This window comes from Corynebacterium sp. HMSC065D07 (assembly GCF_001810695.1).
Lineage (GTDB): Bacteria > Actinomycetota > Actinomycetes > Mycobacteriales > Mycobacteriaceae > Corynebacterium > Corynebacterium hesseae.
This window is the reverse complement of record NZ_KV802471.1, coordinates 324,950-380,048: the sequence shown is the minus strand read 5'-3', so window position 1 is coordinate 380,048 and position 55,099 is coordinate 324,950. Positions and strand designations below refer to the sequence as shown.

The 55,099-nt window shown below is 61.4% G+C and carries 45 protein-coding genes, 1 tRNA gene and 2 pseudogenes (1 of these 48 only partly in view); 14 read left to right on the top strand and 34 right to left on the bottom strand.

The features are described 5' to 3' along the window. Nucleotides 1-233 precede the first annotated feature (233 nt). The 3 genes from HMPREF2760_RS10815 to HMPREF2760_RS10810 all read right to left on the bottom strand — a co-directional run bounded on the left by HMPREF2760_RS10815 (nucleotide 234) and on the right by HMPREF2760_RS10810 (nucleotide 3,810). The gene (locus HMPREF2760_RS10815; protein WP_070597336.1) at nucleotides 234-2,330 is read right to left on the bottom strand and encodes a siderophore-interacting protein; all 2,097 of its coding nucleotides are present in this window, start codon (nucleotides 2,328-2,330) and stop codon (nucleotides 234-236) included. A gap of 74 nt (nucleotides 2,331-2,404) precedes the next feature. Further along, a complete protein-coding gene (locus HMPREF2760_RS12785) occupies nucleotides 2,405-2,674 on the bottom strand; it encodes a hypothetical protein (protein WP_143335455.1) in 270 nt (89 codons plus the stop codon). Between the two features lie 128 nt (nucleotides 2,675-2,802). Next, nucleotides 2,803-3,810 carry an ABC transporter substrate-binding protein gene (locus HMPREF2760_RS10810; protein WP_070597334.1) on the bottom strand — a complete coding sequence of 336 codons (1,008 nt, stop codon included), beginning with the start codon at nucleotides 3,808-3,810 and terminating at the stop codon, nucleotides 2,803-2,805. A 312-nt stretch (nucleotides 3,811-4,122) separates the two neighbouring features. On the opposite strand from HMPREF2760_RS10810, the gene HMPREF2760_RS10805 reads away from it, so the two are divergent. Next, a complete protein-coding gene (locus tag HMPREF2760_RS10805) occupies nucleotides 4,123-4,431 on the top strand; it encodes a hypothetical protein (RefSeq protein WP_070530331.1) in 309 nt (102 codons plus the stop codon). 7 nt (nucleotides 4,432-4,438) lie between these two features. Here the strand turns inward: HMPREF2760_RS10805 and HMPREF2760_RS10800 are convergent, their stop codons facing one another. Then, nucleotides 4,439-5,644, bottom strand: a complete 1,206-nt coding sequence (locus tag HMPREF2760_RS10800; RefSeq protein ID WP_070530333.1) for a DUF418 domain-containing protein — start codon at nucleotides 5,642-5,644, stop codon at nucleotides 4,439-4,441. 59 nt (nucleotides 5,645-5,703) lie between these two features. On the opposite strand from HMPREF2760_RS10800, the gene HMPREF2760_RS10795 reads away from it, so the two are divergent. Continuing rightward, the gene (locus HMPREF2760_RS10795) at nucleotides 5,704-6,147 is read left to right on the top strand and encodes a DUF1990 domain-containing protein (protein ID WP_070597332.1); all 444 of its coding nucleotides are present in this window, start codon (nucleotides 5,704-5,706) and stop codon (nucleotides 6,145-6,147) included. 30 nt (nucleotides 6,148-6,177) lie between these two features. On the opposite strand, the gene HMPREF2760_RS10790 is transcribed toward HMPREF2760_RS10795, so the two are convergent. Beyond that, entirely contained in the window at nucleotides 6,178-7,929 is a 1,752-nt protein-coding gene (locus HMPREF2760_RS10790; protein WP_185963350.1) for an alkaline phosphatase D family protein, read from the bottom strand. A gap of 222 nt (nucleotides 7,930-8,151) precedes the next feature. Here HMPREF2760_RS10790 and HMPREF2760_RS10785 point away from each other — a divergent pair, with 222 nt between their 5' ends. The 4 genes from HMPREF2760_RS10785 to HMPREF2760_RS10760 all read left to right on the top strand — a co-directional run bounded on the left by HMPREF2760_RS10785 (nucleotide 8,152) and on the right by HMPREF2760_RS10760 (nucleotide 13,399). After that, nucleotides 8,152-10,026, top strand: coding sequence for a purple acid phosphatase family protein (locus tag HMPREF2760_RS10785; protein ID WP_070530338.1), 1,875 nt, complete (start codon nucleotides 8,152-8,154; stop codon nucleotides 10,024-10,026). A 103-nt stretch (nucleotides 10,027-10,129) separates the two neighbouring features. Next, nucleotides 10,130-11,065: a vWA domain-containing protein gene (locus HMPREF2760_RS10775; protein ID WP_227486303.1), complete on the top strand. Its 936-nt coding sequence runs from the start codon at nucleotides 10,130-10,132 to the stop codon at nucleotides 11,063-11,065. 75 nt (nucleotides 11,066-11,140) lie between these two features. Further along, nucleotides 11,141-12,333 (top strand): IS3 family transposase gene (locus HMPREF2760_RS10765; RefSeq protein ID WP_148138856.1). Its coding sequence is split into 2 segments (ribosomal slippage): nucleotides 11,141-11,420 and nucleotides 11,420-12,333, totalling 1,194 coding nucleotides; the frame shifts between segments, so codons are not numbered across the junction. Between the two features lie 19 nt (nucleotides 12,334-12,352). Next, entirely contained in the window at nucleotides 12,353-13,399 is a 1,047-nt protein-coding gene (locus HMPREF2760_RS10760) for an ROK family transcriptional regulator (RefSeq protein WP_070532436.1), read from the top strand. Here the strand turns inward: HMPREF2760_RS10760 and HMPREF2760_RS10755 are convergent. The 7 genes from HMPREF2760_RS10755 to HMPREF2760_RS10730 form a co-directional block, all read right to left on the bottom strand. Then, on the bottom strand, nucleotides 13,396-13,602 hold the full coding sequence (locus HMPREF2760_RS10755; RefSeq protein ID WP_070524703.1) for an HAD-IA family hydrolase: 207 nt from the start codon (nucleotides 13,600-13,602) through the stop codon (nucleotides 13,396-13,398). The genes HMPREF2760_RS10760 and HMPREF2760_RS10755 overlap by 4 nt on opposite strands. Before the next feature lie 18 nt (nucleotides 13,603-13,620). Continuing rightward, nucleotides 13,621-13,749: a hypothetical protein gene (locus HMPREF2760_RS13165; protein WP_256375375.1), complete on the bottom strand. Its 129-nt coding sequence runs from the start codon at nucleotides 13,747-13,749 to the stop codon at nucleotides 13,621-13,623. Between the two features lie 295 nt (nucleotides 13,750-14,044). Continuing rightward, nucleotides 14,045-14,419, bottom strand: coding sequence for a hypothetical protein (locus tag HMPREF2760_RS10750; RefSeq protein ID WP_070524705.1), 375 nt, complete (start codon nucleotides 14,417-14,419; stop codon nucleotides 14,045-14,047). Between the two features lie 129 nt (nucleotides 14,420-14,548). Then, complete coding sequence (locus HMPREF2760_RS10745) at nucleotides 14,549-15,037, bottom strand: ferritin (RefSeq protein WP_070524707.1); 489 nt, start codon at nucleotides 15,035-15,037, stop codon at nucleotides 14,549-14,551. Between the two features lie 228 nt (nucleotides 15,038-15,265). Beyond that, nucleotides 15,266-16,048 (bottom strand): HtaA domain-containing protein, encoded by a 783-nt coding sequence (locus tag HMPREF2760_RS10740; protein ID WP_083299245.1) that lies wholly within the window; start codon nucleotides 16,046-16,048, stop codon nucleotides 15,266-15,268. A 126-nt stretch (nucleotides 16,049-16,174) separates the two neighbouring features. Then, nucleotides 16,175-16,837, bottom strand: coding sequence for a biliverdin-producing heme oxygenase (locus HMPREF2760_RS10735; protein ID WP_180963879.1), 663 nt, complete (start codon nucleotides 16,835-16,837; stop codon nucleotides 16,175-16,177). A 178-nt stretch (nucleotides 16,838-17,015) separates the two neighbouring features. Then, a complete protein-coding gene (locus HMPREF2760_RS10730) occupies nucleotides 17,016-18,425 on the bottom strand; it encodes a SulP family inorganic anion transporter (RefSeq protein ID WP_070524759.1) in 1,410 nt (469 codons plus the stop codon). Nucleotides 18,426-18,773: 348 nt separating this feature from the next. Here HMPREF2760_RS10730 and HMPREF2760_RS10725 point away from each other — a divergent pair, with 348 nt between their 5' ends. Continuing rightward, entirely contained in the window at nucleotides 18,774-19,949 is a 1,176-nt protein-coding gene (locus tag HMPREF2760_RS10725; protein ID WP_070524711.1) for an esterase/lipase family protein, read from the top strand. Nucleotides 19,950-19,964: 15 nt separating this feature from the next. Here HMPREF2760_RS10725 and HMPREF2760_RS10720 read toward each other — a convergent pair whose 3' ends face one another. Genes HMPREF2760_RS10720 through HMPREF2760_RS10700 form a run of 5 tightly spaced genes read right to left on the bottom strand, consistent with a single transcriptional unit; the run spans nucleotide 19,965 to nucleotide 25,854 of the window. After that, on the bottom strand, nucleotides 19,965-21,023 hold the full coding sequence (locus HMPREF2760_RS10720; protein WP_070524713.1) for an HtaA domain-containing protein: 1,059 nt from the start codon (nucleotides 21,021-21,023) through the stop codon (nucleotides 19,965-19,967). Between the two features lie 3 nt (nucleotides 21,024-21,026). Beyond that, nucleotides 21,027-21,833, bottom strand: a complete 807-nt coding sequence (locus HMPREF2760_RS10715; RefSeq protein WP_070524714.1) for a heme ABC transporter ATP-binding protein — start codon at nucleotides 21,831-21,833, stop codon at nucleotides 21,027-21,029. Continuing rightward, nucleotides 21,833-22,876: a FecCD family ABC transporter permease gene (locus HMPREF2760_RS10710; protein ID WP_180963883.1), complete on the bottom strand. Its 1,044-nt coding sequence runs from the start codon at nucleotides 22,874-22,876 to the stop codon at nucleotides 21,833-21,835. The genes HMPREF2760_RS10715 and HMPREF2760_RS10710 overlap by 1 nt, the downstream gene beginning before the upstream one ends. After that, on the bottom strand, nucleotides 22,869-23,927 hold the full coding sequence (locus HMPREF2760_RS10705) for a heme/hemin ABC transporter substrate-binding protein (RefSeq protein WP_070532438.1): 1,059 nt from the start codon (nucleotides 23,925-23,927) through the stop codon (nucleotides 22,869-22,871). Before HMPREF2760_RS10705 ends, HMPREF2760_RS10710 begins: the two co-directional genes overlap by 8 nt. 43 nt (nucleotides 23,928-23,970) lie before the next feature. Next, nucleotides 23,971-25,854: an HtaA domain-containing protein gene (locus HMPREF2760_RS10700; protein WP_070524721.1), complete on the bottom strand. Its 1,884-nt coding sequence runs from the start codon at nucleotides 25,852-25,854 to the stop codon at nucleotides 23,971-23,973. A 125-nt stretch (nucleotides 25,855-25,979) separates the two neighbouring features. On the opposite strand from HMPREF2760_RS10700, the gene HMPREF2760_RS10695 reads away from it, so the two are divergent. Next, on the top strand, nucleotides 25,980-26,501 hold the full coding sequence (locus HMPREF2760_RS10695) for a hypothetical protein (RefSeq protein ID WP_070524723.1): 522 nt from the start codon (nucleotides 25,980-25,982) through the stop codon (nucleotides 26,499-26,501). Nucleotides 26,502-26,519: 18 nt separating this feature from the next. On the opposite strand, the pseudogene HMPREF2760_RS10690 reads toward HMPREF2760_RS10695, so the two are convergent. The 7 genes and pseudogenes from HMPREF2760_RS10690 to HMPREF2760_RS10665 all read right to left on the bottom strand — a co-directional run. After that, a pseudogene (locus HMPREF2760_RS10690) lies at nucleotides 26,520-26,930 on the bottom strand (Sir2 family NAD-dependent protein deacetylase); the annotation flags it as partial. Then, nucleotides 26,828-27,604 (bottom strand): type I restriction endonuclease, encoded by a 777-nt coding sequence (locus HMPREF2760_RS10685; protein WP_070524725.1) that lies wholly within the window; start codon nucleotides 27,602-27,604, stop codon nucleotides 26,828-26,830. The pseudogene HMPREF2760_RS10690 and the gene HMPREF2760_RS10685, both read right to left, overlap by 103 nt. 9 nt (nucleotides 27,605-27,613) lie before the next feature. Further along, nucleotides 27,614-28,261 carry a restriction endonuclease subunit S gene (locus tag HMPREF2760_RS13120; RefSeq protein WP_227485839.1) on the bottom strand — a complete coding sequence of 216 codons (648 nt, stop codon included), beginning with the start codon at nucleotides 28,259-28,261 and terminating at the stop codon, nucleotides 27,614-27,616. 90 nt (nucleotides 28,262-28,351) lie between these two features. After that, the gene (locus HMPREF2760_RS13115; RefSeq protein ID WP_232748495.1) at nucleotides 28,352-28,840 is read right to left on the bottom strand and encodes a restriction endonuclease subunit S; all 489 of its coding nucleotides are present in this window, start codon (nucleotides 28,838-28,840) and stop codon (nucleotides 28,352-28,354) included. 7 nt (nucleotides 28,841-28,847) lie between these two features. Beyond that, nucleotides 28,848-31,388: pseudogene (locus HMPREF2760_RS10675) on the bottom strand (type I restriction-modification system subunit M); the annotation flags it as partial. Between the two features lie 168 nt (nucleotides 31,389-31,556). Further along, nucleotides 31,557-31,633: transfer RNA gene (locus HMPREF2760_RS10670), tRNA-Met, on the bottom strand. Between the two features lie 157 nt (nucleotides 31,634-31,790). Next, nucleotides 31,791-34,769 carry a UPF0182 family protein gene (locus HMPREF2760_RS10665; RefSeq protein WP_070597329.1) on the bottom strand — a complete coding sequence of 993 codons (2,979 nt, stop codon included), beginning with the start codon at nucleotides 34,767-34,769 and terminating at the stop codon, nucleotides 31,791-31,793. 123 nt (nucleotides 34,770-34,892) lie between these two features. On the opposite strand from HMPREF2760_RS10665, the gene HMPREF2760_RS10660 reads away from it, so the two are divergent. Continuing rightward, the gene (locus tag HMPREF2760_RS10660; protein ID WP_070597328.1) at nucleotides 34,893-35,483 is read left to right on the top strand and encodes a PPA1309 family protein; all 591 of its coding nucleotides are present in this window, start codon (nucleotides 34,893-34,895) and stop codon (nucleotides 35,481-35,483) included. Nucleotides 35,484-35,576: 93 nt separating this feature from the next. Next, nucleotides 35,577-36,257: a beta-N-acetylglucosaminidase gene (locus tag HMPREF2760_RS10655; protein WP_070597324.1), complete on the top strand. Its 681-nt coding sequence runs from the start codon at nucleotides 35,577-35,579 to the stop codon at nucleotides 36,255-36,257. A 3-nt stretch (nucleotides 36,258-36,260) separates the two neighbouring features. On the opposite strand, the gene HMPREF2760_RS10650 is transcribed toward HMPREF2760_RS10655, so the two are convergent. Next, on the bottom strand, nucleotides 36,261-37,337 hold the full coding sequence (locus HMPREF2760_RS10650; RefSeq protein WP_070597322.1) for a YlbL family protein: 1,077 nt from the start codon (nucleotides 37,335-37,337) through the stop codon (nucleotides 36,261-36,263). Between the two features lie 93 nt (nucleotides 37,338-37,430). Between HMPREF2760_RS10650 and HMPREF2760_RS10645 the strand changes: the two genes are divergently transcribed. Beyond that, the gene (locus HMPREF2760_RS10645; RefSeq protein WP_070597320.1) at nucleotides 37,431-38,852 is read left to right on the top strand and encodes a zinc-dependent metalloprotease; all 1,422 of its coding nucleotides are present in this window, start codon (nucleotides 37,431-37,433) and stop codon (nucleotides 38,850-38,852) included. Here the strand turns inward: HMPREF2760_RS10645 and HMPREF2760_RS10640 are convergent. Beyond that, entirely contained in the window at nucleotides 38,849-39,346 is a 498-nt protein-coding gene (locus HMPREF2760_RS10640) for a M48 metallopeptidase family protein (RefSeq protein ID WP_070597318.1), read from the bottom strand. The two genes, HMPREF2760_RS10645 and HMPREF2760_RS10640, sit on opposite strands and share 4 nt — an antisense overlap. Nucleotides 39,347-39,418: 72 nt before the next feature. Between HMPREF2760_RS10640 and HMPREF2760_RS10635 the strand changes: the two genes are divergently transcribed. Beyond that, entirely contained in the window at nucleotides 39,419-40,249 is an 831-nt protein-coding gene (locus tag HMPREF2760_RS10635) for a hypothetical protein (RefSeq protein ID WP_046647470.1), read from the top strand. Here the strand turns inward: HMPREF2760_RS10635 and HMPREF2760_RS10630 are convergent. From HMPREF2760_RS10630 to HMPREF2760_RS10595, 8 genes are read right to left on the bottom strand one after another with little or no spacing between them, the layout of a single operon-like run. Then, nucleotides 40,246-42,297 (bottom strand): ATP-dependent DNA helicase UvrD2, encoded by a 2,052-nt coding sequence (locus HMPREF2760_RS10630; protein WP_210386359.1) that lies wholly within the window; start codon nucleotides 42,295-42,297, stop codon nucleotides 40,246-40,248. The genes HMPREF2760_RS10635 and HMPREF2760_RS10630 overlap by 4 nt on opposite strands. Beyond that, entirely contained in the window at nucleotides 42,269-43,003 is a 735-nt protein-coding gene (locus tag HMPREF2760_RS10625; RefSeq protein ID WP_070597316.1) for an NAD(+) diphosphatase, read from the bottom strand. The genes HMPREF2760_RS10630 and HMPREF2760_RS10625 overlap by 29 nt, the downstream gene beginning before the upstream one ends. Then, nucleotides 43,003-44,115 (bottom strand): potassium channel family protein, encoded by a 1,113-nt coding sequence (locus tag HMPREF2760_RS10620; RefSeq protein ID WP_070520204.1) that lies wholly within the window; start codon nucleotides 44,113-44,115, stop codon nucleotides 43,003-43,005. The genes HMPREF2760_RS10625 and HMPREF2760_RS10620 overlap by 1 nt, the downstream gene beginning before the upstream one ends. Before the next feature lie 42 nt (nucleotides 44,116-44,157). Continuing rightward, nucleotides 44,158-47,370: an ATP-dependent helicase gene (locus HMPREF2760_RS10615; protein ID WP_070597314.1), complete on the bottom strand. Its 3,213-nt coding sequence runs from the start codon at nucleotides 47,368-47,370 to the stop codon at nucleotides 44,158-44,160. Further along, the gene (locus HMPREF2760_RS10610) at nucleotides 47,363-50,539 is read right to left on the bottom strand and encodes an ATP-dependent helicase (protein WP_246823677.1); all 3,177 of its coding nucleotides are present in this window, start codon (nucleotides 50,537-50,539) and stop codon (nucleotides 47,363-47,365) included. Before HMPREF2760_RS10610 ends, HMPREF2760_RS10615 begins: the two co-directional genes overlap by 8 nt. Nucleotides 50,540-50,542: 3 nt before the next feature. Further along, nucleotides 50,543-51,316 (bottom strand): hypothetical protein, encoded by a 774-nt coding sequence (locus HMPREF2760_RS10605; protein WP_070597312.1) that lies wholly within the window; start codon nucleotides 51,314-51,316, stop codon nucleotides 50,543-50,545. A 32-nt stretch (nucleotides 51,317-51,348) separates the two neighbouring features. Continuing rightward, the gene (locus tag HMPREF2760_RS10600; RefSeq protein ID WP_070597311.1) at nucleotides 51,349-52,290 is read right to left on the bottom strand and encodes a DUF3152 domain-containing protein; all 942 of its coding nucleotides are present in this window, start codon (nucleotides 52,288-52,290) and stop codon (nucleotides 51,349-51,351) included. Between the two features lie 32 nt (nucleotides 52,291-52,322). Further along, nucleotides 52,323-52,544: a DUF3107 domain-containing protein gene (locus HMPREF2760_RS10595; protein ID WP_070520196.1), complete on the bottom strand. Its 222-nt coding sequence runs from the start codon at nucleotides 52,542-52,544 to the stop codon at nucleotides 52,323-52,325. 104 nt (nucleotides 52,545-52,648) lie between these two features. Between HMPREF2760_RS10595 and HMPREF2760_RS10590 the strand changes: the two genes are divergently transcribed. After that, a complete protein-coding gene (locus HMPREF2760_RS10590) occupies nucleotides 52,649-54,037 on the top strand; it encodes a DEAD/DEAH box helicase (protein ID WP_070597310.1) in 1,389 nt (462 codons plus the stop codon). Further along, nucleotides 54,034-55,099, top strand: partial view of an Rv3212 family protein gene (locus HMPREF2760_RS10585; RefSeq protein WP_070597308.1) — the 5' portion only. 236 nt of this gene lie beyond the right edge of the window; the window shows 1,066 of its 1,302 coding nt (coding positions 1-1,066); its start codon is at nucleotides 54,034-54,036; its stop codon lies off the right edge, out of view. Before HMPREF2760_RS10590 ends, HMPREF2760_RS10585 begins: the two co-directional genes overlap by 4 nt.

The following is a 55,099-nucleotide window of genomic DNA, read 5'->3' as shown; positions in this document are numbered from 1 at the left end:
TTCCTTCAAGCGGAACTGCCAACAACGTAATGGGTGTGGCTGCCGATATGGAGGCAGCTCAGCCGCTAGGGGCCAGCCGACAGGCGCTCCCAGCCGAAGGGGTGGGACCCCAGCCGATAGGAAGGCTCCCAGCGGAAGGGGGGATCCCGGCCGACAGGGGGCACTTTAGAAACGGTTTAGCAAACCACCGAACGTCCGCCGCTCCTCCACACGCTTCGCCCGACCACCGGCAGTTACCTACCTCCCCTCCCCACCTCGAACAGCTGGGCACTCCACCCCACCGGCTGCTTCGAACGCACTACCGCACCCACGGCAGCCAGGTGCTTCGCAATCACACGGGCCGTGGGCAGCTGCGATCCATACAGAACGAGGCGTGATAAATCTTCCTGGTAGTCATGATCCTCGGCCCCACTTTCCTGCAACACTGGGGTCACCAGGAACAGCTGCGCCCCAGAACGTAGTACGGCAGCTACCAGCTGCTGCAACTCTATAGTTGGCCAACGTCGCCACGGATCAACCAGCACCACAGCATCTACCTGCTCGCACAAAGTAGCCACTGTGCCAGCCCAATCCGCCCGGCGCGCATCCCCACCGCTACGCCCAACCGTTGGAGCGTGCAGTGCACTATAGCGAGCACGATCCCGGCGGCGTGGAGCAATATCGCGCAGCATAACCTCCTCTGCGCTGGCCCCAGGCTCCGTCATCGCTGCAGTTGCTGCGCCTACTGAGATCCTTGCGTCATCCTCTGCCTCCGAAAACGACCCCAACACCACGGCGTTTGCCTGCGGTATCTTACGTAGAATCTCATCCGCATACACCGCCGCGGCCGGACCTCCCACCGCGCATCGAAGCGAGCCAGCATCCTGTCGCGCTAGTAGCTTGCTGCTCAGAATCTCCGCTGCGGCCGGGGCCGACCACTGAGCACTGGAGGCCGCCTGTTCGTGTTCCTCCACGGCCAGTTGTGGCTGGGTTTGCACAATGTAGTCCCAGCGGTGCTCGCCGGTATCAGCCGGATTCTGCAGTGCCTGCCCTAGCCGGCCAAGTGCTGCGGTCTTGGCGGCCGCCGGCCCGGTAATCCAATCCCTTACTGGAGAATCCGGGTTTGCCAACTCGCTGCCCAGCGCAGTGAGGCCGATTCGAACCGCCCGTTGGTCCGCCACATCCTCCGATGAGCTATCCAGTGCTACATCCGCCGACAACGTCACTAACCCCACTGCCTCCAGGTAACGCGCAATCCGGAGAGCCAGCTCCTGCTGCACGCCAGTTGCTTCGGCCAGTTGATCCACTCGATCCGCGCCCTCATCAATCAGGCCGAAAATCCCCATCCCTACGGCTTGGCGCACAAGAATCGCCGACCCCATTTCGGTGAGTTCATGCAGCTCAACCAGCGCATTACGGTAGCTCGTCACAGCCCCTGTCTCCGCCCCCTCACTGTCGCCCTGCAACGGAGTGCCCGTAACCTGCCCCGCACTCTCAGCCTGCGTAGCCGTCGCCCCTGCTTCCGATTGCGCCGGTGCCATTGCGCGCCAGTACCCCGTAATCTCCACGTTTTCCCGCGGAATCCCCAGAGCTCGAACCCAGCGTCGGATCGCCTTCAATCGCCCGGCCTCTCCCGCAGCCCATACATAGGGCATCGCAGCGGGCTCGGCCGCCCACTCTGGGTGTTCTCCGTACAACTCGGTAGCTTTCGCCACGAAGTCCCCGCCCTCGTCTCGCACCTGCCAGTGAATGTCCACCTGTGCTTCGAACTCCAGTCGCTGGACATGTGCCCGCGTGGCTACCTCAATAATCGCCACTGCCCTATACCCGGCGGGCAAAGACTCTATACAGCGAGCAATCGCCGGCAGCGCCGTCTCGTCGCCCACCATCAGTAGCCACGGAGTGTGGGTGGGCAGCGCTGCGCAAGACTTCGGCCCTGCGATATACAGGGGATCTCCCGGTCGAGCTCGTGCGGACCAGTCCTCGGCCAGGCCTTGGCCATGCCGCGCGAAGTCTACGACGAGACGGCCCTGGGAGGCGTCGAATGAACGGACGGTATATGTCCGAAACAGATCTTTGACTTCCTCTTGCCATAGCACCGTCGCGTCCTCCCGTGTGATGGGGTGAGGGCGCTCCCCGGTGGCCGGGTCTGGGAAGATGATGCGGATATCGTCGTCGAAACCATCGCTGACTAGCGGTGGTGCGTCTACGCCGAACGCACTATGGGCGCGTAGTTGTTCGCCCGTCAGAGTAATGCGACGCATCCCTGGTGTGATGTCCTCGATGTCATCGACCTGCAGTTCGCGGATCGTAATGGGGTAGATTTCCCTGTCTCGGCTATTCCTCGCCATGGTCATTCCTTTCTCGTTTCTGGGTTGGCGGTGTGCGGTGAGTCGGTGTGCGTAGGGTCAGTATGTGGGTTGGTTTAGTGGATTGGGACGGTGTGTAGCGGGTCAGTGCGGTGGATCGGCATGCGGTTGGTCGGCATGCGCAGGGTCGATGCCTCTCGCCTCGGGTGCTGGCCGGTCAGCCGAACTCTTGTCCAGCACCGCGGTGCCCACTGCTGAAAAACGTTCTTCCAGCCATCGACTTTCACCAGCTGCGCATGCGTAAGTTCAAGTTCGCTCACCCGCACCGGATACGCCCCCGGACGGCGCCTCCACGCAGCAGCCGGATCCCACTGCGCAGAAGACAAGCAAAGTTCCTTGCGGGTCGGCGGGCGGCAGCGGGGAGGCGAGTGAGCGAACAAGAAAGGGCATAAGAAAACACCCCACGCTGCCACACCGGGCGACACACTCGCGAGGGGTGCTGGAGAAAAAGAGACTAAGAGAGCTTTTTCAAGGTAGGCTTGACCTGCTCCAATACCCATGCACGGGACAGGGAGGTCGGCGTGTTCAGGCCGGCAACCACAGCCTCGTTACCCGCCAGGGTGGCGCCGGACTTGACCTGCGGCAGGTCTGAGTAGCCCGGGATCTTCTCCACCTCCGCGATGTCACCGGTGCGGTTATAGATCACCATGAAGTCCGCAGCCAGGGCGGAGACGTTTTCTGGCGACAGAGTCACGCGCCCCTGCTTTACCTCAATAGAGCCGTCGGTCAGAGGTTCCGGGAATTTCATACCCAGGTCGTAGATGAAAGAGGCTCCTGGGTCCTTCGGGTCGGCCACAGCTCCAAAGGATCCCTGAGCGAACTGGGAGACCACACCGGTCTTACCCTCGATATTCGGCAGCTCGGACTTCGCATCGGTGAAGACCTTCTCATCCTGGTCGATGACTTCTTGAGCTTTATCTTCCTTGTTGAAGATCTTGCCGAGCTCCTTCAGCTGCGACTTCCAGCCGATCCCCTCACCCTCGGTGCCAATACCACCCAGAGTGGGCGCGATCTCGGAGAGCTGTGTGTAGTTATCCTCGGAGATCGTCCAGTAGTCCCCGACGATGAAATCCGGAGCAGCGGCAGCGATCTCTTCCTTCGGCAGAGTCTTGAAATCGGCCTGCTTGATAATCTCCACGCCGTCCAACTTGCCGTCGCGCCACGGGGCATTCATGTCCTTAGCAGACACCACCACGGCGGAGGGCTTGATGCCCATAGCCAGCAGGTTGTCGATGGCTGGACCAATGGCAACGACGCGCTCGGGGTTTACGGGGTATGTGTCTTCCCCCCTGGCGTGCTTGATGGTGACTTCGGAGGCATTATCACCGGAATTCGCTGCGGAGTTTGCGCCTGAGGAAGTATTTTCCGCCTTGCCATCTGTATCGGAGCTGCAGGCTCCCAACATCAGGGTAGTGGAGAGCACGGCGAGACTGAGCGCACGGACAACGATTGAGTTCTTCATCCTGAATGGGTTTCCATTTCACTAAACGAACAAGGTTAGGTAAGGCTACCATCACCCAGGGTAGGCTAACAAGGGTAATCCGAGACTTTTTAACTTAATTTGGATCGGGGAGGGCACGACGATCCAGCTTCCCATTACTGCTCAGCGGCAATGCCTGCAGAGCTGAAGCCATGTCCGACAACAACACGTCCAAACGGCCCCGGCTGAAACATCAACCCCGATTAAGACACCCGCGAGGTTGACAAAATATATCGGAACGCCTCCAAAAATGAAGCCTCGTATATTCCATTACACAGGCCTACAATCGCGGCCATGGAATCCACGAAGCTAACATCACTCGTGTTTGGCAATGTTGTATTGGAATCGCACATGACGAAGACGATTATTGTCGTTTATTCGGAAGACATGCGGTCATGGTACTTCCGCCCGAGTCCGTACACGGAGCTTAAGGTGCCGCTCGATGAGCTGCGCGGGCAGCTGAGTAGAGAGCGCGCGGAACTCATCTCGGAACGTATCTTTGATAACGTAAAACTCGAGCTAGAGGAAAACTACCCCGGTGGCGTGGACCGCGCGCAGAAGGAGCTCTGCGGCTGGCTTCTGCGCGAGAAATCAGCCGTTTAAACCAACATCAAGCCGACCCGAGAGCCGACTTAGACTCAATACGACACGTTGGGCCGTACGCCAGCCGGCGATGCGCCCACTCGAACGGGCCAGGTTTGCCCCAAGCCTCAAGCAGAGCAGCGAGAAGCAGCGTCAGGACAAAGACCAGCAGACCGATTCCAAGCTTGCCGCTCACCGAAGCATCCGCGCCTAGTCCGAAGCCGGCTGGGGTGACAAGAACAATAAACAAAACCGATTGCGCAATGTAGCCCGACATAGAGCGCTTGCCCAATGCCACGAAAGCAAAGGCCCACCCAGGAACGCGATTGTTGAGTTTCTCCGTGAGCAGTGCCAAAACCGCCAGAATGCCAGGACCCGTAAGAAAGCCAAAAGCTTGGTTCAGCATCAAGAACACCGGTTCCAATTCGGTTGACACAACGCCAGCGGCCGCAAGCCCCCACGGAAGACCAACAAAGACAATGACCATACCTGCAATAACAACCCAGGTGACCAAGGTTCGGCGGTGCGCAGAAACGTTTGCAAGCACGCCCTCCCGCGCCCAGATATATCCGATGAGTAAAACGCCTACCAGCCCCACAAATGTGATGGGGATCTGCCCCAGAGCAGCAACCTCACCGCGCAGGTTGCGGGCGAAATAGTCACCGAATGTGACAAGTTCACCGGTCATCGGACGCGAGTTGGGCAGAGGATTGAAGTAGCCAAAATAGGCTCCCACCGCGCCCGAACCGGCGAAAACCGCATAGCCGCCAAAGAACCAGTAGGCAATGCGCCGCAGCGTGCGCGTCGAAAGCGTAAAGCACCAAACCAAGGCGATGCCCATGAGGCCATAGACCAGCATGATGTCACCGTCGAAAAGCGCGAAGCCATGCGCCAGACCAAAAACTGCAAGCAGCCCGTAGCGGCGGATGAGTACGCGCCGCGATTCTTTAATGGTGTAGCCCTTACGCTGCAGGCTCGCAGCAATGAGACCAATGCCGAATCCCAACAGCATGCAGAACATCGGCAGGCCTCGCACACGTACAAACATGCCGGTGAACACCGCGGCCGCGGTGTCCAGGGCGCTATCGGGACGCACACCACCCAGGGTGGAGCTAGGCCCCAAGGACCACTCGTTCACAACCCAACTCTGCACGGCGTTCGCCATGGCAATCCCCAAAAGCGCCGTGCCACGCGCTAAGTCAGGAACGATAAGTCGTTTCCGTTTCTCCTGCATACACCCTATTTTACTCTTCTCAAGCATCATCTAAGGGCGGTTTGGCTAGGCTAAGCCCCATGCCTGAGCCACTGTCGTACTCCTCCACCGAGGGCTTCCCGCAGCTGCACATGTCCCGCGTCATCGACGCTGAATTCGATGACGCCGCAGACAAACTCTTCCGCTGGGGCCTGCAGCGTAGCGGTCTTTTCCGGGTACAGCCCAGCCACGCCACGGTGGAGGAAGGCGCTGAGGTCAGCCTCGGGCTGGGGCCGTGGGAGTTTCGCTGCCGGGTCGTGGATGTCTTCCGCGAGGAGCGCCGGTGTGGCTTTACCTACGGCACCCTTCCCGGCCATATTGAGCGCGGCGAGGAGACCTTTACCCTGGAGCGCCTACGGGATGGGCGCACGCTGCTGCTTGTCGACGCCTCCTCCCAACCCGCCCGCCTCCCCTTCCTGCGCCCGCTGCTCGATATTCCCCGGCGCGCGCTGATCGGCTTCTTTTACCTCCGAGCGCTGGGCTGATCCCCCGCAGCGCCCGCCGGCGGATGGTGGCTAGGCGGTGAATCCGTCCTTAGGATTCCAGGTCTTGCTCACCGCCAGCGCTACCGAAGCATCTTCAGCTTCAACATCAGAAACACGGTAGTAGTGCATTTCCACGTGATCGGCAAAGAGATGCGCGACGGCATAGCCGTGGGAGTCATAGTCCAAGTGCTTTACCCACGGATTGGCGTCCTTGATTGCGTCCTCAATGAGTAACGAAGTCGAGTTGTCCTCCCCGTGGTAGGTGCCTGTGTAGGTGGTGAGGATTTCGTCGACATTGGGCGCCGTAATTGAGGTAGTCACCAGCTCACAGGCCACGCGCTTGTCGTGCAGGTAGATGTCGTTGGCCCATTCCGAGTGAATATCACCGGTAATGAAGAAGGAGTTACCCTCGCGAGCATCAAGAGCCTCGAGTACACGGTCACGGTCGGCGGCGTATCCATCCCATTGATCCGAATTCACGGCGAAGCCAGAAGTATTGCCCTTGACAAAGCGCAAGCCCTCATTGGCGGCATCATTACCTGGGATGGTCAGCAGGCGCATGGGAGCCATCATCACCGAGTTGCCCATCACCATCCACGTGGCGTCTGACATCGCAATAGTGTCTCGCAGCCACTGCAGCTGTTCGTTACCCACGATGGTTCGATTCGGATCCCCAAAGTTAGCGGCGGTGGTTTCCTGGTCGCGGTAGGTACGCAGGTCCATCATGGTGAGCTCCATGAGAGAGCCGAAGCGCAGGTTGCGGTAAAGCTTACCGCCCTCGCTCAGCTGCTTTTGGCGCAGCGGCATCCATTCATAATAGGCCTGCAAGGCGTCGTTCCAACGGCGGGACCACTCGCCCTCTGCAAACCCAGGTGTGTGGTTTTCGGCGCCCTCGCGCCAGGAGTTGTTGGCTGTCTCGTGGTCATCCCACACCACGACCCACGGGGCCGCAGCATGCGCAGCCTGCAGGTGCTCGTCGGTGCGGTAGCGGCCGTAGCGGATGCGGTAATCCTCCAGCGTGACGATCTCCCCCACGGGGTGGTGCTCACGTGCCACACCACTCTTGCCCACGTACTCCCCCGTGGGATATTCGTAGATGTAATCCCCAAGGAAGACCACGAAGTCAAGCTCCCCGGAGCGTCCACGCTCCGCCATGTCCTTGTAGGCGTTAAAGAAGCCCGATTCGTAGTTGGCGCACGAGGCCACGGCGAATTTCAGGTTGTCTACCTGGGCATCGACAGCTGGCGCAGTTTTCGTCCTGCCCACGGGCGAATACGCCCCGCTATGCTCACCCGAGGTCACCTGGAAGCGGTAGTAGTACACGGTGTCCGGGTTCAGGCCAAAGGGATCTACGTGAACGGTATGGTCGTGCTCCGCGGAGGCAACCTCTTGGCCGTGTGCCACCACGGAACCCATCGCCTCATCTGTAGCAATCTCCCATGCCACGTGAACGTCGTCTCCCATGCCAGAACCAGGCAGGGCATCCCGGTCCGGGGTGACGCGGGTCCACAGCACCACCGAGGTGGGCAGCGGATCGCCGGACGCAACGCCGTGGAGGAAAGGCAGCTGGGCGCCGGTGTACTGGTTATACGCTTCCAACGGGGTCTGGCGCGGGGTGCCGTGCTGGGCAGTTGCTGCCGACAGCCCATAGCCAGCGGCCGCGGTGGATGCACCAACGGCGCCCCAACGCAGCGCGGTGCGTCGATTAAAGCGGATAGCGCGAGAGTTTCTTAAAGATTCTGAAGAGTCTGGGGTATCTGTGGACCCGAATTCGTGGGACATGGGGCTAAACATAAGCTCACCAAAACTGCTATTTCAACGCGAAACAGCGCGTGATATCCCCTATACCGGGGGCATGTTCCACAGATTTCTATTCTGCTTAACCGGAGGTTCACCTTGAGATGTTTCTGTGACTAGGTCATGTCTGTTTCTCTGTTTTCTCAGCAGAGAAACACTCTCACACTCAACTTCCGATATTCATCGCAAAAGGCACACAAAGCAATAATGAAGCGTTTTAGTTTTTCTCCCGCCTCCGCTGGCGTAGCCACCATGACCGCGGCCGCTCTTGTCTTCACCTCACAGGTAAGCGTTCCCGTTCTGGCTACCGCTCAAACTAGCCCCATTTCCCGGATGGTGCTCCAACCGGGAAGCAAGGAAAGCTCCGTCATTGTCTCGTGGCGCACCCAGGGCCCGGCAGACAAGGAAGTCCTCGAGGTCACCGGCCCAGACGGCGCCCAGACCTTTGAAGCCGAGGAAAAGGACGGTGGCGCTATTGCATACGTGTCCAACTACGCCACCGCTACGGGTCTAAAGGAAAACACCGAGTACACCTACCGCGTCGGCTCCGAAGAGGGCGGCTGGTCCGAGCCTGAAACCTTTAACACCGGCAGCTTTGGCCAGGACTGGAGCTTCGTCACGGTTTCTGACGCGCAGATTGGAGTCGATGCCGACATCAAGGGTCAGACCGAGCAGTGGAACAAGACCATCGGCAACGCGGTTGCCGACGCCCCTCAAGCCAGCATGATCTGGTCCCTCGGTGACCAGGTTGAGGGCTGGGGCGCGACGATCGCGCAGTACGACGGCTACTTCTCCTCACCGGAGATTCGAAACATTCCCACCAACGCACTGCCGGGCAATCACGAGACGTACCCGTCAGACCTGGCAATGAAGCACTACGATGAGCACTTCATCAACCCGAATCAGGAGCCAGACCTGCGGGATTTCTACTTTGAGCGCAACAACGTTCTCTTCCTTGGGCTCGACACCAACGCCAGCAGTGACGCGGACATTGAGCGCCATGCGGAGTTCATGCGTAAGACCATTGAAAACCGCGGAGCTTTCAATGACTGGATCATCGTGGGCATGCACCACGCCTTCTTCTCTCAAGGCACCCACTACACCGATGGCGATGTAACCAAGCTCCGTGAAAAGCTCGCTCCGGTCATGTCCGAACTGGACGTCGATGCCGTACTCAGCGGCCACGATCACATCTACACCCGTACCCATCTCATGAACGGCCTTGAGCCGGTGAAGGCTCCTGCGAAGCGTGGCGACGTCCTCGCCCCCAATGACGGTGAGGTCCTCTACATCACCACCACCTCGGCGGGCGGCGGCAAGTTCTATGACTTCCAGGGTGAGGACGGGAAGAAGTACCCCAATGCCCGCATGGAAAACATGGACCCTGCTCTGCCGCACGAGTCCACGGCGATCTGGCGCCAGGACTACGACGAGGACTACATGGTCGTCGATGTGACCGGTGATGAGCTCACCTTCCGCACCTACAACGCCAACAACCCGAACTTGGTGGACAAGGTCACGCTGAAGAACAACGACCACGCCATTGCGGACCCGCGCGAAGAGAAGCCGACGACCCCGGCACCGGCGACCACAACTGAGGTCGTCACCACGGAGGTACCGACCACCGTGACCACCACGGAAACCAAAGAGGTCCCCACCACGGTGACCACCACGCTCCCAGCGGAGAAGACCACCAAGACAGTGACCTCGATGGTGCCCACCACTGAGGAAAAGACCATCACCACCAAGGTGCCGACGACCATTACCACTACCAAAACTGCCGAGCCCTCCGAGCCTTCGGATCCCTCCAAGCCAGCCAAGCCAGGTGAGCCAGCCAAGCCGGATGAGAACTGTGACGAGGGCTCTGCGGGGGCGTCGGCAAGCTCGGCAGGCTCCTCCGATGGGTCCTCGGATGATTCGTGCTCGTCCTCTCGCGGCGGCATGATTGGCTTCCTGTTGGGGGCCATCAGCGCGCTGATTGTCGCCGGCGGTGTGGCGGCGCTGGACCCGAACAGCCCGGTCCGCAACAACATTCAGAGCATGCTCGACTCGCTTTACCGGATGTATACCCGGTTGTTCTAAGGCCCCCTAAAACACGCAAACGGAAACGGAATGCACGGGGGTTAATCCCCCTGTATTTCCCGTTCCCAAGCGCAGATCGCCTCCTGTGTGTAATTTAACTCACATGCACACAAAGTCACGTTTCATACCAAAACCATTGCTCACGGCGATTCTTTTCCTCGCAGCAGTCGCTCTCTCCGTCGTAAGCGTTCTCTTTCCCCTCACCGCCACCGCCGAAGATTCACGCTCAACCTCCACTAGTAGCTCCGTGCCGAGCTCCCCCACTGCTTCTAGTGACATGGCCCCGACCATGGTGGTCTTCGATTCCTCCGGTTCCATGATCACCAACGATGCCGGCGGCCAGACCCGCATCGACGCCGCCAAAGATGCCGCCCGCACCTTCATCACCGAAGCCGGGGACGACGCCCCTCTGGGACTTGTCACCTACGGTGGGAACACCGGCGAGGCTCCTGAAGATGAAGCTGCCGGTTGCCAGGACATCACCGTGGTAACGCCACCCGAGGCCGGCAATTCTGAGAAGATGATTGGCCACATGGATGGCCTCCAACCGCGCGGCTTTACGCCCATCGGTGAATCTCTGCGCAAGGCCGCGGCTGAGCTTCCAAAGGAAGGCCAGCGCAGCATCATCTTGGTCTCGGATGGCGTTGCGACATGTACCCCGCCACCGGTCTGCGATGTGGCGAAGGAACTCAAGGAACAGGGTATCGACCTGGTCATCAACACCGTCGGCTTCAACGTGGAACCTGAAGCTCAGCAGGAACTCCAGTGCATTGCCGACGCCACCGGCGGCACCTATGCCGACGCCTCCGACGCCGATAGCTTGGCCAAGGAGCTTAGCCGCGCAGCACCGCGCACCTTCAACGCCTACGAGTCAGACTTAGAGGAGATCGAAGGCGGCGAAACCGAAGGTTCCCCGGCCACGGTAGACCGTGACGTAGAGGCCTTCTCCACCACTCTTCTTCCGACGGAGGGCAAAGGGCACTCAGCTGAATCCACTACCTTCTTCACTACCCCATTGCTGAAGGCGAGCGCGTGGTGATTGGGCCTGACCCCTTTTTGGTGGACACCTTTCATTCCAGCCCAGTCGGGCTGGGAAGAAAGGTAATCTACCACCATGTCCAGGTACTCCGAACAGTTCAAACGCGATGCTGTGGCCCTCTATGAAAACAATGAGGACCTCTCGCTGAACGCAGCATCAGCAGAGCTCGGTATCAACCGTGCCTCGCTGCATTCTTGGGTCACCAAGTACGGCACCGGAAAGCGTGCCCGCATTAGAGCCGTGCATGATAAAGCCCAAGCGGCGACTGATTCTGAGCGAATCCGCCAGCTGGAAAAAGAAAACGCGAAGCTGCGCGAAGAACGCGATATTCTACGTAAAGCTGCTAAATATTTTGCCGAAGAGACACGCTGGTGATCCGCTTCCAGTTTGTCTATGACCACCGAACCGAATACTCGGTCAAGCGGATGTGCCACGTGTTAAAGCTCAATCGCTCCTCGTTCTATAAATGGGTCCAAACCCGTGAAAAGCGCAGGTTAAAGACGTGTTCCGATGCTCTTATTGGTGCACGAATCAAGACCATCTTCGATGATGAGCACGGGCTTTATGGTGCTAAACGCATCGCTGCAAGCCTTAACGACGATACGGACTTTCCTCCGATAAATCACAAGAAGGTCGCACGCATCATGAAATCCATGGGACTTAAAGGCTTTACCAAGCGCCGCCGATGTGTCACTACCAGGCGCAAGCCTGGCCACCGTGTCATGCCGGACTTAGTAGGCCGTACATTCACAGCCAACGAGCCGAACCGCGTTTATCTTGGCGACATTACCTACCCGCCCTGTAAGGGTGGCAAGAACATGTATTTGGCCACAGTCATTGACACGTATTCACGGAAACTTGCAGGTTATGCGATCGCAGACCACATGCGAGTGTCACTGGTCGTCGATGCACTAGCCCACGCGCACGGTGTGCGTGGCAGTCTTGACGGGGCTGTATTCCATTCCGATCACGGCAGTGTGTACACCTCACAAGCCTTTAGGGACCACTGCACCCAGCTTGGTGTTCGCCAATCCATGGGAGCGGTGGGAACGAGTGCTGATAATGCCCTGGCAGAATCATTTAACGCCACCTTAAAGCGTGAAGTCCTGCGTGATCGGAAAGTCTTTGACAATCCCATCGTCTGCCGCCAAGAAGTCTTTCGATGGTGCATGCGCTACAACACGCGCAGACGGCATTCCTGGTGCAACCTTCTAGCCCCCGATGACTACGAAGCACTCACATCAGCTACACTGACCCAAGCAGCATAGCTAACCCCCGACGTGTCCACTGTCCGGGGGTCAGGCCCGTCTCCACCTCGTACGCCTCAATCCCATCATCACGCGCAGCGAGCTCGTGGAGGCCACCGGACTGTCCCAGCCCACCATCACCCGCGCCACCGCCGCTCTCCTCAAGGCCGGCCTCATCCAAGAGCGCACGGACCTCACCCGCTCCCAAGGTCGCGGCCGCCCCACGGTTCCGCTCGAGGCCTCCGATAACGGCTGGCTCCTTTCCGGCATCGCGGTCGGCACCACCTCGACGTATATCGGCCTCTACGACACCCGCGGCCGCATTATCCGCGAAGACAACGTTCCCACCCCGGTCTCGAAGCTCAGCCCCGATGACTTCGTCGAGCACGTCATCGCTGGCGTCAACCGGCTCACCACCGGTGTCGACCGCACACTCGTTTCCGTCGGCGTGACCACCTCCGGCTCCGTCGACGAAGAAGGCAAGGTCCACGCGGCCAACCTCGGCTGGGACGGCATGGATATCGCAGGACGCCTCGACTTCCAGTTCGGCGTCCCCGTCACTGTCACCCCGGCCGTGCCCGCCATCCTCGCTTCGGAGACGCAGGCCGCTCCTCTCGGCGACGAAGCCCGCACGCTCGTCCTCTTCGCGGATGACTCGATTGGCGCCGCCCTGTCCGATGAGGACGGCGTTGCCTCCATCGAGCTCCCACAGTTCGACGGCGCCGACCCACGCGACACCCTCGTCAACGCCGCGCTTGCGCCCCGTCTCGCTGAGGCTGCCGATGCCCCCTCGGTCCTTGCCCAGCGCGCCTCCGACCTCGGCCGCCTTACGGCCCAGCTTATCGATGCCCACCGCCCCGACACCGTGGTCATCGCCGGCTCCGCCTTCTACGACGTGCCCACCGCGCCGAAGCTCTTTGCCTCGGCCGCACGCGGCGAGCTCGACCCCGATCTCGCGTCCGCGACGGAGCTGCGCATGATCCCCAACCACAAGGAGATCGTCCGCTCCATCGCCCGCGCCGTCGCGCTCGACCCGCTCCTGCGCACGCCGCTTGAGCTGAACACCGCGAAGGTGCGCGCCGCCTAGGCCAGCCCGCACTCCGCACGCAGTTCGGCAAGGTTGCCGTCGTAGAGATACCCGCGCAGCCCTGCCGCCCGTGCTGCGTCGACGTTGCCCTGGGTGTCATCAATAAAGAGTGTGTCTTTCGCACTCGCACCCAACGCGTCCATCGCCACGTCGAAGGCCCGCTTGTCGGGCTTGACCACGCCAATCTCGCCACTGAGCACCACGGCGGTGAATTCCTTGAGTCACGAGTCGTTGCGCTCGCGCACCATACGACCGAGTCCCACCGGAATATTGGACAGCACGCCCACCGCATTGCCCGCGCCAAGCAACTCCTGGGCGACCCCACGACGTCGAGGTCCGGCGCCGTACACGGCTCGAAGTCCTGAGCGACGGCCTCAGAGATATCGAAGTCCGGAAGGCCTAGGCGCACCTGCATCTGGCGCCACCAGCGTTCGTCGCTCACCACGCCCGCGTCATAGGCCGGGCGCAATTCGTTATACGCCGTCCAAAAAGCGGCCGGATCCTCGGCACCGACGAGACGTAGCAGCGCCTCCTTCGGCTCCGGTGGGCGATGACGGAGCAAGACTCCGTAGAAATCGAAAAGATACGTCGACATACATCCAGACTACGGAAAGCCGCGCAGACTCGTCCCAAAACGACAGAGTTCTAGAAACGGAACAAGCGTCCGGGCAGCCCCGTGGGCACGAGCAGCACCGCCACGGCACCCAGCGCCGCGCCTCCTGCATACAGCGGCACAATGGCGTCCGGAATGATGCCGAGCGGCGTGAAGATCACCAAGCCCACGGCGGCAAGCACGAGCGCGCCGCCGACTGACGCAATGGACTTCTGCGGCAGGCTCACCGCGATGAGCGCAGCAAAAAGAAAGAGACCCGCCCCCGCGAAGGGCCCCAGCATGAGTGCCGCACCAAGCAGAAAAGTGCCGAGCGCAACGTGCGTACTGCTCAACGCCATGCCGACGCCCAAGGCGACGGCGAGCGCGAGGAGCACGACCACGGTCCAGGTTTTCTGCTTCATAGACATATAAAACGCAGTCTCCCACCAACCATGGGGTTGGTGGGAGATATTAGGACAATCTTGATGGGTTTGTTACCGCATGGTCACTGTCCCTTGACCTTTGTGTATTAGCTAGGCCTTGATGGCCACGCGTGACTACTTTGCGCGGGAGCCCAGAGTGGCGTCGATGCGCAGGAGGCCGGAGCCATCGTTGCCCACGAGCTTGATCTGGTCAATAATCTCGGTGACGGTGTCCTCTTCCTCAATCTGCTCGTCGAGGAACCAGTTCACGATCTGGCGGGACTCAAGGTCCTTCACCTCATCAGCGGTACGAGCGATCTCGCGGATCTGCTCGGAGACCTTCTGCTCGTGTGCGTAGGCAGCCTCGAAAGCGTCGAGCGGGGTCGCGGCCTTCACAGACGGAACCGGGACATCGGTGAGCTCCACGCGGTAACCGCGTGCGAGGAGGTGGTTGGCAAACTTCTGAGCGTGCTCGCGCTCCTCCGCAGCCTGAGCGTAGAACCAGTCACGCATGCCCGGGAAGGAAAGATCATCCATCTCGTAGGCCAGCTGGGTGTAGATGAGGGCGGCGCCGTGCTCGTTAATAACCTGTGCGTTCAGCAGGCTCTGCAGCTTCTCGTTCATTGAATATCCTTGCCTTTCGGTACCTGTTCAATAGGTAAATTTCTGTCTTTTCCGACGGCTATCCAACGGGTTTCCGGCGGTATAGTCTCCCATAATACAGATATTCAAAAATGCCGCTAGCTAGGTTAGGGTTCCCAAACATGCAGGCCAAAGACAATTTTGGTCACGGTAACCTAAGTTACCGCAACCTGATCAACGCCCGAATCCACACAAACGGAAGCAATCGAACTAGAGTCGGATGCCCGCCCGCTTGAGCGCATCAAGCACCAAAGGCATCCCTGCCACCGCGGTACCCACGAGCGCCACAACGCCCGCAATCACCCCCACGAGGATGCCGATACCCTCGCTCGACGGTTCCTCCGAGCTCAGCGTTCCCAACTGCGCGGAAGCCCGGGCAAGTCCCGTCGACTTATGCCCCTCGACTACCCCGGCATCCTTGCCATCAGCGAAGTCCAGCACGAGATCAACGTCGCCGCCCTCAAGTATCTGACCTTCCTTATAGCGCAGTAGCGAGCCCTCCAGGCCTGCACCCGCGGTGGCCTGGCGATCCTGCGCGCTCACATCGGTCCCAACCGCGATGGGGGCATCGAGGGTGAACGTGACCAGCACGTCATCATCGCCATCCCTGTCGACCTGCGCGCCCTTATCGCCCGGATCCCCGGACAAAACGTAGTCTCCAACGAGCTCGACCTTCGTGCCTTGCACCTGCAGCTTGAGATCTGAGTAGGTGAGATCGAGGCCGGCCGAGCCGCCCGCGCCCAGGCCTTTGTAGGCCACGATATGCGCCGAACCGTCAAGGACGATGGTGCCGTTGCCGTCCGCATCTAACGTCGTCTCAGCGACGTTGACCGGAAAGAGCAGCTGATTGTCCTTATACGTCGCCCCATCCGTGGTCGTCCAACGGCCAGCTGCCATTGGGCCAGCAAGATGCTCCATAAATGAGGTCTTGATGGGCCAGGCGAATGTACCCGCCGTCAGGTCCTGCGTTGCAGCAGTAGCCGGAACAGCCATTGCAGAGACGATAAGAGCAGATGCGAGAGAAGCAGAAGAGATTTTCTTCACGCGACAGACCTCCAGGTCACTTTAGAAATACAGATAAAACAAGAAGGGGGAAGAGAGGAAATAGTGAACCCGGCGCTACGCTGCGCCCGGATACAGCTTCGCTAGCTCGGCGAAGACTGCCGAGTTACACGCGAAGGCGGCCTGTGCCTCGGCGATGAGAGCGGCACGCTGGGCATCAGAAAGCGCGAGCTCGTCGAGCGCCTTGCGGTACGCGCTGCGGTAGGGCGGAATCTTGCCAATCGCCGCGAAGTTATAGAAATTGAGCGCATCCGGGTCGATACCGTAGAGAGCCCCCAGGCGCGCGGCAATAACCTGCCCACCCGAGATATCGCCAAGGTAGCGCACGTAGTGGTGAGCAACGACCCGGGGCTCCGATCCCGGCGTATCGAGCGATTCCAGGCGCGCGACGTAGCGTGCGGTGGCGGGAAGGATACGCACCTCGTCGCGCCACTGCGGGCCGTACATTTCCGCGAGGTCGAGTTCCAGCGCATCGCGGCGTTCCAACCGGGGGTCGGCCACCGCTCCGGCGATGCGAGTATCCGCTACCGTGCGGACCGCGCGCTCAAGCGCCTCATAGATAAACCACAACTGCCCAGTAAAGGTGGCGAGTGCCTCTGCGCTGAGCTCACCCGCCATCAAGCGGGTCATAAAATCTGAGCCCTCTGCGCTGGCGTGCGCTCGCGCGGTTTCCTCACGCAGCATCTGCGAAAGCGGCGTCGTGGTCATGGCAACGGTCATGGCCAAATTCCTCCTGATTAAGTAACGCTTGCCTAACCTTAATGTGGATAGTCTAAACAAGGCAAGCCTTACATATCAAGACCTATGCCATACTTCATGCCCACAGTGACGCATATTCGACCGAAAGTATGACTAATCGTCGCACCCCCATGCTCAGCGCACATCTCTCCCCCAGGTTTTAGTCCCCCAAATTGCCCGAGAGCCGGTCGAGGCGCTGCTGACTGACCGGATCAAGACCCCGAATATCCACGGTCACGCCGCGCTGCGCGTATTTCTCACGCACCGCATCCAGCGTCGCCACAGTCGAGGCATCCCATACCTGCGCAGCCGACATGTCGATATCGACCTCAGAGACTCCCAGCGTGTAGTCAAAGGAATAGACAAGGTCGTTGGACGAAGCAAAGAAAAGCTGGCCGGTGACGCGGTACGCGGCGCGGGTGGCATCGGAAGCAACGAGCTCGACCTGGGTGAGGTGCGCGACGCGACGCGCGAACGCAATCATGGCCGTGAGCACGCCGGCGATGACGCCGACCGCCAGGTTGTGAGTAACCAATGTCCCCACAACCGTCACGAGCATGACCAGCGTTTCCGACAGCGGCATGCGGTGGATGGTGCGCACCGAGTGCCAATCCACCGTGTCCGCGGCGACGAGGATCATGACGGCGACAAGCGCAGTCATGGGAATCGCACCCACGGTATCGCCCAACACAAGGATGAGAATGAGGAGGAAGATGCCAGCGAGCAGGCTCGACAGGCGCGTGCGAGCACCAGAAGCTTTGACGCCAATCATCGTCTGGCCAATCATCGCACACACGCCCATGCCGCCGATGCTCGCCGCAAGGACGTTGCCAATACCCTGACCGAGGGACTCGCGCGTTTTATCCGAGTGGCTGTCCGTAATGTCGTCGACAAGTTTGGCTGTGAGCAGCGACTCCATGAGGCCGACGAGGGCCACGCCTACCGCGTACGGGCCGATGAGCGTGAGCGTGTCGAGCGTGAGCGGCACGTCAGGGAAAACGAAGCCCGGCAGGCTCGTGGGTAGCTCGCCTTGGTCCGCGACGTCCGGAATGTCCCAGCGGAAGACGACGACGAGCACTGTGATGACGAGGATCGTGATGAGCGGGGCGGGGACGACCTCCGTGAGCCTCGGCCACAGAAGCATGATGACCACACCGAGCGCCACGAGGGGATAGACGATCCACGGGACGTGCATGAGGTGCGGCAGCTGCGCGGTAAACATCATGATGCCCAACGCGTTGACGAAGCCAGTCATAACGGAGCGCGGGATAAAACGCATGAGCTTGGCGACCCCGAGGAAAGCGAGAACGATCTGCAGGACTCCCGCCAGCAGCACCGCCGCGAGGACGTACTGCAGACCGTGGGAGGCAGACAAGGGAGCAATGACCAACGCGACCGAGCCGGCCGCGGCGGAGATCATGGCAGGACGACCACCAGTAAAGGAGATGGAGATTGCCATGATGACGGACGCGAAGAGTCCAACGCGTGGATCCAGCCCCGCCAGGATCGAAAAGCTTAAGACCTCGGGGATAAGCGCGAGGGCGACGGCGAGGCCGCCGAAGACTTCCATGCGCAGGCGCGCGGGGGAAGAAAAGACGTAGCGAAAGCTCGCGAGCACGCCGGTAGGCGCAGGAATTTGGGCTCGTCCCCCAACTACCACTTCCAGAGATAAACGAAGGCCCGTCAGCTGCGCGCTGACGGGCCTTCTCCCCATGACTAATCTTTCGGCACTTACCGTGAGAAGGAAGTGGAGCGCGACCTTCCTAGTAAGCAACCGCCCGTGATTAGGCAAGGCTTAGTTTATAAACCTTTAGTTGGATGGTCAAGGGGGAACGAGAACTTTCTCCCGCGATCCCGCGAAATATCACCGTTACCACTAATAATTCCGAAAAATTAATGTATCGCGGCACGAAATAGGATGAGAGTTATGGCAACAGATTCGTTCAAAGAACCGCTCAAAGAACTCGAAACCCTCATCTCCGAGGGACTCGGGCGGTTCTGGCGTTCAGACCCGACTCCCCCTTCCGTCAGCTACGACGCCACCGAAGGCCTGCCGGAGACACCGGCGGCGGAACAAGTTTCAGACTCTCCGCGCCACGGCATTACCACCCCTGCGCCCGCTAACGCCTTGCGCGAGGAAGTGGCCGACGAAATCGCCGAGCTATTGCGTGCCGAGCGCCGCAGCTTCTTCGACCTCGACTTTCGCCATCCACGCGGGTCCGCAGGCGACGACCACGAGGCAGAGACCGCGGCACGCCTGGCATCGCTACCGCTCGGCGCACGCCTGAAGCCACGCGGCGTTTTCGAAGACGACTGGGCAGCGCGCCCGGATGAAGACCACCCATGGCCCATCATTCTCATCCACGGGACGACGGATACGAAAGGCGTATGGCAGCTGCTCGGCTCCGAGCTGCGCGAGGACGGCTGGACCGTGTTCGCACCGGACTATGGCGCCCGCGCCACCGGCCCCATCGCCGCCTCCGCCGATCAGGTCGGCGCGTATATCGACGCGGTCCAAGCCGTCACCGGCGCGGAACAGGTCGTGCTCATCGGACACTCTCAAGTCGGTATCGTCGCCCGCTACTGGATGCATAACCACGATGCGGTGGACCGCGTGCGCCACATCATCTGCCTGTCGGCGCCCAACCACGGCACCACCCAAGGTGGAATCGTCAGCTCGTTGATTTCCAGCCGCCGCCAAGAACACGTCATGCGCTCCATCATCGACGCTTACTTCGGCCCAGCCGGCATGGAACAAATCGTGGGCAGCGCGACGCTGGAGGAGCTCAACCGCAACGGTGACCTGGCCCCCGGTGTGAGCTACACGTGCGTGGCCACTAAGCAAGACTCCATCGTCGTGCCGCCGGAAACCTGTTTCTTGGATCCCGGCGACACTCCCGACGGAACGGTGCGCAATGTCTATGTGCAAGACGTCGACAAACGCGCCGTCGTCTCACACATGGATATGCCCATGGACAAGCGCGTGCGCGCCATCGTGCGCACGGTGCTCAAACAGCTCTCCCCCACCCTGGACAATCCTCACGACGCCCAAAGCCACGCCCTTGCCAACGCGGGTCACGCCGACTCGGAATAGACCCGTGCAGGTTCGCTAACGCAGGCGCGCCAGCAGGGGATTAAGAACGCCGGACTGCACGATGGCGCCGCCGATGACCGCAAACATGCCGCCCAGAGCGGTCAGCGCCAACACGATATTCCACACGTTGGAAAAAGAAGAGCCTTCTTCGCCCTTGTTATCCGTGCCGCCTTGGTTCTGATCCCGCCCCTTTTCCGGCTTCTTCTCTGGGTCCTTCTCAGGAGTCTTTCCTTGGTCTCCTGCCTGGTCCTTGCCCTGCTCGTCGCGGCCCGGCTCGTCCTGCTCCCCTGGGGTGGTCTCGGTGCCCTCATCGGCAGGACCCACACACTCGGACGCGGTCTTCAAGGTCACCTGTGCATCATCAAGTTCCGGCTTGTAGCTCTCGTTGTACATGCCCATGAAGATCACGTCGATACCCTCGATGTGCTGGATCTTCGACTCGCGATCGTAGTAGGTACCCGCCTTCGGCTTGTACGTCACGTCGGTCGCATTCAGCGTGAGCATATCGCCGTCCTTCGACCATGCGGCATTGCCCTCAGCGAAGGTATCCGTGCCCGACTTCTTGTTTTCTTCCGTGCGGTCCTCCGGGGTGTATTCCGTCATGCCCTTGCCCGGCACGTAGTAGCCCTCGTAGGACGTGCCCGCCTTTGCCTGCCCTGCCTCCGTGAGGACATAAGGCGAGAGCATCTTGGTGTACAGCGCACCGTGGTGGCCCTCAAACTCCAGCGTCGAATCCTTGGTTCGAATATCGGCTTTCGTGACGGTGCCGTCTTCGCCCAGGCTCACCGAGGACGCAGAAGGATCCACCTCGAAGTGGAACTGAAAGTCTGCTCCGCCTTTGTTACCCTCGTCCTGCGTTACCGCGCCGGACGTGGTCCACCCACCCCTCGCGATGGGGCCGGTGATGTAGTTGCGGAAAGATTCCTTGATGCCCCAATTCACAGTTCCGGAGACAATGCGGGTCTCCAGGGTCTGGCCAGGGGCGCAGGTGGGGGCATCGGCAGCAAAGGCTGCCGGAACGGTCAGCGCCGAGGCGGTCAGCGCCAGCGCGAGAGAAGAAGAGACAATACGCATGAGTTAAGACTCCTTAAGTAGATCGACAAAAGACTGCTCGGGATCGGCGACCTGACATCGCGCGGGATGGACTGAGATGTGGCCGTCTGCCTTGCTCACCTGGATGGGCCAGCGATAGACCTGCGACAAAATCTCGTCGGTGTAGACCTCGCGCACCGGGCCGGCGGCGGCAACTGCCCCGTCTGCTAGGCACACGATGTGATCGCAATAGGCCGCAGCGGCGCCCAAATCGTGGAGTACCACCAGCACCGCCACTCCAGCCTGCGCCGCGATCGAGCGCACCAATCCCAAGACTTGTTCTTGGTGGCGGATGTCCAGCGCCGCAGTCGGCTCATCGAGAAGAATCACCGGGGTCTGCTGCGCCAGTACACGGGCCAACGCCACACGCGCACGCTCCCCGCCAGAGAGCGTGGCAATATCGCGGCCGGCCAAGTGCGTCGCATCCACCGCCGCAAGCGCTGCGTCGATGATCGCGTCGTCCTCGGCCTGCCTGGCGGTGCCCTCCCAAGGGCGCCGGCCCATGGCCACTACATCACGCACGAGAAACTGGAAGGACACAGTAACGTCCTGCAGCATCACCGCACGCGCACGGGCCAACGCCCCTGGGGAGGACACCGCCGGATCCTGCCCCACGAGGGAAACGGAACCGGTGTAATCAATATCGCCGGCGATGGCCGCCAGCAGCGTGGACTTGCCCGCACCATTCGGGCCGATGAGGCCGGTGACCTCCCCTGGGCGGGCGACAAAGGAGACATCGGAAAGCAGGTTCCGCTCGCCGATCGAAACGGAAAGATTCGCAACGTTAATCATCAATGCATTCCCTTCTTCATCATCCGGCGCAACAGCACGAAGAAGGTGGGGCCACCCACGAGCGCGGTAAAGATACCGATGGGAAGGTCGGCGAAAGGAATGAGCGTGCGCGCAGCGACGTCGGCAAAGCCAATGAGTACGGCGCCCGCCACCGCAGAGGCCGGCAGCAAGACCCTGTTTTCTGGGCCGATGATCGTACGCAGCAGGTGCGGCACGATAAGGCCGACGAACCCAATAAGTCCGGCGAAAGCAACTGCGCCGGCGGTAAGGATCGCCGAGGCAGCGATGGCGATAATGCGCAGTCGCTTGACGTCGACGCCAGTGTGTTCCGCGGCGCGCTCGCCCAGCGCGAGCACATCTAGCTGGCGGCCAAGACGCAGCGCAATGGCCATCCCGAGGAGGGCGATGGGGAGGCCCACCCACACGTGTTTCCACTGGGAACCGTTGAGCGAACCCATTTGCCAAAAGATGATTTGCTCGCGGTTCGCGGTAGGCGCCAGGTACATCATGAAGGAGATGATGGCGTTGCACACCGCGTTGATAGCAATGCCGGTCAGGATCAGATTGACCACCGCCACACGCCCTCGTGAGCGCGCCAACTGGTAGATCAGCGCGGTAACCAGCAGCGCCGTAGCAAACGCCGCGAGCGGCACCGTGAAGGTACCCAGGACGGAGATATTAAAGACGATTACCACGGCCGCGCCTACACCGGCACCGGAGGTCACGCCCACGATGGAGGGCTCAGCCAGCGGGTTGGCGAACACGGCCTGCATGAGCGTGCCCGCCACTCCCAAGCACGCGCCGACCAAGAAACCGAGCAGAATGCGCGGCAGGCGGATCTGCCACACGACGTTGGCCGTCAAGCCACCGCCAGGGCCCGCGGCCATAATCTGCACCAAGTCACCCAGCGCGACGTAGTACTGCCCCAGCGCAAGCGACAGGATGAAGGCGACACCAAGCAGCACCCCAAGCGATACGAATACACCAACCCGCAGGCGGGAGCGCCGAGCGAAAACCTCCGTGGGGGCCGCCGGTTTAAGCATTGTCTGGGTCATAGATTGCCTGCGCAAGTTTGAGAAGGGTCTGTCCGGTCAAGGGCCCGAAGGCGAGCGATTGCCCGTCTGGGATGGTCACGATCCGCTGCTTTTGGCCCGCGGTGGTTTGTGCAATGCCGGGGCGCTCGAGGAGGCCTTCGACGCCGCCGGTCGACTCCAGGCCGCCCGTCATCATGATGATGACCTCAGGGTTAATCTTTGCCAAAGATTCGGCGTTGGCAGGTTCGGCGTAAGAGAGGTGGTATTCGGTGCCGAGGTCTACGCCGCCCACACCCTCAATGAGGTCCTTGGCACCCGTGCCTTCTCCCATGATGAAGAAGATGCCGCCGTTGCCGCGCGCGTAGAGGAACGCCATGCGCATTGGCTCCTCCGGCACGATGTCTGCGATGGCCGCCTTATCTTTTTCGATTTCTTCGACGGAGCGGTTGGCCAGCGTTTCGCCTTCGTCTGGCAGACCCACGACCGCGGCCAGGTTTGTGATGTCCTCGGCCACCGAGTCAATGGTGCGTTTCGGCTCCATGACCACGGTGGTCACCCCTGCGGCGCGAATCTGGTCGATGGCGTCGCGTGGGCCGATCGAATGATCGACGATGACCAGCGTGGGCCGGAGTTCGAGCACGGCTTCCACGTTGATGTTGTGTCCGCCCTGGGTCACGACGGGGCGATCGGCGATAGCGTTTTCCGTCGACGACACCGTGCGACCCACGATATTGTCCGTAAGCCCTAGGCCCTCGAGGGTTTTCGTATACGTACCGTAGAGATCCAATGCCACGATTCGGGACACATCCGTAACGGAGACGTCGTAGCCGTCAGCATCCGTGAGCTCTACCGGCAGCGCGGGAGTAGGCGACTCCGCCACCGCGACGACATCCTCGAAGTCCGTCACATTCGACACACCCGTAAACGAGCGCGGGTCTTTGGCCGACTGCGCGTCTGGGAGGGCGTCGCGCAGCTGCGCGTCTTGGGATTCATAGGCGCCTTGGACGCCGCACCCTGTGAGGGCGAAGACACACGCCAACGCCACCAAAAGTCGTTTCATGCGAAACGTATCCTTTCTCAAGTCTTGGGTAACAAGGGGTGCGCTACGCCGGGTTGCGCAGGACGACGGAGCCCATGGAACCGCCGGCGATGGCGAGGCCTGCGATAAGCAGCAGGAGCCACGTGCTCGCCTCCGGCGAGGAGCCCGCGGCCGCGGCCTTCTTGATCTGGAAGTTGCCGCTGCCGTCTTCATAACCAGACGTGCTCGTGCCGGCCGCGGCCTGCGGGCCGTCTCCCGCAGAGCTTTCCGATGCCGCCCGCTTTGCCGCCGCAGCGCTCTGACCGCCGGAGGTCGTCGCCGCACCAGTGTGTGCCGTAGTTCCGCTCGCCCCGGCGCAGTCCCCGGATCCGCCAAGTTGTGCATGCAACGAAAGCGGATCAAGGGTCGTGCCCGGCTCATAGAAATTCGCGAACGCATCATTGCCCGCTGCGGTCAGCGTGACGGTGGCTTCGCCGTCGACGGCGGAGTCACTCACGTCGAGCAGGCTAAACGACACGTCTCCGAGCACCGTGCGTCCAAAGTCCTTGCGCTCGCCCTCCATGTTGGAGGAACGCACGTCGGCGATGAGTTGACCGCTCGTCCCGTTGAACCGGACTTCCAGGTTCGCGATATTGAGATCGAGGACTCCGTTGTGGCCGGTAAAATGCATAGCGCCGCCGTAGCGGATGGAACCTGACTGCGCCGCAGTATCCACATCTCCGCCGGTGCCCGTGAACTGGAAACGCGAGTTGTCGTACCCTACGCCGTCGAGCGTCCAGGCGCCCTTGGCGATGGAGCCGGTGATATACGACTGGAAGGACTTCTTGACACCCCACTCGGCGGTCGCAGCCTGCACGCCCGTGGCTACGCAGGTTTCTGACTGCCCATCACTAGCCGCGGACCCGGGGTCCTGTGGCCGCGCGGTTCTTGTGGTTCCAGTAGCACCAGTAGTGCCGGAAGTACCCGAAGTACTGCCCGAAGTACTACCCGAAGTGCTCGAAGTACTACCCGAAGCACCCGAAGGGCTCGCGGTGCCCGAAGTGTTGGCTCCCGACGCGCCTGAACCACTCGTGGTGCTAGTGGTAGTGCTGGTGGTCGTGCCCGTGGCGGCTTCCGTGCGAGAACGGAAGGATTCTAGCTGGTCTAGGAAGGACTCCGTGTTGCCCATGAAGGTGGTCAGGCCATTCATGGTGTCGTTCGTTTCCTTCAGAATCGCCATGGCTTCTGCATTGCGACCAGTAAACGTGCCCGAGATTGTCCCCAAGGACTTCGAACCGCTGCCTGAACCGCCAGAGGACCCGCCGCAGCTGCCATCCGTGGCCACGGTCCCTGACGAGGGGTCCATCGACTGTCCCGACTCATAGGCAATGAAGAGTTTGTGTCCTTCGTCGGTGAGCGTGACGTCGCCGGAAAGGTCGAGCGTGTGCGCGGACGCGTCGACGGGTTGATCTAGATCGATCCCCGCGATGACCACGTTATCGCCGGTAATCTGCGGGCCGCGTGCGGACTTATCCACCATGTCAGATTCATAAGAGACGTAATCCACCACGATCGCCGCCCGGTTGCCGGAGGCCTGAATCTGCCAGTCTGTCAGCGTCATATCCAACAGATCGTCGCCGCCGTAGTTGTGTCCAGTGAAGTGGATGACGCCGCCGAAGGGGACGGTGACGGTATCGCCGTTTACGGAAGCCTTGCCCGGAGTGAAGGTAAAAGCACCGTCTGCGCCGGTTTCGGAACCGGTAAAACCAATGCCGTCCGTTTCCCACTGGCCCTTGGCGACTTGGCCTTGGATATAGCTTCGGTAGGACTGCTTAATGCCCCAATTCCAGGAGCAAGTGCCGGCAGCCGAGGCGACAGGAGCGTTGAGCGCGACCGAAGGGAGTGCGATGAGAGTACTGGCAGCAAGAGTGCCCAATATTCGACGGAGAATCACGGAGAGAGTCCTCATGAAGTATTGATGCGATGAACAAAAAGAATCAGAAGTTAGGCTACACATACCTAAGCAGTTTTGTATAGGCTATACTAACCTAGATTAGGTAAGCAACCCCCAACAAAGGACACCCTCATTCGGTCATGACATCGTCGTCTACCAGCGCCTTCAAAAATCTGTATCCCGACGTAGACCCCACGCGTGGGCTACCTCTCAGCGTCTCCGAGCGCCTTGCGCTGTCTCTCGCGCTCGCGATTGCAGCTTATGGAGCCGTCACCGCAGACATGCTCGTTGCAGGCGCCGGCGTGGCCTTCACCCTCATCGCCTCGGTGCTGCAACAGCACAAGACCGCGCGTCGGATTCGCTCCGAAGCGCGCACTCGCTTCCCCGGCGAAGACTGGGCCGAATACCGCGCCACGCGGCGGCTCAACCTCGGCGTCCTAGTCCCCTTGTGGGTCTGCATCATCATCGCCTTGTGCGCGGCCGGATACTGGTTCGTGCCGCTCGAATATGCAACTCCCGCCGCCATCGTCATCGCGGTTCTCGTTGCCCTGCTCGCCTGGTTCATGCCAGGCATCAGCCCCCTGTGGCGAGGCAAGCAGACCGATCCCCCGGCACCAGAGAAAAACACCGACACCGCAGTCATGTACTTCGAGAAGCTTTAGGCCTGCCGTACCCCAGCCTTACACATCAAGCAGATCCAGTAGCTCATCAAAAGCCGGCGCTACCTGCGTGCGCCACAGCGTCGTCGCCTTCGGGTCGCCGCGTCCGGGGCCGCCGTTCACCACAGAGACCTCTTTGCCCTGCTTGAGCGCGTCGAGCATGAAGCGATAGCCACTCATCACGGCGAGCGACGAACCGGCGACAAGCAGCGAGCGCGAGTCCGCAAGCAGCGCACGCGCGGCGTCCCGCCGCTCCACCGGAACCGGCTCGCCGAAGTAGACGACGTCCGGCTTGAGCAGCTCCGAACCGCAGCGGACGCACGGCGCCATCACGAACTCGTCGACCGCCTGCTGCGACAGCGCGACGTCGCCGTCCGGGTTAACTTCATCCGCGCGCACGACCCAGCGCTCCAGATAGCCCGGATTCGCGGCTCGTTGTTGAAGTCTGCCCAGTGGAAGAAGTAGTCCGGGTTGAACTTGCCTGCGCCCGGGTTGGCGAAGTAGATCGTCTCTTCTGGGGTCATGGCGACGAAGATTTGCACCAGTGAGAAGATTCCCTGGTAGACGCCCTCGTGGGCGTACTTGGCTATCTGGTTCGCACCTTGGGAGACCGGCACGCCGGAGCGCTTCAGCTCGATGTGGAAGACCGGCATACCGTTAATGAGCAGCATCAAGTCGCCACGTCGGGTGGGCAGCAGCTCATTGGCGGTCTGGAAGCGCGGCTGGACGGCAATCTGGTAGCGCGACTGGCCACCGGCAATCTCTAGGCGATCGTAGATTTTCAGGCTAACCTCAGAGCCGAAGTTGGCGGCCTGCGGTGCATCTCGGGTAATGGTCACGGTGCTACCGTTGATGAACTCGTTGAGCGCCAGCGGCGTACGCAGGTTGTTGACCTGCTCGATGATTTGCGCCATCTCGCCCTCGGTGAGCGGCACGTCGCCAAGCAGGTTACGGCCCCGGTTGTTGGCGTAAAGAATGTTCGCCCAGTTGTCGATGAGCTGCTGCTCTGTCGGGAAGCGCAGCAACTCCTTGCTCCAGCCGTGGCGGGTTAGCAGGTCGATGAGTACCGCCTCGAACTCAGCCTCAGAACGAAATGGTGTGGTCATAGCTGCTCCTTAGATGAACATCCGTTGCAGCAGCGCCGCCTTGGCCTGCTTAAGGGACTCGATGTACTTGGCCTCGGTAGCAATGAGCGTGTCCAGCCGTGTGAACACTGCACCGATGGCCTGTTGTTCTTCAAGGGTGGGTGGAATGGTAGCCGCCGCCTCTGCCAAGTGACGGGCGTTCAGTGACGGCAAAGCACCGCTCTGAGTGAATCGGGTCAGGTCCACCGTCTTGAGGTAGGTATCGGCAAACTGAACATCCCAAGATTTGGTGTCCAAGGAAAACGCCATGAGATTGTTGTCGAGGAGGAATGTATCGGTAGCGAGTCTTTTGCGCCCTAGGAAGACAGCAGCACCAACCTTGGCGAACAGAATCGCAGGTACAGCTGTTACAGGCACCCAGTGATTACGAACAATCTGTTCCTCCGTCACATAGTGGTTGGCGGAGCGCAGTTGCAGCTCATTCCCTGGTGCGGAGAGGTCCGATACCTTGTAGAAAGGTAGGCCTGCTTCCCCGCCTTGTTCACGTTCCGGGAATCCGACGCCTGACTTGAACGAGCCGAGTTCACCCAGTGTTGTCGTCTTCCACTCACCGTCGAAGCCCTCCAGCCGCAACTCCGGCACCGTCTGCCCCTCCTCCTGCGGGAACATCCGTTGCATGAGAGCAGTTTTGGCCTGCTGCAGGGCCTGGTGCTTCTTGGTGTGCTGGTTGATGGCATCGTCGAGGTTGGTGAAGATAGCGCCGATGGCCTACTGTTCTTCGAGAGCGGGCGGGAAATAAACAGCCTGATTGAACAGCTCAGTCTTCGTGATACCTTTGATGGTGCTACCCTGCAGCTGGTCAGCGAGTCCCTCCATACGCCGCTTAACAGTAAGAGCGATGTATTCAGGGTCACCGGAAAGGTCTGATAGCGATACAAAGTCCTGGCTGGTGGCGTAAGGGAACGGCATAAAAGAGACCTTGCCAACGCCAACACGAGTGACGACTGCAACAGAGTCGGCAGGAATCTGCATAGCAGCAGAGCGTGAAATAGCTTCCTCGGTGATGTGCTTACGAGGGGCGACCGGGGCGACCCCCTGCTCCGCAACATCAGAGGATTGAATCCAAGGGATGTCCCCGGACCAGTAGCCCGGTTCATCGCTAGATGGCGTACCGCCACCGTAAGTCCTTTCGCTGAGGTCTCCAATGGCTTTCAATTCCCACTCACCATCGAAGCCCTCCAGGCGCAGTGCGGGCACGTTGTGACTATGCATCGCGACCACCGCCCAGCAGCTCCTGGAGTGCAGCCACGGCCTGCATGTCGGCGGCGTTGCCGGTAAGCCCGCTCAGTAGGCCAGCGAGTTCTTGCTCCGTCTCGCGAATCTTCACGTCGAGGTCGGTCAGCGCGACGGCGTACTTGTCGTGCAGCGCCTGGACGCGGCCGGCCAGGCCTGCAAGCACGTGACCAGGGATTTCGCGCAGGTCATCCATAAGTGAAGTAATCCACTTGGCGGTGAGCACCTCATCGACCTGCGCTTCGGTAAGCGCTTCAATGGTCGCGTAGGTGTCTTTCTCCAACTGCTCTTGCGCAGCCTTGAGGTTCTTCTTGAGCTTGTCCCGCTGGGCGATAAGTGCCTTGGCGCTGAGCATGGCAGCCTCAGTGCTGTCCTCCGGCCAGGTCTCGCCCTTGGCCAGCTTCGGCAGGTCCTTGATGGCCTTGTTCAGCTCGGTCTTCTTGAAGGCGTCCTGCTTGTCGTTAAGTATCTCGGTCAGGTCGGTCTTGTCGACTTCGCTTAAGCCCTCGACAAGCTGTGTTAGCTCAGATACAGCTGTGTCCACGTCGCGACTTAGCTGCGTTACCTGGTCCTTCTGTTGCGCCAGGTAGAAGGTCTGCACCAACTCGTTGGGAGCAACGCGCCCGTCCCATCCGATTTGGACATAGACCTTTTTCTTTTCCTTGGTCTTCCACTCCATCACGGGGTGGTTGACCCGCAGGGCATCGAAGCCTTCGGTCTGGATGACTTCTAGGTCACCGGCGGTTTTGACCCAGCTGTCATGCAGTACCTGGTAGCCCTCGTAGGCATCAACCAACGGTACAGGGTCGAGTCGGTCGAACAGGTCTGCCTTAAGCTGGTCCTCGGTGGTGGTAATGGGCACGGTGGCCGCGCCGTCCACCAGCAGCGCGTGCAGCTTCTCCGGGAGGTCGGATAGTGCAGCGTCAACCTGGTTACGCAGTGCCTGGGCTGCAGGGTGCTTGTCGATGGTCTCGCGCAGGTTGGCGGTCTTCAGCTCCGCGTAGCCTTCTACCTTCTCGGTGAACAGCGCCTCACGCAGTCCCGGTAGGGCGGTCCAGTAGTGCTCCAAGGCGGCAATCTCACTGGTGGGGATGCCGCCGTGCATGGTGGCGTACAGGTCTACAGACTCTGGCGGCAGGGTGGCGGACACGTAGCGCGGGATGTTGAGGTTGTGGTCGTTGGCACGAATCTCGTCGCGGGTCACGACCTTAGCGAAGTGTGGCACGTCAACGCGGTTGCGGACGGCATCGACGATGCGCTGGATGTCGCGGGCACGCAGGTGGTTGTACTTACCCTGCTTGATGAAGCCCTGCGAGGCGTCGATGAACAGCACGTCATCGCGGTCACGTTCTTGCTTGAGCACCATGATGATGGTCGCGATACCGGTGCCGTAGAAGATGTTGGAAGGCAGGCCGATAATGGCATCGATGTGGTTGGCCTCGATGAGATTGCGGCGGATGTCGGCCTCCGAGCTGCCACGGAACAGCACGCCGTGCGGCAGGACGATGGTGAGGATACCGTCGGGTTTGACGTGGAACAGCTCATGCAGCAAGAAGGCGTAGTCGGCCTTGGTCTTCGGAGCTAGACCAAACCGTGCGAATCGCGGGTCAGCCTCGTTGCCTTCGGGTTCCCACTTCTGGGAGTAGGGCGGGTCGGAGACTACGGCGTCCACATAGAGCGGCTGGTAGGTCTGTACCGGGTCGAACTCGTCGAACATCGGCCAGTCATGGGCCAAGCTGTCACCGTTGCGGGCGACGATGTTGTCCGCCTTCACGCCGCGCATGACCAGGTTCATGCGGGTGAGGTTGTAGGTGTTCTCGCGCAGCTCCTGGGCGAAGTACTTAATACGGTCTGGGTCCCCCATGCGCTTGGCGACGGCATGGCCGATGTTAAGCAGCAGGGAGCCAGAGCCGGAGGTCGGGTCGTAAATCTGAATCTCGTCGCGGTCCTTGAGGTGGTCAGCGACGATGTTGCTCATGATGAGCGAGACCTCATGCGGGGTGTAGAACTCGCCTGCCTTCTTGCCCGCGTTAGCCGCGAACTTCTCGATGAGGTACTCGTAGATGTATCCCAGCACGTCATAGCCCTGCTTGCCATCAGTGGGGATGTCATCGATAAGGTCCAGTAGCTTCTTGATGGCTGAGGTACGGGCAGCGTCGGTTGTGCCCAGCTTCGACAGGCTGGTGTCCAGGGTGTTAAGGATGCCCTCGAAGACGTGCTTGTGCTCCGGGGCGATGTTGCGCTTGAAGGTAGCCAGGCCGTCGCGCACGTGAGCGATGGAAAAGTCGTTACCCATGTCCCGCCACGTCGAGTACAGGTTCTCGTAAGTGAGGAAGTAGCCCAAGTTGTTACGCACCAGGGCCACGGTGTCAGTGTCGGTCTCAACGAGCGCATCGGGCAGGTCTTCCGGTTCAGCGTCGTTATTGAGCATGAACTGCTCTACTTGGTCGGACAGGAACTTATAGAAGATGAAGCCGAGAATGTAGTCCTTGTAATCCTGCGCTTCGATCTTTGAGCGTACCGACGATACCGTACAGCGAGAAGATTTTACTTTCTAAGTGCATGGCTTGGGGGGAGCGGCGAAGTCCTACGTGGTGCAGGATTCAAAGCCCCAAATGGCGATTCCAGCACAAAACAGAAAAGGCCCCTACCGGTGTTTCCACTGGTAGGGGCGGGAAGTTGGTAGCGGGGGCAGGATTCGAACCTACGACCTCTGGGTTATGAGCCCAGCGAGCTACCGAGCTGCTCCACCCCGCGTCGAGATGTACTTCCGAACATCAAGCGCTTCAGCACACTGTGGTTAATCACTGGGATTGTTACCCCGTGTGCCGGCGACTCATGTAACTATACAGACGCCATGGCGCCTACCCAAATCCCCTGGGCAGGCGCCATTTTTCTGGACTATGCGGAGCTACTACTGAGACTGCAGCGAGCGGTACTCCTCCACTGCCTTGTCCAGCTCGTCCAAGGCCTTGCCGTACTCCTCAAAGGAACCGTTCTTAGCCTTGTCCACGCCATCGAGAGCCTTGTTGATGGCGTCGATAGCCTCGCCTTCACTCGATGCCTTCGGAGCGGAGGCCGGTGCGGAAGCGTCGGAGTCCTTGGAGTCAGCCGCATCCTTCTTGTCACCGCCAGCGTTTCCGGCCTGGTCACCGTCCTTGCCGGTATCGCCTTCGATCTCCGTAATGTTCTGAGCGGCCTTCGGGTCGATTCCAACCTGGTCGAGGGCCTCACCGATGGTCGGGGCATAGCCCACACGGCCCTTGTAAGAGACCAGCACGCGCAACAGCTTCGGGAACGCGGACTCTTGGCCCTTACGTTGCGAGTAAATCGGCTCGAGGTAGAGGATCTCCCCATCCCCCACCGGCAGCGCCAAGAGGTTACCGTTCTTCAGGTCATTCGAGCCCTGCCACAGCGTGCGGTCACGCGCCACCTGGTCGGAAGACATCATCGCGTCCTGTGCCTGCTTCGGGCCCTGGGTCTGGGTATTCGTCGGCAGCACGCGCACGGTGATGTTGCCGTAATTGTCCGGGTCAGAGGACACCGCCATGTGTGCGGAGAGGAACTGACGGTTCAGGCCACGGTAGGAAGTGATGAGCTGGAAGCTCGGCTTCTTGGTCTCCGGGTCGGCTGCCAACACGTAGTACGGCGGCTGGTTCAGTCCCTGAGATTCACCGGCGGTGGGGTCCTCCGGCACGGACCAGAAGGCATCGTTGTTGAAGAAGACGCCCGGGTCATCCACGTGGTACTTGGCCAGCAGATTGCGCTGCACCTTGAACATGTCCTCCGGGTAGCGCAGGTGCTGACGCAGCTCGTCGGAGATCTCCGACTCTGGCTTGACGACGCCCGGGAACACACCCTCCCACGCCTTGAGCACGGGGTCCTCGGTGTCGAACTCGTAGAGATCGACGGTGCCATCGTAGGCGTCGACAGTCGCCTTGACCGAGTTGCGGATGTAGCCCACCTGGTCGTTGACCAAGCGCTGCGTCGTGCCCGTCGGGTTCTGAGTGTCCTGGGTGGTCTCCGTCAGGGAGGTGCGCTGCGAGTACGGCAAGGAATCCAGCGTGGTGTAACCGTCCACGACCCACTTGACGCGGCCGTCGATAACCGCCGGGTAGGTGGAGGAATCCGTGGTCAGCCATGGGGCGACCTTCTCCACGCGCTCGCGCGGATCGCGGTCATAGAGCAGCTTGGATTCCGAGCCAACACGGTCCGAGAGTAGGAAGTTTAGCTCCTGGTATTTCAGGGCGTAGGCGGTGCGGTCGACGATGTTTCCGATGTCTACGCCGCCCTTACCGTCGTAGGTGTAAGTGGAGGTATCGGTATCGTATTCCACCGGCTTATCGCCGGTCTTGCCCACGATGGCGTAATCCATGCCGTCCTGTGCGCTAGCGATCACAGGGCCGAAGTAGGTGCGCGGCTGGTCTACCTTGATGCCAAGGGATTCCTCAGCGTTCTTGGTCTCGCCCTCGCCTTCGGCGTCCTTGCCCGCCTGGGTCTGCAGGTCAGCAACAGTGAAGATGGGGAAACCACCGCGGGCGGAACCGGCATCTCGAGCCACCTCATCGACGGTATTTGCCTGCGCGGCGATAAAGCCGTTGCCGTGGGTGTACACGGTGTGGCGGTTGATCCAGTTCTGCTGGTTCTCCTGCAGCTCGTTGGGATCCAGCTCGCGCGCGGCAACCACGAAGTCACGCAGCTCACCGTCGATTTCATAGCGGTCCATCGCCAGCGTCTCTGGGAAGCCATAGAAGTTCTTCAGCTGCTGCATCTGGGTGAACGTCGGCGCCAAAATGTCCGGGTCCAGCAGGCGCAGGTTGGAAATGGTGGAGTCATCGGAGGCGACCTTGTCATCGGAGACGTCGTCAGCACCCCAGTTCTCCTCGTAGGTCACCTTGTCATCGGTGAGGCCATAAGCAAAACGCGTGGACTCAATGTTGCGGGAGATGGACTCCGCCTCTTTAGCCTGGCGGTTCGGGTTCACGGAGAAGCGCTCCATGATGAGCGGCCAGCCCTGACCAATAACCAAGGAAGACAGCACCATGAGCACCACGGCCAGGCCGGGGATGCGCAAGTCCTTGATCACGACGGCAGAGAAAATCGCCACGGCCACGAACACGCCGATGATCATGAGAATGATCTTCGCCGGCAGGTAGGCGTTGATATCCGTGTAGGAACCACCCGTAAACAGCGAGTGCTGGTTATACAGCAACTCATAGCGGCCCAGCCAGTATCCAGCCACCTGAAGCAGCATCCAGATTCCGGCGGTCACGGCAAGTTGAGTGCGCGCCGACTTCGACAGCGAACCACGCACACCCGAGGCGCGGTTACCCAGGCGAATGCCACCGAGAATGTAATGCCCCACGAGTGCGATGAGGAAGCACACGGCAACCAGCATGGAAGCAGCGCTGACCAGCATCGACCACACCGGCAGGCGGAAGGCGTAGAAGCCGAGATCGTGGTTGAACTGCGGGTCCGTCACCCCAAAATCGTGGGAGTTCAGAAAGAGCATGACGGTGCGCCAATTTGCCTGGCCCAGCAGGCCAGAGACAACACCAACGAGGACCGGGATGACCTTGAGGAAGACCCTCATCGTGCTTTCAATGGATTTGCGATATTGATAAACCGGGGAATTGAAATCCGCCATGTCCATCGAATCGCCGCGCCCACGCCAGACAATGAGCCCCGCTACGTAGGTGACGGCCGCCGCCACTAGTCCGAAGAGGACGAAGAGCACGATGCGCATGATCAGGGTCTTGGTGAAGACCCCGCGGTACTCAATCGCGCCGAACCACTTCCAATCCGTATAGAAGCCCACGAGCATGGGGCCAATGAACAAGAGGACCGCGATGATGGCGACAACCCACGAGAGAAACTTGGGCGGACGTTTCATCGGGGCGGTGGGTCGGTTGAGTCCGGAAGCCAACTCCAGCTCCAATCAAGTGTCGTGCGAATATAGAGGTATCAAGCTTCTAGTCTAGAGAAGCACTATGACCGTCAACGAACAAGGACGCTTATGAGTTCCCAACCTTCCTCCCAGCCCGCTGTACACCGCGCGCTCAACAAGGCCATGCGCGAGGCCGTGGATTTCATCCACGCCGAGGGTTGGGATGCACCTCCTACCCTTTTTGCTCTCGTCCCCACTGAGCTGGTGGCCGCACAGCTCGGTGACGTCGATGACTCCTCTCCCCTCACCCTCGTGGTGCAGGAATTGCCGGAGGGCATCGAGCCGGGCTCGGAGCACCTCGCGGACTACGTCTCGCGGCTGGCGTGGCCGCGGGAGATCGCCGGCGTCATCCTGGCACAGGAGATCATGTTCAAGGACACCGCGGACGCCGCGCTTGGCGACGCCCGCCCCGCGCGCCTCTTCTCCGGAGTCCTGCGGGCTACCGCCATGGCCAGCAGTTCCACAGCCGATTCGGAGGATATCGACGAGGACGGCGCCGAACTCACGCTTCTTCAGCTGCGCCCCACGGAGGAGGAACTGGCAGAAGCTGGCCCCTTCGTGCAGGACGATATTCAGCTGCGCGGCGGCCCGAACGTGGCACCGGGGGTCATCGCCGCCCTGCGCTACGGATTGGAGCAAGATCCGGAGGAGATGCTCTAATCGGCTCAACCTCTCATCGACTAAACTCAGTCTGCAGTGGCCATTAACGCTCAGCTCTCGGGGCTGGGCACGGAATCGATAGAGGAGTCTCTCGTGCGCTTGACATCTCGCTTCACCGCCGCAGCATCGGCCGTGCTTGCCACCGGCTGCCTGCTCACCGCATGTGGGAAGGACGATGCCCCCTCCCCTGAACCAGCACCTGCAAGCGAGGCAACCACCGTAGCCGGGGAGAAAACCAGCGCGCCGGCCCCGGCGACGTCCGCCGAGGAATCCGAGACGACCTCTCCTGCCGCATCCGAGACTGAGACCAGCTCGGGCGCGGAGGATGAATCCTCAACCCGCAGCTCCGCCGACCGAAAAGACAAAGACAAGGACTCCAGCGAGTCCGCTGAGCCCAGTGGCAAGTTCACCGACTCTGTGGAGCAGGCTTATGAGATCTTCGGTGGGCTCGTCCCGGAGGAGATCTTCGCTCAATTCGACCGCTGCGATCCCAACGGCGTGACGGATTCCTTCAACTGCTCCGGTTCCGAGGTGGGACAGTTCCAGTTCTTCAAGTCCAAGACCAAAGCTTCCCAGACCACTCAGGTTCTCACCGAGCTGCGCAGCTCCCGTGTCATCGAGGACAGTGGCAACCGCGTGGTGGGCTGGTCCATGCTGGGTAACACGGCCATCCTCACCGTCGTGGACAACGACGAAGGCCTCATCATGCAGCAGATGATCTCCACGGACCAGGACGATCCGGAAGAGCGCCTCAAGGAACTTGGCCTAGTCTAAGGTCTAGCCTTCGCAGGTCTCGACGGGCTTGCCCTCCGCAAAGTCGTGCATGGCTGTGATGGCGTCATCCAGCGTGTGGACCTTGGCCACCACCATGTCGCCGGTGCCACGGCTGACCGCCTCCGCGCAATTATCTGCAGGTGCGAGGAAGAGCTCGGCGCCCGCTTCCTGCGCTGCGTGCACCTTGTGGACGATGCCACCGATGGGGCCGACCTCGCCGTCCTCACCGATGGTGCCCGTGCCGGCAACAAACCGGCCGCCGGTGAGATCCTCATCGGACAATTTGTCAATCACCGCCAACGTAAACATCATTCCGGCCGACGGCCCACCGATGTCCTGTAGGTTGTAATCCACGGTGATGTCTTCGGTGGGCACTGAGGTCATGAGGATGCCCAGCAAAGCTACGTCGTCGTGCTCTGGGTGTGCGCCGAGGGTCACCGGGACTGTCTTTTCCTCCCCCTTGCGAATAATCCCCAGCTTCACCTCATCGCCGGGCTTAAGAGCTCGGATCTTCTCCTGTACCTGGCCAGGCTCCGTGACCTTGTCCCCGTTGACGGCGGTGATGATGTCGGCGTCGTCAAGCGCGCCCGCAGCGGGGCTGTCATCGAGCACCTGAGCCACCTCGATACGCACGGGCTTGTGTAGGTAGTCCATGGCGGCGACGGTGGCCGCCGACTCAGACTGGGTAAAAGCCTGTTGATTGGCTTCCTGAACTTCCTCATCCGTCTTGCCTTGCGGGATGACGCTGCCGATGGGGACGATGGTGTCATCGGTGAAAAGCCACCGCCCCAAAGCTTGAGCCAACGTCATGTTGGTGCGCACGGAGACCGTCGTCATGTTGAGATGCCCCTGCGGCTGAAACGTTTCCGGGGCCTCGACGTTGACCACCGGCTCCCCTTCCACTTCACCCAAGGTGTCCAGGGTAGGACCTGGTCCTTCGGCGGCGTAGGGCACCGACAGGGTGATGTCGGTACCGGGGATGTGGTCGACGCTGAGCAGGGCGCCCGTCAACACCACCGGAATGGCTCCCCACGTCAGGGTGGACAGGCGGCGGGTTCGGGGGTTCTGCGAAGATTTCACGGAGGATCAGCCTACAGCCTCGTGATGCTTGTTCGCTCTCAGCGTTGCCGTGGTCCTAGAATCCGCGCTAGGAAACCTAGTAGATTAGGCCCCATGAGCAACGGATTCGGTTTTTCCTTCCCCAATAACGACGATGACGATGATAACGATCGTCGCGACCAGAACCCGTTCGGCGCCTTCGGCTTCAGCGCGGGCAACGGTGGCCTAGGAGACTTGTTGAATCAGTTTGGCCAGATGCTCTCCGGTATGGGTTCCTCCATGAACTCCCCGGAGGGTGCCGGCCCGGTCAACTATGACCTGGCCAAGCGCATCGCACACCAGCAGATCTCCGGCGATAAAGAGATCAATGATAAAGACCGCACTGCAGTGCAGGAAGCCGTGCGGTTGGCGGAACTGTGGCTGGATGATGCCACGATTCTGCCCACCGCATCCGGCACCGTGACCGCGTGGAATTCTGCGCAATGGTTGGATGAGACTCTGCCGATGTGGCAGCGCATGGTCACCCCGGTGGCGGAGCACATGAACTCCGCGCAGCTGGAATCCCTGCCGGAAGAAGCCCGCGAGATGATGGGGCCGATGACCTCGATGATGAACTCGATGTCCGGCATGAATTTCGGCATGAAGCTGGGCCATGCCCTGGGTGACTTGGCCGCGCAGGCATTGACCGGTTCTGACTTCGGCTTGCCGGTCTCCCCCGCAGGCACCACCGCACTCTTGCCGCACAACATCCAGGCCATCGCGCGCGATCTCAACGTTCCGGGCCAAGAAGTGTTGGTCTATATCGGCGCCCGTGAGGCCGCCCGCCAGCGCCTGTTCAAGCACGTGCCGTGGTTGGTTGAGCGCCTCGTCTCCTCCGTGGAGGAATACGCCATGGGCTTGGTCATCGACACTTCTCACATCGAGGAAGCCACACGCGAGCTCAACCTGGAGTCCGGTGACCCGCAGGCCATCCAGGATGCGATGAACAAGCTGCAAGGCATGGACCTGTCCCCGCGCATCACCTCCCGCAATGCGGGCGCGGCTTCCCGCTTGGAGACTCTCCTGGCACTCGTCGAGGGCTGGGTCGAGCACGTAGTGACCGAGGCCCTGGGTGAGCGCATCCCGTCCACGAAGGCGATGAATGAGGCGTGGGCTCACCGCCGCTCCACCGGTGGTTCTGCGGAGAAGGCCTTCTCCCAGGTCGTTGGCATTGAGCTAAACGCGCCGAAGGTAGAGGCGGCAGCTGAGCTGTGGCGCCGCGCCACCGTCGCAGTGGGCGCCGATAAGCGTGACTCCGCCTGGGACCACCCGGACCTGCTACCTACCGCAGAGCACCTGGAGAACCCGGCTTCCTTCATCGACGGTTTGCTCGATGACACCCCCGACGAGGGCTTTGAAGAAGAGTTTTCCAAGCTGGAGGAGATGCTCCGCCAGCAGGACGCCAGCGCCAGCGATACTGCTGACGAGGACAAGAACACGGACGCTGACGGCGAGGATAAAGAAAACAAAAAGGACAAGCCGGAAGACGAGAACTAGCGGAAGCGCTGGTAGGCCTCGAGGTATCCCTTCGCGCGCTCGGCTTTGGGGGCTCGATCGGCCCACTCCCAAAATTCCGGGCCATGGCCCGGGATGAAGGTGTGTGTTAGCTCGTGGATGATGACGGCGTCGAGGACGTAGTCGGGAACATCCTGCAGCCGGTCAGAAATCCGAATATCTCCCGTTGAGGTAGTGCAACTACCCCAGCGGGATTTTTGGTTACTCACCCACCGGATGGATCCCACCGTGGCGCGGCCCTCCAGAAAGCGGGCGTTCAGGGTACGGGCGCGGGAGGACAAGGAGTCGTCGGAAAGCTGCGAAGAGCTGTGCTTCTTGCGGACCTTCGCCACGATGCCATCCACTGCTTCACGTTCCTCCGCCGCCGACATCCAGGCGGGGATACGCACCTCCACGACGCCATCAACAACGCGGGCTTGAACGGTGCGACGGCGCCGGGCGGAGCGGATGACACGGATCTCGGGATTGCTCGACATGACAGGGCATTCTACCTGTGGTGCAATGATGGCTAAGCACAGCTGGGGTGGGTCATCAACGGGGAGGAAACCATGTCTGCACAGACGTACATGTTGGCGCCGGAAACCACAATCCTGGAGCGCGAACCCGGAATGCTCCAGTGTGGCATGGATGCCACGCGCGTTGGCGTGTTCGAGGCCCACCCGCAACTGGCACGCCTGCTCAACCGGTTGCGCACCCCGCTGACCCGGCAAACCATTGAAAAATCCATCGAGAATACGGGCACGAGCCCGTCCGCTGCCCGCAGCCTGGTTGATGATCTGATCAGTTACCGGGTTCTATGGCCAGCGCCCCAGCCGCAGCGCGTGGCCGTGCTGGGTACGTCGGCCCTCGCCAATGAGCTGCGCGATGTCCTCCTTAACGATTCCTTCCAGCCCCGCTCCCCTCTCCACAGCGAAACACCCTCCGAGTACATCGCGAACGTGGCCGGGTACCTGCCGATCGTGGCCGTCGACATGTTGGACGGCGCCACGGAATGGGCACAAGCCCTGCACAAATCCTCGGCGACGTGGCTGCCGGTATCGATGTTGGATGCCCGCGGCATCATCGGTCCGGTCCGGGTGTCCGGCGCGGGGCCTTGCCCACTGTGCGCGCATCTGCACCGCATCGATGCGGACGAGCAGTGGCACGAGGTGGCGCGCCGCGCCGCCGCGGTAGAACCGCCGGGGGATCCAATCGTGCGCACCGCAATAGTGATGCATGCTGCGGTCACCATCCGCCGCCTTTTGGGAAGGCCCGCCCCGCCCGGGGCTCCCGGCGGCAAGCCGTTAGCCGGGGAGCTTAAGGAGATAGACCCCTACGGGATCGAGCAACACCGGCTGCTGATGGAGCACCCGCGCTGTACGTACTGCGCCGGTGCCTAACCCCGGGTCGAGGCGATGATCTGCAGCACCTCCGCGCCGTAGCGCTCCAGCTTGGAGGGGCCTACCCCGGAGATATCGAGCAACTCCGCCTCGCTGGCGGGAAGAGCCTCCGAGATGGCTTGCAGGGTGGCATCGGAAAACACGACATAGGCAGGAACCTGGGAGTCCTTAGCCACGGACGCGCGCCAGGCGCGCAGCGCATTGAAGACATCCTCATCGCCTTCGTACTCGCACCACTCGTGGCGGCCGAGGACCTTCTCTGCCGGGCTGCTGAGCTGGCCTGAGCACACGCGGCAGCGGCGCGGACGATAGCGACGGTTCGATGTCTGGCTCTCCTCGATTCCCGGCACCACGCCGTCCAGGAAGCGAGTTCGCTCACGCGAGGCCCGCGAACCGGTGGTCTTAGCCAGCGCCCACGACAAAGCTAGGTGCTCGCGGGCACGAGTAATGCCGACATAAAACAGGCGGCGCTCCTCCTCCACGTGCTCATCGCCGGCCTTGATGGCGTGGTTGATGGGTAGCAGTTTTTCGGTGAGGCCAACGAGGAAGACCGCATCCCACTCCAAGCCCTTGGCCGCGTGGATAGTGGCCAAGGTAACGCCCTCCATCGTGGGGTTGTGCTTATTTTCGGAACGGCGGTGCAGCTCACCGAGCACGCCGGGAAGATCGATGCCCTCGTGGTCCTCCACGATTTGTGCGATAAGATCCACCAGTGCGGTGAGCGACTGCCAGCGCTCACGGGCCTGCGCGCCCTGCGGCTCCGTGGCGGACAGTCCCAGCTCCACGAAGGCCGCGCGCGCCACGGCCACCGGATCGTTCGGCAGATCATCGCGGCGCGTGGCGGCGATGAGCACGCGGATGGCCTCCAAGATCTCTGGGCGGCGGAAGAAGCCTTCGCCGCCGCGGACCTGGTAGACCACTCCGGCGTCGGCAAGCGCCTGCTCAAACTGCTCCGACTGCGCGTTGATGCGGTAGAGGATCGCAATCTCCGAGGCCTTAACTCCCTGGTTGAGCAAGGTCAGAACCTGGCCCGCGACCTCCTTGGCCTCAATCTCCTCAGACTCATAGGCCTTAAACGTGGGCTCGGGCCCTGGCTCGCGCATACCCTGCAGCTCCAGACGGGTTCCCGCAGCGCGGCCCGAAGCCTTCGAGATAACTTCGTTGGCCAAGTCCGTCACCTGCGGGGTGGAGCGGTAGTCTCGCTGCAGCTTCACCACAGTGGCCTGCGGGTAAGTGCGGGAAAAATTCAGCAAGTACTCCGGAGAAGCCCCGTTGAAGGAGTAGATGGTCTGGTTAGCATCGCCCACAACCGTCAGGTCATCGCGCTCCCCCAACCACGCCTCCAATACTCGCTGCTGCAGCGGCGTGACGTCCTGGTACTCATCCACCACGAAGGTGCGGTACTGCTCGCGGAATACCTCAGCCACCGAAGGAACGTTCTCGATGGCACCGGCGATATGCATGAGCAAATCATCGAAATCGAGGTACATGAGATCCGGGGTGGCCTTCATGTCCTCATAGCGGCGGAAGACCTCCGCCACCTTGGCCGGGTCCCCCGGTGCCTCGCGGTCCGTGGATTCGATGATTCCGGGATAGCCCTCGGGGCTGATCAGCGAGGACTTTGCCCACTCGATTTCCCCCAGGAAGTCACGGATGGTGTCCTTGTTGTTGTCCAATCCGAGTGAGCGCACCGCGCGCCCCACGAGGCTGAACTTGTTGTCGATGAGCTGCCAAGGCAGATCCCCCGCAACCTGCGGCCAAAAGTACTTCAGCTGACGGCGCGCCGCGGCGTGAAAGGTTTGGGCCTGCACTCCCCCGACGCCCATGTGATTGAGACGCTCACGCATTTCGCTTGCGGCACGAGTAGTAAACGTGACGGCCAGAACGCGTTGTGGGTTGACGAAGCCCTGGTCCACCATGTGGGCGATGCGATAGGTAATCGTGCGCGTTTTGCCCGTACCGGCACCCGCGAGGATGCAGACCGGACCGCGCGGCGCCGTGGCTGCGGCCCGCTGGTCTTCATCGAGCAGGGACAGATCCGGTCTCATCACCGTGGAACCACTCCATAATCATCGTGTGTGCAATTGAGCCCTTGCGGGCAATGGTCAGTTCTGGCAGCTCAGCGCGGGACACCCACCGCACTTCCGCGAGCTCTCCGTCAGTATCGCACACGGGCCGGACATCCTCCGTGACCGCGGAAAAGCCCACCATCAGCGAACCGCTCGGTGGCCAGGGTTGCGAGCCCCAGTAGGTAACTGATTCAACGCGGCGACCGGTTTCTTCCAAAGCCTCGCGGACCATGGCCTCTTCGAGGGTCTCGCCGGGATCGACATAACCGGCAATGAGTGAAAAGAACCCTGATCGGTGCCGGTTGCGAGCCAGAAGAATACGGTCCGTTTCTGGGTGGCGGATGATGCCGATGACGGCCGGATCGAGGCGCGGGAAAACGAGGCGCTCGCCGTCGTGGCCCACGGCCCCCGGGGCAGGATAGGACAGCTCACGCCCAGTGCGCGGATCAAAGCGCGCTTCACGACGGTTGCGAATCAGGTGCAGTGCTTTGAGAATATCGCGCTGCCCGTTGAAAAAGGTGGCATCGCGCAACGTCCCGAGCCGCTCGGCGGACTCAGTGCCCACGAGGAAAGCATGGATGGACCCGGCTGTCACCACGATATCCCCCGCCGGCTCAGCCAGGTAAACAGGTTGCCCTTGAGGCGTTACCGGAACGAGGCCGGCTTCGGTGACGGGCAGGAACATTAGTTGCCTTCGTCCTCATCTTCATCGGTATCTTCCGCGGCTTGCTGCATCTCGTGCTTGATGTAGAGCAGGCGGTCACCGGGCTTGAGCGCGTAGGCATCTGCCGTGTCGACGCGGTGCAGCTCGTTATTACGCAGGACTGCCAAGACGATGTCCGCGAGGTGGCGCGGGTTGGAGCCCACCTCGAATTCGCGTACAGCGCGCTCGGCCACGGAAAAGCCCTCATTCGGAGAGAGGAGGTCCTCCATCATCTCCACCACCGTTGGGGTGACGGTGGCAAGGCCCAGGAGGCGGCCGGCCGTTTCCGCGGAGGTGACCACCGAGTCGGCACCGGACTGCAGGAGAAGGTGGCGGTTTTCGGATTCACGCACAGACGCGACAACCTTAGCCTTCGGATTGAGCTCGCGCACAGACAACGTGCACAGCACCGCGGTATCGTCCGTGGACGGCGTCACCACCACGGAGGAGGCGTGCTGCGCGCCGGCGATGCGCAGGACATCCTGTTTGGTTCCGGAGCCATAGATGGTGACAAGGCCATGGTGCTCGGCGCTAGCTAGGGCCGCACGGTTATTGTCTACGACCACGATTTGGGAGGCTGGGACGTCATCGGCGATAAGCGCGGCGACCGCACCGGCGCCCTTGGTGCCATAGCCGATGACGACGGTGTGGTTACGCAATTGCTTTCTCCAATTCTGGATTTCAAACGTGCGACGGGCTCGATCCGTCAGAACCGACAAGGTAGCACCGACCAACAAAACAAGGAAGAGCAGGCGGGCCGGAGTAACAATAACGAGGTTGATAAAGCGCGCCGTGGGGGTCACAGGGACGATATCGCCGTAGCCCACAGTGGTCAACGACACCGCTGAATAATAGGCAGCATCGAGGAAGGACAGGTCTTCGCTGTAGCCATCGCCGTCGAAAAAGACGACGATGGTGACGAAGACCAACAGCCCCATGGCCCAAATAACGCGGCTTGCCAGCTGTTTCCACGGGCTGGTGCTCTGCGTGCGCGGAATCGTGATGACGTCGATCAGCGCATGATCTGGCTGCGAGGTCAGCTCAACCTGCGACAAGAAACGCGATGTAAAGCGTTTACCTAAGTGCTTGGGCACGAAGTGCCAACCTCCCTAGACAGTGCGGATTTCCTCGTGAGACTACCTTAGACTCAACCCCGGTGGCGTGGAAACTGCGGAGCTTAAAAGCTCAGCCAACCGTGCTCCGGTGGGCAAGTCATCCGGCTCCAAGAGATAATTCTCATGCACGTAGAAGAACGCCGCGCGGACGGTCTCCACGCCGTGGATGCGCCGCCATGCTTCTGCGTAGACAGCCAGCTGAATCTGCGCCGAGGCCAATGCGGCGCCCTGCGGGCGGCGGCCGGTCTTCCAGTCCACGATGAGCCAGGAGCCATCCGGCTGCTGGAACACCGCGTCCATGCGGCCGCGGACAACCGAGTCCCCAATGGTGATCTCGAAGGGGGCCTCGACATAAGCGGGAGTGCGCTGTGCCCACTCGGAGGCCAGGAAAGACTCCTTGAGGGATTCCAAGTCATGGTCCGGTTCGTCGTGCGAGCCTGGCAGCTCGTCCTCCCCCAGCAAGGCTGGGGAACCGAAACGATCCTCCAGCCAGGCGTGGAAAGCTGTGCCGCGCTTGGCATAGGAATTGGGCTTGAAGGGAATGGGGCGACGCTGGCGGCGCGCGAATTGGGTGGGATCCGCCGACATAGCCACCATGTCGGAGGCCGTCAGCTCGCCAGGCAGTTCAACATCGACCACGGGGGCTTGAAGGGCCTTGTGTTCTTCGATGAGCGCACTCGCCTCCTGCTCCCAGAGCCCAAAGACTTCGCCATCACGCAGCGACGGTAAGTCCTCCATCGCCGCGCGCACCGCGTCTGCTGCTTTCAGTGCTTCCGCTTGCGGGGTCAGCGAGGGAAAAGACGCCTCGTTAACCGCGCCTTCCGCTTCTTCTTCCGGAACCTCGGGGACCTCCCAATGGACCACCAGATCTGGGTGCTTATCCGCCAGCAACTGCAGGTAGGAATAGGGCCCCTTCTTGTTCTTGCCCTTCATCCTGTTGGTGCCGGAGCCCGTCACCGTCAACGTGGACTCCGTGCGGGTCATGGCCACGTAGAAAAGACGCGCCGCTTCCTCTGCCTGGAACTCGCGGTTTTGTTCTTTGAATGCTGTGCACGCCTTGTCGAAGTCGGTGCGTGTCACCGCATCCTCGGGGACATCAATGACGTCCTCATCGCCCGGGGCCTTCTCGATCTTGGTCAGGAAGGTTTCCGCCTGCGCCTTGTAGCTCGAGGAATCCGCATGTGCCACGCACACGTGCTCCCATTCCAAGCCCTTGGCCTTGTGCACTGTCATGATCTGCACGCGGTTGCACACGAGCGGGACCTCTCCCAGCTCGAGTCCATCTTCCTTCTCCTTAGCCAGCTCAAGGTAGTCCAAGAGGCCGGCCAGGCCATCCCCGTGGAAGCCCGCGACGAAGTCAGCGAAGGCGTCGAGGTGCGTAGTCCCACCAGCCTTACCGGAAGCGAGGACTTCGGTGCGCAGGCCGAAGAGTAGCTCAATGTCGGCGATGATGTCATTCAACGACTTACCCAGGGAATAGGTGCGCAAGTAACGCAGCTTGGAGGAGACCTCCTCCAAGCGTTCTAAGCCTTCCACGCTGTAGCGATCGCGCTCGCCGAGGTCTGCGAGGGCGTCGGCAAGCCCCAGCACCTGGTCCGGGCCCTCCGCAGTGATCTCCTCGACCTGGATAGCCAGGTGCTCCAAAGGATCACCGCCCTCCCACCGCGTGCGGCCCTCGGTGGCGCCTGCGAGGTTGCGCTGACGCGAATGCAGCGCCTGGATATCGGCGATGCCCAAGCCGCACATCGGACCGGTCAGCACACGCAGTGCCGCCGCGCTGTCCTGTGGACGCACCAAGAGCGTAGCCACTGCCACGAGGTCTTGGATCTCTGGCTGCCAGAGCAGGCCACCCAGGCCGAAGATCTCATTGGGCACGCCAGCCTCATCCAAGGCGGCGGCGATCAAAGGCGATTGCCTATTGGTGCGCACGAGCACGGCGGCGCTGAAATCCTCGCCTTCCGGCGTGGACTCATAGAGCTGACGAAGGTGATCAGCGATGAAGGAGCGCTCCTCGTCCTCAGATGCGAAGTAACCCAGCTCAACCGTGCCAGCCGGTGCCGTGGGCTTGGGCGACAGCTCATCCACGGGGCGCTCGCCGGGGCTTGAGGAGAAGAGCTCCGAAGCCACGTCATTGGCCAACCCCAGCACCGTCGACGGGTTACGCCAAGAGGTAGTGAGCTGATCCTTCGGCGCCGGGGTGCCATCAGGCTGCGGAAAGTCCGTGACAAAAGCCTCCAGGTTTTCGGCCGTCGCGCCACGCCAGCCATAGATGGACTGCATGGGATCACCAACCGCAGTAACGGATAGTCCCTCGCGCTCGCCGCCGAAGAGGGAGCGCAATAGGATGCGCTGCGCGTGGGAGGTGTCCTGGTACTCATCCAGCATGATGACGCGGTAGCGCGCGCTTTGTTGCTCACCCAAAAGCGGGAAGTTTTTGGCCAGGGTGGCGGCGATGGACATCTGCTCACCGAAGGTGATCACCCCGCGCTCCGCTTGCTCTTTCTTGAGAGCTTCCACCAAGGGCAGGTGCTCCAAGCGCAGGCGCTGGATATCCAAGTACTTCTGCAAGTCTTTACCGAACTCGCCTTTAGTCCGCTTGCTCTTTTCTAGATCCTCAGCGGTTTTTCGGAAGATATCCTCGTGCTCATAGAGATCCTGCGGATCTTTGAGCTCCCCGTCCATCGTTTCCGCGAGCTTGAGCAAGGTCGCGGTCACCGTGGCCACCGCATTATCGGTGCTCAGCGAACCCGTGTAGTTGCTGACCACCTCGTGGGCAATGGCATAGCGTTCCGCCTCCGTGATGATGCGGGCATTCGGCTCCACCGGCATGAGCAAGCCATACTCGCGGACGAGATCGCCTGCATAGGAGTCATACGTGGACACGTTGGGGGCGATATTCTCTACCGCCTCAGCCGCCGGGCTGCCCGGGGCAAGGATTCCAGAAGATCGCAGCGTCAACAGCTGGCGGCGGATGCGCTGCTCCAGTTGCTGGGCCGCCTTGCGGGTAAAGGTGAGGCCGAGGACCTGCTCGGGCCTCACCAGACCATTCGCCACGAGTGAGACCACGCGTGAGGCCATCGTTTCCGTCTTACCAGCGCCGGCGCCGGCCACGACGAGTTTCGGACCGAGCGGGCCATCGATAACAGCGGCCTGTTCCGGGGTGGGAGGAAAAGGCTTGCCCAGCGCGGCAGCAAGCTCCTCAGGGCTGAAGTGTTGAGCCGGATTCTTAGGCATTGGTCACCAGACCTCCTTCATTCATCACGGGGCAAATAGAGCGGATTGGGCAGCGATCACAATCGGCATTTTCGCGCGCGGTCAGATCCGGTCCGCGCAGCTCAGCCACGAGTGCGGGCAGCATTTGTGCAAATTCCGCAAGCTCTTCTGGGGGCTTGGTGGCTTGTTCTCGGGTGGGCACGGAGGCAGCGCTCGACCGCGGGAACACCAGAACACCACCGCCTCGCGGCAGGCCATCACCGGTCCGGATGGACACGTCATGAGATTCGCTACCTGGTTCTGCTGCAGCCCCGACGAGCTGGCCGTGTGCTAGCGCCAACTGATACGTCATGAGCTGAGTGTTGTCCTGAGCGCTGGTCGCCGACGGGACTTTTGTCCCCGTCTTGAGATCCACCACAACATAGTCCTCGCCGGCTTTTGCCAGCCGGTCGATGAACCCACGGATGGTGACATCAGGACCGATATCCACGGTGACGGGGACCTCGACGCCCACGGGCTCGAGCGAGACTGAACTCGAGAGCACCCAGCCATGGGTGCGGTCGATGAGGCGTTCAAAGTCCGCGCGTTCAGCTTCCCGGTGCCACGCTGGGCCTTCCACAAGCGAGTCGAAAGCATCGAGCACCAGCCGCTTCGCAGGTTCAGCGGCCGCGCCGCGGCCTAAAGCCTCCAAGAAGGCATGCGCCAGGTTGCCCCGCACGAGGTTGATGTTCGAGGAATCATCCTCCGCCAGCTGCCCCAACACGGCGTTGAGCGGGCACGAGAGCAGGGCATCGACCCGGGACGGCGATACTGTGCTCGACCCACGCAGCGGAAGTTCGGAGGCCACGCCGCGCGCGGCCCACCAGTGATCCGGATGCGCCCCTGGAACCCCGGCCTTTGCCAAACGTGCCAACTGCCGTACCGCTTGGGAGCGCTCCGCCTCTCCTGTTTCCGGATCGGTAGCGCGGCGGCGCAGCTGCGCCACGAAGGAGGGCACTGACAACACCGAGACATCGAGGGGATCCACTTCCTCATCGCCACGTGAACCGCTATGCAGTGTGACCGGGCTCGGATCCGGAACCTCGAGGCCCAACTCGCGCGGCCAGGCCTGACGCGCCAAGCGTTTGCCGGCCTCCCGGCGCGCTTGTGCACCGGGAACATCGACTCCGCGTGCAGAAAGGAATTCGTCGATGAAGCGGGAGGGCTCTTCCACCACATCGCCCTCCGGCGAATCCACCGCCACGATGAGCAGGCGGCTCAAGTGGCGGGTGGTAGCCACGTGGAAGAGGCGGCGCTCCTCCGCTAAGCGCCCGGACACGTGGCTCACCGGTGTGCCGGGCGTAATGTCGCGGTCGATGAGATCAATGAGGTCTTCTTGTCCAAAGAGGGAGCCGGTCTCCCCCACCGAGGGCCATGTGCCCTCTTGAACGCCCGCCACAATGACGGTGTCCCACTCGCGCCCCACCGCGCCGTGCGCAGTGAGGATCTCTACAGCATCGGGCAAGGCCGCGCGACGGTCGCGCACGCCAGTAGGCAGCTCCTGCTCCGTGATGTGCAGGATGAAGGACTCCAACGATGCCGCCGGACGGCGCTCGGCGTAATCACCGGCAGCGTCGAACAACGCCATCATTGCATCCAGGTCGCGGTCTGCCTGCGAGCCCGCGGCACCACCGCGCAGAGCCGCTGCCTGCAGGCGCGTGTCCAAACCGGTGGCCTGCCACACCTCCCAGAGGACTTCCTCAACGGCAGCTCCCGCGCGCAGGGCCGCACGCCCAGCAGACAGCACCCCGCGAATGCGCGCCAGAATCGCTTCCTCGCGCTCCGTGAGAAGGTTATTGAAGTCCGGCAACTCACCGTCCAGCAGCTCACGCAGCGATTCCATTCCGCGCTGCTCCGGCTTCCAACGGCGCAGGCCGCGGATGAGTCGGCGCAATGTTACCGGGTCAGCTCCACCGACAGGCCCGGTAATTAGGTCCTCGAGCTCTGCAGGATCGAGTTCGTTCTCCAAGGCGCGCAATGCTAAGAGCACTGCTTTGACCAAGCGCTGCTCTGCAAGCACAACGTCTGTGGGATTGATATGTACCGGCACGCCAGCGCTAAGCAGTGTGCGACGGGCGGGACCAATATCCCCGGTGGAGCGCACTATCACCGCGATATCGCGCCATTGCACCCCGTCTTCGAGGTGGCGGCGGCGAACCGTATTAGCCACAACATCACGCAAAGTACCGCGGGAATCCACAACGCTGACGCACGCCGGGGAAGGCGTGCGGTGCGTAGAGCTCAGACGCAGCTCGTTCTCTGCATCCCAGGTGGTGAGGAATTCCGAGTTGGCACCGCGGAAAGCAAAGACCGCTTGGTCGGGGTCACCACCAATCACTGTGAGGCGAGCGGTCTTTGCCAGCTCAGCAATCAATTGTCCTGAGGTCGGGTCCAGCAGCTGGGCATCATCGACCACGATGGTGTGCCATGGATGCTCACGCAGCAGCTCCGGGCGCAGAAGAACCTGGCTAACCAGCTCCGCAGCGGAATAGGAATGCGAACCCGCCAGCGCCTGGGTGCGCTCATATTCGCGCAGGAACTCGCCCGCGGCCGCCCACATGGGCCGGGAGTAGCGCTGTCCCAGCTCCTCCAAATCTGAAGGCCCCAGGCCGCGTTCGATGGAGCGCAGCAACAGGTCACGCAGTTGGCGCGCAAACCCCACGTACTCAAGGGCTGGGCGCATCTCCTCCGGCCACGCGCCCCTGCCATCGGCAGCATGCCCCTGGAGCAGCTCACGGATCACCGCATCCTGCTCAGCGCCGGTAATGAGGCGCAGCTCTTCCTCGCTGCCTTGGCGCAGAAGGGCGAAAGCCAGCGAGTGCACCGAGCGCACCATCGAGGTCTGCGCGGCGTAGTCATCGAGGTTCTCAGCTAACTCGCGGCGCAGCAACGAGCCGGATTCCTTGGACGGGGCAACGACAAGGATGCCGGAGGCATCGGCGCCGGCGTTCAGTTGTGCCAAGACAACGTCGATAAGCAGGCTCGATACTCCCGACCCCGCCGCTCCCAGGACTCTCCACGTGCCCTGTTGCGGCAATGGCACGTTCCACGTGCGCGAGGCGGCACGACGTCTTCGGGGAATAAGGCGGACATCCGGCGAGGGGGGAAGCGTGACGCCGGTACGTGTGGGGGATTCGCTGCTGTACTTCACGCCCTACAGTCTGTCAGATGTTGCGGACACGAGGGCCGCTTCTACCCTTTCGATGTTCGAACGCACGGTCGCCTTTGACCGCGGGTGCAGGATATTGACGTAACGACGGTACGCCACAGCACGCAAGAGCAACTGCTGCATACCGGGCACTGACGCGAAGCGAGCACAAATCTCATCGTCCACCGCCTCCGCAATGAGACCATCCACCATGACCACCGCGGCGGACCAGCCCACCGGGCGCGGGGCCGCGGAAGGCACAATATCAGTCAGCGCCGGCGGGTTAGCCCCGGAGAACACCGTGGTCCCCAGGACATCCACGTGCGCGGTGACCAGTGGAAGCCCTGCAAGCTCAGTATCGGAATAGGCCTCACCGCTCTCCTCCCAGGCAGCCCTCTCCGCCCGCGCAAAAACATCTTCGCGCCTATCCAGCGTGGGCAATGGCGCCAGCGCTAGGGCCTCATCGAGCCGCAGCGCCAACTGCGCAGTCTCATCAATGCGCCCGCGCAACTGCCCCTCCACGAACTGCGTGGCCTTCCACCCGGCAGCCGTGTAGCGCCCATCCGCCGTCAGCACCGGGCGGGCAATGCGCGCTCCCGGCAGGCTGAGCTTCTCGCGTACCTTGGCGGACCAGCTGGTCCACGCGCGAGCTTCGGCAAAGACAATATCCCCGACGCGAATCCCGTTATCCCAGGCAGGCCCCACGAGCTCTCCCTGCGTTCTGCGGGGATGGAACTCAGCGTTAAAGGCTGCAAGAACGGGCTCAGGAGGCAATGGCATTGGGGAAACAGTCCTTTTAGCTTCGGGCCGATTTACTCGGGTTTGGTGTGATCGGAACTTGCGGGAGTCGGATAGGGCCAGGGGTTCGGCTCACAGGTGACATCCTCATCCGGATAGATCTCGTTTGGCTCTTTCTCAAAGAGCTGTGCGTTATTCAAGCTCAGCGTCTGCTGCATCATGACCGGTGCGAGTTTACCGGCGCCGCCGCAGGGCTGGTGCGCGGCGAATCCGATGGCGTGACCAAACTCGTGGTTGATCAAGTACTGGCGGTAATTGCCCACATCCCCCTCAAATGGCGCAGCGCCCCGGACCCAGCGGGACTCGTTGAGGTTCACAGTGGACTCCCCGGTAATAGTGGTGTGGCACGAGGTTTCTGATTCCAACTGCGCGCCGCACAACTTCGCCGTGGTCCCCAGCGAGGTCAGGCGGATGTGCGTATCGGGATTGTCATCAGCCTTGACGTGGATGAACTCAAAGTCGCCGTTGGCGGTCCACCCGCGGGGATCGGCCAAGGTGGCGTCGACCAGCGCTACGACGGCCCTATCGCCGCCATAAGTAGAGGTGTCCACACCATTTTCGATTTCGACTGAGAACCGGATGGTCTGTTTTCCGCCCTTGCCCGCGTGCATAGTAGAAGGGCCGGCATCGCGGTAGGTTTCATCACCTTGCTCCGTGAAGTCACCGCCGGCGGGCAAGCCATCCTTGGCCGCGGCAACTGCACTGGCATTGGCGGGATCAGGCCCCTTGCGGGAGGGTGCGTCAGCAGCCGCAGTGCTTGCCGACGTCTCCCCTGCCGCCGACACCTCCGCATCCTGGGCTGGGGAACGAAAAACATCAACCAGCACCCACACCGTGATGACGACCATGACGGGGATCGCCACCACTCGCCACCAGCCGTACTCGCGAGCGAAACGCTCCACCGCCGAGACGAACTGTGGGCGCTGCTTAAGTTCCGCGGGATTATCCATGGCCATTTAGGCTACCCGCTGAGGCAGCGAGCGCGTACTTAGCCTGCGAATCCAACGGTGTGGGCGCGCACGGTGCCGATTTCCACGTAGACCACACGCTCGGTCCGCACGATATAGGTGCGGCCCTTGGTGTCCTTCAATTCGAGAGTGGAGTTCTCCCCCAAGGCGTTGTTGATGGTCTGGGTCAGCTCTTCTCGCTCACCATCCGCGTGAATGACCAGTTCGCGGGCGGTATCGGCGAAGCCAAATTTGATGTCCATGTGGTGTCTACTCCCTTAAATCGTGTTCTTTAGTCCGTGCCATGAGGCCTGCGCCCCCGGCGCTCTAATGGCCCCACTATAGCCACGTCCTCTACTATCAAGGTGTGCTTGCCCCGAAATCATCCCGCGATTCCCGCGAATCCCCTACCTTTGCCGAGCTCGGCGTCGCCGTAGAGATCTGTGATGCCCTCGCTGAGAACGGGATTACGCACACCTTCGCCATCCAAGAGCTCACCCTGCCCATCGCCCTGAATGGCCACGACCTCATTGGCCAAGCGCGCACCGGCATGGGAAAAACCTATGGTTTCGGTGTGCCGTTGCTGGATCGCGTTTTCGATGACGCCGACATCCCGGAGCTCGACGGCACTCCCCGCGCGCTGGTCATCGCGCCGACCCGTGAGCTGGCCATCCAGGTCAGCGGGGACCTCAAGGTTGCTGCCGCGAATCTTCCGCTCAGCGTCGTCACCCTGTGCGGCGGACGTCCCTACGAAGAGCAGATCACACAGATCAAGAGGGGCGCGGACGTCGTCGTGGGCACTCCGGGCCGCCTGCTCGATCTCTGCCAGAAGAAGCACCTGTCCTTCGACCAGGTCAGCGTTCTGGTTCTGGATGAGGCCGATGAGATGCTGGACTTGGGCTTCCTGCCGGATATTGAGAAGATTCTCTCCCTCCTGCACGGCAACCCGCACCAGACCATGCTCTTTTCCGCCACCATGCCCGGGCCCATCGTGACGTTGGCCCGCACCTTCCTCACCAAGCCGGTCCACATTCGCGCCGAGTCCGGCGACGCCCAACAGACCCATTCCTCCACGCGCAAGGTCACCTTCCAGGCACACCGCATGGACAAAATCGCGGTCTTGGGAAAGATCCTGCAGGCAGAAGGCCGCGGGCGCACCATCATTTTCACGCGCACCAAGCGCTCGGCAGCCGCCGTCGCAGACGAGCTAGCGCAGCGCGGCTTTAGCGTGGGCGCGGTCCACGGCGATTTGGATCAAAAGGCTCGCGAGCGCTCGCTCTCCGCCTTCCGCGAAGGCACCGTGGAGATTCTGGTGGCCACGGATGTCGCCGCTCGCGGCATCGACGTCGATGATGTCACCCATGTCATCAACTATCAGGTGCCGGATGACCCCATGACCTTTGTCCACCGCATTGGCCGCACCGGCCGCGCTGGCCACACCGGCACGGCGGTAACGCTCGTTGGCTACGATGAGCTGAGCAAATGGCAGGTTATCAACGATGAGCTTTCTCTGGACCAGCCCGAGCCGCCACAGTGGTTCAGCACCTCTCCTGAGCTTGCGCAAGCGCTCGATATTCCCGAGGGCGTTTCTGACACCGTTGGTCCGCCCACCAAGGTGCTGGGTGCAGCGAAGCGTTCGGGCTCGCGCGGGGGATCGCCGCGTGGAGGCTCCTCGCGTTCCTCTACAGCTTCCGCCCGCGCCTCTCGCCGCACCCGTTCCCGCAAACGCAATCCCCGTCAAGGAGGGCATCGATGAGCACCGAGCACACCCAGGAAGCCCAGCTGGATAAGGCCCGGGCAAAGGTCGACTCGTCGAAGAAGGCTCCCATCCTGTGCTCCACGAAGGCGGACTGGATTGCTGTGGGCGCCATCAGTGCGGTCTGCGCCATCGCCATCGGCGGCGCGGTCATCACCGCACCCATTCATAAGGCGGAGCTCACCCCGGCGGTGGACACCGCGTCCGGCGATGAGCCGGCGCTTCTCGCCGCCACCCCAAGCTCCCTCACCGAAGCCTTCAGCCTTCCCAACACTCTCGTGCCGGGACAGGCTCGCGCGGTATCCTCCAACGGCCTGTTGATCACCCATGACGACGATATGCTCAGCGCCTCGAACGCCTCCGGCGACGAAGTGTGGACCTATCAACGCCGCGATGCCGACCTGTGTTCGCTCACCACAGCGTGGAACAAAGTTGTGGCTTCCTATGATGCAGGCAATGGTTGCGGCGATGTAGTGGCGATCGATGCCGCCACCGGCCAATACTCCGATACCCGCAGCGCCCGCAATTCCGAGGAGGTGGTCCCCATCATGTCGAATGACCGCGTGGGCACCGTTTCCGCAGAGCGCGTAGAGCTCTGGCGCTCGGATCTTGTGCGCTCGGTTGAGTACGGTGATGTCGACGCCAAACAGGAGCCAAACCTCCAGCCCCACGAGGACTGCGCCATCACCTCAGCGCTGACCCGCACCGAAACACTGGGTATCACCGAGACCTGCCCAGATTCCCCGGACTCCACGTGGCTGCGCATCCAAAATGCCACTCCTGAGGATTCCCGTTCTCCGGAAATTACAAAGGACATCGAAATTGAGGATCCTGGTGCGCGCCTCATCGCCTACGGCCAAGAGGCAGCCGCGGTCTTCCTCCCTGGCGATTCACCGCGCATCGTCTCTTATAGCTTTGAAGGTGAAACACTGTCGTCCACGGACGTTGAGCCTTCGAAGTCCATCACCAACGCCGCGTCCCCCTTTGCGCCCGCGATTGCGGATCTTCCGCACCACATGTCGTGGTTCGACGGCGAGCGTCTCTATCTCTTTACCCCTACCG

Excerpts from the sequence above, each read along its gene's own strand:
- HMPREF2760_RS10815 (WP_070597336.1), bottom strand. The coding sequence starts at position 2,330 with ATGGCGAGGAATAGCCGAGACAGGGAAATCTACCCCATTACGATCCGC.
- HMPREF2760_RS10810 (WP_070597334.1), bottom strand. The coding sequence starts at position 3,810 with ATGAAGAACTCAATCGTTGTCCGTGCGCTCAGTCTCGCCGTGCTCTCC.
- HMPREF2760_RS10805 (WP_070530331.1), top strand. The coding sequence starts at position 4,123 with ATGGAATCCACGAAGCTAACATCACTCGTGTTTGGCAATGTTGTATTG.
- HMPREF2760_RS10800 (WP_070530333.1), bottom strand. The coding sequence starts at position 5,644 with ATGCAGGAGAAACGGAAACGACTTATCGTTCCTGACTTAGCGCGTGGC.
- HMPREF2760_RS10795 (WP_070597332.1), top strand. The coding sequence starts at position 5,704 with ATGCCTGAGCCACTGTCGTACTCCTCCACCGAGGGCTTCCCGCAGCTG.
- HMPREF2760_RS10790 (WP_185963350.1), bottom strand. The coding sequence starts at position 7,929 with ATGTCCCACGAATTCGGGTCCACAGATACCCCAGACTCTTCAGAATCT.
- HMPREF2760_RS10785 (WP_070530338.1), top strand. The coding sequence starts at position 8,152 with ATGAAGCGTTTTAGTTTTTCTCCCGCCTCCGCTGGCGTAGCCACCATG.
- HMPREF2760_RS10775 (WP_227486303.1), top strand. The coding sequence starts at position 10,130 with ATGCACACAAAGTCACGTTTCATACCAAAACCATTGCTCACGGCGATT.
- HMPREF2760_RS10750 (WP_070524705.1), bottom strand. The coding sequence starts at position 14,419 with ATGTCTATGAAGCAGAAAACCTGGACCGTGGTCGTGCTCCTCGCGCTC.
- HMPREF2760_RS10745 (WP_070524707.1), bottom strand. The coding sequence starts at position 15,037 with ATGAACGAGAAGCTGCAGAGCCTGCTGAACGCACAGGTTATTAACGAG.
- HMPREF2760_RS10740 (WP_083299245.1), bottom strand. The coding sequence starts at position 16,048 with ATGGCTGTTCCGGCTACTGCTGCAACGCAGGACCTGACGGCGGGTACA.
- HMPREF2760_RS10735 (WP_180963879.1), bottom strand. The coding sequence starts at position 16,837 with ATGACCGTTGCCATGACCACGACGCCGCTTTCGCAGATGCTGCGTGAG.
- HMPREF2760_RS10730 (WP_070524759.1), bottom strand. The coding sequence starts at position 18,425 with ATGGAAGTCTTCGGCGGCCTCGCCGTCGCCCTCGCGCTTATCCCCGAG.
- HMPREF2760_RS10725 (WP_070524711.1), top strand. The coding sequence starts at position 18,774 with ATGAGAGTTATGGCAACAGATTCGTTCAAAGAACCGCTCAAAGAACTC.
- HMPREF2760_RS10720 (WP_070524713.1), bottom strand. The coding sequence starts at position 21,023 with ATGCGTATTGTCTCTTCTTCTCTCGCGCTGGCGCTGACCGCCTCGGCG.
- HMPREF2760_RS10715 (WP_070524714.1), bottom strand. The coding sequence starts at position 21,833 with ATGATTAACGTTGCGAATCTTTCCGTTTCGATCGGCGAGCGGAACCTG.
- HMPREF2760_RS10710 (WP_180963883.1), bottom strand. The coding sequence starts at position 22,876 with ATGCTTAAACCGGCGGCCCCCACGGAGGTTTTCGCTCGGCGCTCCCGC.
- HMPREF2760_RS10705 (WP_070532438.1), bottom strand. The coding sequence starts at position 23,927 with ATGAAACGACTTTTGGTGGCGTTGGCGTGTGTCTTCGCCCTCACAGGG.
- HMPREF2760_RS10700 (WP_070524721.1), bottom strand. The coding sequence starts at position 25,854 with ATGAGGACTCTCTCCGTGATTCTCCGTCGAATATTGGGCACTCTTGCT.
- HMPREF2760_RS10695 (WP_070524723.1), top strand. The coding sequence starts at position 25,980 with ATGACATCGTCGTCTACCAGCGCCTTCAAAAATCTGTATCCCGACGTA.
- HMPREF2760_RS10685 (WP_070524725.1), bottom strand. The coding sequence starts at position 27,604 with ATGACCACACCATTTCGTTCTGAGGCTGAGTTCGAGGCGGTACTCATC.
- HMPREF2760_RS13120 (WP_227485839.1), bottom strand. The coding sequence starts at position 28,261 with ATGCAACGGATGTTCCCGCAGGAGGAGGGGCAGACGGTGCCGGAGTTG.
- HMPREF2760_RS10665 (WP_070597329.1), bottom strand. The coding sequence starts at position 34,769 with ATGAAACGTCCGCCCAAGTTTCTCTCGTGGGTTGTCGCCATCATCGCG.
- HMPREF2760_RS10660 (WP_070597328.1), top strand. The coding sequence starts at position 34,893 with ATGAGTTCCCAACCTTCCTCCCAGCCCGCTGTACACCGCGCGCTCAAC.
- HMPREF2760_RS10645 (WP_070597320.1), top strand. The coding sequence starts at position 37,431 with ATGAGCAACGGATTCGGTTTTTCCTTCCCCAATAACGACGATGACGAT.
- HMPREF2760_RS10640 (WP_070597318.1), bottom strand. The coding sequence starts at position 39,346 with ATGTCGAGCAATCCCGAGATCCGTGTCATCCGCTCCGCCCGGCGCCGT.
- HMPREF2760_RS10635 (WP_046647470.1), top strand. The coding sequence starts at position 39,419 with ATGTCTGCACAGACGTACATGTTGGCGCCGGAAACCACAATCCTGGAG.
- HMPREF2760_RS10630 (WP_210386359.1), bottom strand. The coding sequence starts at position 42,297 with ATGAGACCGGATCTGTCCCTGCTCGATGAAGACCAGCGGGCCGCAGCC.
- HMPREF2760_RS10625 (WP_070597316.1), bottom strand. The coding sequence starts at position 43,003 with ATGTTCCTGCCCGTCACCGAAGCCGGCCTCGTTCCGGTAACGCCTCAA.
- HMPREF2760_RS10615 (WP_070597314.1), bottom strand. The coding sequence starts at position 47,370 with ATGCCTAAGAATCCGGCTCAACACTTCAGCCCTGAGGAGCTTGCTGCC.
- HMPREF2760_RS10605 (WP_070597312.1), bottom strand. The coding sequence starts at position 51,316 with ATGCCATTGCCTCCTGAGCCCGTTCTTGCAGCCTTTAACGCTGAGTTC.
- HMPREF2760_RS10600 (WP_070597311.1), bottom strand. The coding sequence starts at position 52,290 with ATGGCCATGGATAATCCCGCGGAACTTAAGCAGCGCCCACAGTTCGTC.
- HMPREF2760_RS10595 (WP_070520196.1), bottom strand. The coding sequence starts at position 52,544 with ATGGACATCAAATTTGGCTTCGCCGATACCGCCCGCGAACTGGTCATT.